Origin of the sequence: Microbispora sp. H10670, assembly GCF_014161385.1 — a bacterium.
In the GTDB taxonomy this organism is placed as follows: domain Bacteria; phylum Actinomycetota; class Actinomycetes; order Streptosporangiales; family Streptosporangiaceae; genus Microbispora; species Microbispora triticiradicis.
On record NZ_JABBWW010000006.1, the window covers coordinates 115,344 to 171,121 of the forward strand.

The following is a 55,778-nucleotide window of genomic DNA, read 5'->3' on the forward strand; positions in this document are numbered from 1 at the left end:
GCGGCTCCTCAGACAGCGACCCCTCGGCCGATCACCTCACCAGCGACCCGGTAGACACCGACCCGAGCGACGGCCCTGATCCCGACTCCTCCGGCACCGGCCCTTCAGACTCAGACCTCTCAGACCCAGCCCCGAGCGATGGCCCTGGCCCCGGGCCTGACGCCTGGACCGCTGAGGACTTCGACATCGACGCCTGCGCGACCTGCGCCACCGACGCCGACGCAACGGACGCTGACGCCGCCGACGCAACGGACGCCGACAGCGAGCGCTCCGCCGCCGACCCCGATGAGCAGTGGAGTGATTGCCCGGCCCGTGACTGCCCGGCGGAGGGTTACCGGCATGCCTCCGAGACCGGCGAGGCGCAGCGTGGAATGCCGAGGGCGGCTTGCAACGGCGTGCCGGAGGCGGGGGCCGATGCCCCACCGTGGGCCAAAGGCAGCGCCTGGCTGGGAGGCGACGCCCGGCTGGGAGGCGACGCCTGGCCGGGGGTGGGCTCCGACGGGCCGCCCGGGTCGGGAGACCGGGCGTGGGCGGAAGGCAGCGCCCGGCTGGGAGGAGACGCCCTGGCGGGACGCGGGGCCTGGTCGGGAGGCAGCACCTGGCGGGGTGGCGGTGCCTGGGCGGGGGTGGGGGTCAACAGTCCGCCGCCGGGGGTGTGGTTGCGGGGGTTGCCGGGGCTGATCCTGGCGACCGGGCAGCTGCTGCCTGTTGCCAGCGTGCACCGGCTGGCCCGTACCAGCACTTTGGTGCGGATCGTGATGGACGCCGGTGGGCAGGTGCTGGACATGGGCCGCAAGGTGCGCCTTGCCACCCCGGCCCAGCGGCGGGCGGTCTTCGCCCGGTATGCGACCTGCTGGGTGGACGGCTGTCCGCTGCCGGCCACGATGTGCCAGATCGACCACGCCGAGGACTGGTGCAGCGGCGGGCCGACCGACCTCAAGCTGCTGGGGCCGGCGTGCCAGTTCCACAACCGCGACCGCTACCGCCACCCGGCCCGCTACACCCGCCGCAAGATCGGAGACGACCGCTGGGCCTTCACCTACCGCAACCCCCGCACCACCCGACTGAGGGTGTAGACGCGCGCTGGATCCAGGGGGCTTTCGCGCGAGGGCCGGGGCGGCGGCGGTCAGGACGAGGCGGGCACGGGTGGCAGGTGGTGTTCGGCCATGAGGAGGCGGAGCCTGCGGACGAACAGCAGCATGAGGAGGCCCGCGGCGACCGCGGCGAGCGCGAGGACGAGGTAGTACACGGGCATGGGCACGACCGTGGTCAGCCGGTAGGTCTGGCCGCCGACGGAGTCGCCGAGCGCCATCGCCAGGTACCACACGCCCATGAGCTGGTTCTCGAAGGCCCGGGGGGCGAGCTTGTTGGTAGCCGAGAGCCCGGCCGGGCTGAGGAACAACTCGGCGATGGTCTGGATGAGGTAGACCGACAACAGCCACATGATCGAGACCTTCACCCCGTCCGAGGCGACGCCCGCCGCGACGGACATCACGACGAAGCTCAGCCCGACGATCACCAGGCCGATCGCGAACTTGAGCGGCGTGCTGATCCGGGTGCCGGCCTTGAGGAACATCTCGGCGAACAGCGGGGCGAGCGCGATGATCGCGAGAGAGTTGATGTTCCCCACCCAGCCCGGGGGGATCGTGAAGCCGAACACGTCGAGGTTCGTGTCCTTCTTGGCGAACAGCAGCAGCGAGCTTCCGGCCTGGTCGTAGACGAGCCAGAAGATCGCCGCGGCGAGGAACAGCCACACGTACGCGAACAGCCCCCTGCGTTCCTCCGCGGTGACCTCGTGGGACGAGAACAGGAAGGCGAAGTACGCGATCGGCACGGCGGCCGTCACGACCGTGAGCACGAGGGCGAAGCGGTCGACGGTGAGCGTCCCGCTGACCGCCCACAGGGCGAGCCCGCCCGCGGCGACGGCGAGGCAGAGCCCGGCGACGACCTTGAAGCGGTGTTCCTCGGCGGGCGTGAGCCGGTGGTCGGGCTCCTCGCCGGCGCCGCAGAGGGTCGCCCTGCCCCGAACGTACTGCACGAGGCCGAAGAGCATGCCGATCGCCGCCGCGCCGAAGGCGAGGTGCCAGCGGCCGCCGGTCTGCAGCCAGGGCACGATCATGATGCCGAGGAACGCGCCCAGGTTCACGCCCATGTAGAAGATCGTGTAGCCGGAGTCGCGCCGGGCGTCGTCCTCGTGCCGGTACAACTCACCCACCAGCGCCGCCATGTTCGGCTTGAGCAGGCCGCTGCCCAGCGCGATGAGCACGAGGCCGAGCCAGACGAATCCGCCGCCCATGGGCATCGCCATGCTCAGGTGGCCACCCATGATCACCGACGCGCCGACCAGGACGGTCCTGCGCGCCCCGAGCAGCCGGTCGGCCAGCCAGCCGCCCACGATGGCCAGCAGGTACACCGAGGCGACGTACACGCCGTAGACGCCCACGGCGGTCGTCTCCGGCAGGCCCATGCCGCCGCGGGTGGCGGGCGCCGTCAGGAACAGCACGAGCACGGCGCGCATGCCGTAGTAGCTGAAGCGCTCCCACATCTCCGTGCCGAACAGCGTGGCCAGCCCCCGCGGGTGGCCGAAGAACGGTCGCTCCCCGGCAGGCGGCCCAGGTCGTCCGGATGCCATGCGTACCCCCCGATCACGCATCATCTCAGTACTTTATATGCACTTATGTCCTGTTTGTCCGTTTGAGATGACGCATTCTTGCGCTCCCCGCCCGCGGAGTCTTGTCCTCGGTGATCCCCTGTGGTGCGATGCAGGCCACGCGTGCGACATACCCGTTGGGAGGCACGATGGCCGGCGTTCTCGAGGAGCGGGCCGCGATCGAACACGAGATCGCGGGCAGGACCCTCTGCGAACAGTTCAGATGGGCCGCGGAGGAGAACCCGGACGCGCCCGCCTATTCCGATCCCGACGGCGCCGGCGGCTGGCGCACGCTGACCTACGCCGAGGCGCGGCGGCGCGTGCTGGAGATCGCCGCCGGCTACGCCGCGCTCGGCCTGCGGCCGGGGGAGGCGGTCGCGCTGATGCTGGTCAACCGGAGCGAGCATGTGCTGGCCGACCTCGGCGCCGTCCACGCGGGAGCCGTCTCCTGCTCCATCTACGCGACCTTCGCCCCCGAGCAGGTCGCGTACGTCGCCCGTGACGTCGGGGCCCGGGTAGCGGTGCTCGGCGGCCCCGGCGACCTGGCCCGCTGGGAGCCCGTGCTCGGGGAGCTGCCCGAACTGACCAGGATCATCATGCTGGAGGGCGCCCCCGAAGATGACGAGCGTTTCCTGAGCTGGGAGGACTTCCTGGTGCTCGGCACGCGGGCGTACGCCGCCGACCCGGAGCCGGCCGAGCGGCGCTGGCGGGAGGTGACCCCGGACGACGTCCTCAGCGTGCTGTACACCTCCGGCACGACCGGCATGCCCAAGGGCGTCCCGCTCACGCACGCGAACGTGCTCTTCGAGATCGCGGCGACGCAGCGGATGATCGACCTGCCCGAGCGGGGGACGCAGATCTCCTATCTCACCTACGCCCACATCGCCGAGCGGGCGCTCAGCCTGTACCTGCCGCTGTTCAAGCTCAACCACGTGTACTTCTGCACGGACCTGGCCGCCCTCGCCACGGCGCTGGGCCAGGTGCGCCCGGTGCTGTTCTTCGGCGTGCCCCGCGTCTGGGAGAAGATGGCCGCCCGGCTGCAGGCGCTCCTGGCCGCGCAGCCCGCCGACCAGCAGGAGAACGTCCGCGCCGCGATGGCCGCCGGGCTCGCCTACATCGAGGGGCAGCAGTACGGCCACACGGTCTCGCCGGAGGTGCGGGAGGCGTACGAGCGGGCGGACGCCGCACTGCTGTCGGTGATCCGCGGCCTGATCGGGCTCGACCGGGCCCTCTGGTGCGCCACCGCCGCCGCGCCGATGCCGCCCGAGGTGCAGCGCTTCTTCGCCGGCCTGGGCCTGAAGGTCATCGACGTCTACGGCATGACCGAGACGACCGGCGCCTTCACGGTCAACAGCCCGGAGGTCTTCCGGCTCGGCACGGTCGGACGGGCCGAGCCCGGCGTCGAGGTGCGGGTGGCGGCGGACGGCGAGATCCTCACCCGCAGCCCGCTCAACACCCGGGGCTACCTGGGCCTGCCCGAGGCGACCGCCGAACTGCTGGACGCCGACGGCTGGCTGCACACGGGTGACGTCGGGTCGATCGACGAGGACGGGTTCGTCCGCATCGTCGACCGCAAGAAGGAACTGTTCATCACCTCCGGAGGGGAGAACGTGTCCCCGGCCGTCATCGAGGGCCACCTGAAGGAGCACCCGCTCATCGGGCAGGCCCTCGCGTACGGCGACGGGCGGCCGTACCCCGTGGCGATCCTCACGCTCGACGCGGAGGTCGCGCCCGAGTGGGCGCGGGCCCGCGGCATCGCCTTCGAGTCGCCGGCCGCGCTGGCCGGGCATCCGGACCTGCTCAAGGAGATCGAGGCGGCGGTGGAGGCCGCCAACCGCAAGCTCGCCCGAGTGCAGCAGGTCAAGCGGTGGCGGCTGCTGCCGGTCGAGTGGACGGCCGAGACCGAGGAGCTCACCCCGAGCCTCAAGCTCAAGCGCCGCGTCGTGCACGCCAGGTACGCCGACGTGATCGAGGAACTGTACGCGGCCGGCTGAGCCTGGGGAAGTTTTACCGGCCCGGGAGAGTGTCGGGGGCGGGACGCGTGCCGGGCGTGCGTACGGTCTCGGGGCATGACGACGCCTCTTCTCGTGCCCGCACTCGTCGCGTCCTCCCTCGCCGGGTCATCTCTCGTCGCGTCATCTCCGGCCACGGTGCCCGCTCCCGTGCCCGCCGCCGGTGGGACGGCGATCCGCTCGGTCGTGGTGCGGCCGTCCGACCCCGTCGTGGGGCCGGCCGGATCGGTGCGGCTGGTCGTCGACGTGGTGGCGCGCGGCGCGAACCGCGTCTCGGTCGTCCTCGAACCCGGCCGCGCCCCCTCCGCCGCTGGCGAGGAACCAGGCGGGGACGAACCAGGCGGGGAAGGGCCGGGTAAAGGGGGGCCTGGTAAAGGAGAGCCCGGCGGGGAGGACGAGCCGGGCGACGGCCCCGCGCCGCCGTTCGGTGACACCGTGCCGATGCCGGGGCTGAGCGGCCTGGCCACCGCGGTGCCCGGCATCGTCGGCGCGGCCAGGCACGGACGGCCCGCCGGGCCGGTCCCGGCCGGAGGAGACAGCGCAACCGGAGGAGACAGCACAGCCGGAGGAGACAGCACAGCCGGAGGAGACAGCACAGCCGGGGGATGGGAGACGTGGCGCTTCCTGCCCGACCGGCCCCTGTCACGGTGGTATCCGAGCGGGCCCTGGACGGTCACCGCGACCGCCGTGGACGCTCGGGGCGGGACGGCCGTCGCGCGGGCGGTGTTCCATCTGCGGCGCGCGACCGAGATCGAGGGGCTCAAGGTCGCCCGTGGCCGGGGCGGGGACGACACCCGGGTCACGGGGACGCTGCTGCGCGTCGACCCGGGCGGGCGGGTCGACTACCGGCCCTTCCCCGGGCAGCGGGTGAGGATCTCCTTCAGGCCCGCCGGGTCGTCGGAGTGGCGGCCCGCGGGCGAGGCGGTCACCCGGAGAGACGGCTGGTTCAGCGCCCGGACGCGGGAGGACGGCCAGGGCGCCTGGCGCGCCGAGTACGCGGGGTCGCCCCGCTACGCCGCCGATGTCAGCGCCGAGCGCTAGGCATAAATCACCCTTTAATGCCATAGAAAGCACAGAAGTGGCATATAAGGGACAGTTACAGACTCGTTACAGTTTACTCTGAGAAACCTGGCAACTTTCCTTTTCCTTTTAGCGTCTATGACGTTGGCGCGCCCCAACCCGGGGGCGCGTTTGAACACGGGGAGAGGACACACCCTCATGGTGAAACGAGCTGCTACCGCCCTGGCAGTGATCGCCATGGGCGCCACGGCGCTCGCGACCGCGCCCGCTCACGCGGACCCGGTCACATCCACGCCGACGCCCACACCGTCGGCCACACCGACGCCGACCCCCACACCCACCCCGACCGCGGAGGGTCGGCGCCCGTACGTGCCCGAAGCGCGAATTCTGTGGTTCGGCGTCAACCCCGACGTGGTCGTCGTGGGCGGGCGTGGCTCCGCCACGGTCTCCGCCTCGGTCAGGACCAAGGACGTCAGGAAGGTCACCTTCACCCTGTCCGGGTCCCGCGGGCACGGCGGCGGCCACGGTGGCCACGACGGCCCGTGGTGGGGCAAGCGTAAGAGCGGCGGCCCGCACGACGGCCCGTCCTTCGACACCTTCTCCCAGTCGTGGAGCTTCGACAGGCACGACCGGGAGGGCGTCTACAGGGTGCGGATCGAGGCCGAGGGCCTCGACGGCCGGACGCTCACCGCGGAGCGCTCCTTCAGGGTCAAGCGCAAGGAGTGGCACGCGCCGCGTCCGTCGGGCCCCAAGGCGACCCGCATCGTCGGCTTCGACGCCACGCCCGAGCCGGTCCGCAAGGGCCGTGCGCTGACCCTCAAGGGTGAGCTGCAGGTCGCGCAGTGCTACTCCGACTGGTACTTCGGCTGGAACGGCTACACCGGCCGTCGCGGCGGGCACGACGACTGCTACGACAGCCGTGACTACTGGCACGACTGGCACTGGCTGGGCTCCCAGGAGGTCGGCGTCTACTTCCTGCCCGCGGGCTCCCGCAAGTGGCGGTACGTGGACACCATCAGGACCGACGGCGACGGCGACTTCGCCACCCGGGTGCGGGCCTACCAGTCGGGCACCTGGGGCGTGCGCTTCGACGGCACCCGCCGTCTCAAGGGTTCCGAGGCCACCGACTACGTCAAGGTGATCCGGCACCACTAAGTAACACCCCAGAAAACGAACATATCTGCAGTTCACGGACGCCTGGCTCCCCTAGGAAGCCAGGCGTCCGGCTTTTTCCTGACTCATCCGCAGATTAAAGATGACAGTTCGGGTAGAGAGGTCCCTGTGCTCACGTTCGGCGGTCATAGTGGTGAGATCGCGGTCACACAGGGCGAGCACCCGCTCGCGTCGCGTGGTAGGGAGTCTGGGTTGATCCGACTGATGCTCGCCGAGGACATGCACCTCATCCGCAAGGCGCTGGTCGCACTGCTGTCGAGCGAGGACGACCTGGAGGTCGTGGCCGAGGCGGACAAGGGCGAGGACATCGTGCGGCTGGGCTGTCTGCGGCGCCCCGACGTCGCCGTGCTCGACATCGGCATGCCCGGCGTCGACGGCCTCACCGCGGCGGCCGAGCTGCACCGCCGATTACCCTCCTGCAAGACCGTCGTGCTCACCGGGCTCGGCACGCCCACGGCCCTGCGCAAGGCGCTGGACGCCAACGTGCGCGGCTATGTCGTGAAGGACGCCTCTCCGGCCCACCTCGTCGACTGCATCCGCCGGGTGGCCGCGGGCGAGCGGGTCATCGACCCCGAGCTGGCCGTCGCGGCGCTCGACGCCGACAGCAACCCGCTGACCGCCCGCGAGCTGGACGTCCTGGAGACCGCCGCCGCGGGGGCCACCGTCTGCGAGATCGCCGACCGCCTGTGCCTGTCACAGGGCACCGTGCGCAACTACCTGTCCCGCATCCTCGGCAAGGTGGGGGCCCGCTCACGCGTCGAGGCGATTCAGATCGCCTCCGAGTGCGGCTGGCTCTGGCCGTCTGCCGGACGCGACATCGGCATCCTCCGCTACCGCCCCCGCCGGTAGGCCGGTCCAGTGCCCCACGAGGTCGGCGTACAGCGGTGACGCGGCCACCATCTCCTCGTGGGAGCCGAGCCGGACCCGGGTGCCGTCCATGACGAGCACCCGCTTGGCGCGCAGGGCCGACGAGATGCGGTGGGCCACCACGACCAGCGTCCCGCCGCGCGCCGCGAACGCGGCCTCCGCCCGCGCCTCCGCCGCCGGGTCGAGGTGACAGGTCGACTCGTCGAGCACGACCAGCCGGGCGGGGGACAGATAGGTCCTGGCCAGCGCGATGAGCTGCCGTTCGCCCGCCGACAGCTCGGCCGGGTCGAGCGGGCCGCCCGCGCAGCGCTGCGCGAGGTCCGCGAGCCCGAACGCCGCGACCGCCTCGTCCACCCGCTCCGGCGGCGCGCCGGGCGCGAGATAGGTCAGGTTCTCGGCCAGGGTGCCGGGGAAGACGTACGCCTCCTGGGGGATCAGCGCACGGGCCGCCGGGAGCACCCGCGCGGCCGGGACGCCGCCGACGAGGACCTCGCCCTCGTCCGGCGTGAGCAGGCCGGCGACCAGCGCGGCCAGCGTGGACTTGCCGATCCCGCTCGGGCCGACGACGGCCAGGTGGTCGCCCTCCGGCACGTCGAGGTCCAGGCCGTCGATCACCGGCTCGGGGGCCTTCTGATCGGCGGTGCCATAAGCGAACCGGACGCCCCGGAGCACCAGGCGCGCACTCTCCGGCTCTCTGTCACCGTGCGCCACCGGCGGGCCGGGCACGTGCAGGATGCGCTCCAGCGTGACGGCGAGGCGCACGCCGCTGACGCCGAGGCCCTGCACCAGGCCGCCCAGTGCGGGGGCGAGCGACTGCATGACGTAGGTCAGCGTGCCGAGGATGACCCCGCCGGTGATCCCCTGGCGGACGAGCCAGGGCGCGCCCGCGAGCAGCAGCACGACCGGTAGCCACGCTCCCACGGCCAGCGACAGCGTCCGCGTCGCGGTCACCCGGGCGAGCGCCCGCGCGGACGCGGCCTGCCGGGTCACCGCCTGCCCGACCTCGGCCGCGACCCGCTCCTCCCCGCCGCAGGCGGTCACGTCCCGCAGTCCGCTCGCCATCGCGGCCACGGCGGCCGCCGTACGCTCGTCGGCCACGATGAACTCCCGCTGCCACCGCGCGAGCGAGGGCAGGGAGACGAGGAACAGGCCCAGCCCGAGGGCCACCGGGGGCAGCACGAGCGGCACCACGGCGGGCGCCAGGGTCGACAGTCCCACCGCCACGCTGACCAGCGTGAACACGAACGACCTGACCACCGTGATGATGGCGCCGAAGGCGTCCCTGGCCAGCTCGACCTGATGGTTCATCCGGGCGACGGCCGCGCTGTCGCCGCCCCGCCCGGCCCGCAGCGCCCCGGTCACCACCCGCCTCAGCAGGTCGTCGCGGAACGGCTCGACGATCCCGGCGATCAGCAGCAGCACCTGCCGGGCGGACACCGCGGCCACCGCCCACGCGGCGGCCAGGACCCCGAGCCAGGCGAACCCGAGGCCGGGCCGGCCGGCCGCGAACCCGTCGTCCACCGCGCGCGCGACGGCGTATCCCCCGGTCAGCGAGGGCAGGGCCTCGGCCACCGACCAGCAGGCCAGCCACAGCAGCCGGGACGGCTCGCGCCACAGCGCGTCCAGGAGGACCCGCCGCCTCACGACGCCTCCTGCGCCTGGAAGACGGCCCGGTAGCCGGGATCGGCCCACAGCCGTTCGTGTGTGCCGATCGCGCGGACCCGCCCGTCCTCCAGCCACACGACCTGGTCGGCCTGCGCCGCCGTCGTCACCCGATGGGCCACCACGAGGCGGGTGCGGTCGGCCAGGCTGCCCGTGAGCGCGCGCCCGACCTGCCGCTCGGTGACCGTGTCGAGGCTCGACATGGCGTCGTCGAGGATCAGCACCCGCCCGGCCTGGGCGAACGCGCGGGCGAGGCCGATCCGCTGGATCTCGCCCCCGGACATCGGCGCCTCCTCGACCGGGGTGGCGTACCCGAGGGGCAGCCTGCGGACGAAGGGGTCGGCGCAGGCCGCGACGGCCGCGGCCCGCACCGTGTTCTCGTCATGAGCCGGGAGCCCGAAGCCGACGGCCTCGCCCAGGGTGCGGCCGAACAGGGCCGGGCGCTCGAACGCGTACCCGACCGCACGCCGCAGCGGCTCCTTGCCGATCTCCCGGAGCGGCACGCCGTCCAGCAGCACGACGCCCCGCTCGGGGTCGGCGAGCCGTCCGGCGACGGCGGCCAGTGACGACTTGCCCGAGCCGGAGCGGCCGACCACCGCCGTGCAGGTGCCTCCCGGCACCACGAAGCTGATCCCGCTCAGCAGCCGGACCCCGTCGGCCTGTACGGTCACGTCACGTAGTTCCAGGGTGCCCGGGCCCGGCGGCAGCGGGCGGGAGCCGTACGCCGGGGGCGGCACGGCGAAAAGCTGCTCCAGGCGCTGCGCGGCCGACCGGGCGCGGGCGATGCGCGCGGCGTAGCCCAGCGCGGATCCGAGGCCCGCGCCGAGCACGACGTAGCGCGCGGCGGCGAGCAGCTCGCCCACGGTGAGGCCGCCCGCCGACAGGCGGAGCCCGCCGACGGCGAGCACCGCGATCTCCAGGAGCGGGACGACGACGGCGGCCTGCACACCGGCGCGCGCCTGCAGCCGCCACAGCGCGAGGCCCTGGGCGCGCAGCCGGGGGAGCGGGGCCAGCACCCGTGCGGCCTCGCGGTCCTCGGTGCCGGCCGCGCTGATGGTGCGGGCACCGGCGAGCGCTCCGACGAGCATGCCCGCGATCTGGCCCTGCGCCTCCTGGTAGCCGCCGGAGGCCGCGGTGGTCTTCCGCATGAACGCGCGCAGCACGGCCACGATCAGCAGCAGGCCGGCCACCAGCGTGACCGCGAGCCACGGGTCGATCAGCGCGAGGGCGACGACGCTGCCGGCCGACGGAATGACCAGGGTGGCGGCCGTCACGACGGCCTCCGGGGTCCGGCCCGCCTCCTCGACGTTCACGCCGGCGCGGGTGACGATCTCCCCGGGGGCGAGATGCCGGGTCATCCCGGTCCCGGCCGACAGGGTGTGGGTCACGACCCGGGTGCGCAGCCACTGGGCGGCCCGCGCGCCGCTCACCCCAGCGGCGAGGACGCCCAGCGCGTCGCACACGACGACGAGCCCGGCCAGCAGCGCGGCGACGGCGACCGTCTCCGGGAGGTCGGGGGAGGTCCGCACGACGGCGTCGAGCGCTCGTCCGAGCGCCGCCGGGACGAGCAGGTCGGCGGCGGCGCCCGTCAGCGCCGTCGCCGTCAGCACCGCGAGCCAGGGCCCGCCGCGCCGTACGGCCCGCGCGATCAGCAGGTCCGCCGAACGAGAACTCACCAGGGGTCCTCCAGTCCCGAAACGCGGAAGCCTGGGCGGCCGCGACGACCGCCCAGACCTTCGCTTCATGCGCCAGCAGCCGCGGCTATCAGCCGCAGATGATGCTCAGGCTGCTGTTCTCGTGCGGGGTGCAGCCCAGCAGGCTCAGGTTGCTGCCCTGGGTGCCACCGCCGCCGCCACCGGTGGGGGCCTCGAGGGTCTGCAGGTCGAGAAGCGCCATGTGGATCATCTCCCTTTTCTGGATGGTTCACCCGGCACGGTGCCGGAAGTGGGGTCGAGCGAGGAGCTGTCAGCCGCAGATGAGGCTGAGGCTGCTGTTCTCGTGCGGGGTGCAGGCGAGCAGGCTCAGGTTGCTGCCGCCGCCGCCACCGTGACCACCGGGGGTCTCGAGGGTCTGAAGGTCGAGGAGCGCCATTGCGATTCACCTCCTTCCGGTGCTGGTCGGGACATGCGACCCGGCGGCGGTGCGCAGGGGGGCCTGCGCCTGTGACCGTCCGGGGGGCTCGAGGAACGGGAGGCGGACCGGCTCGTCGTGCAGCGCGGTGCCGAGCGCGAACAGCACGCCGGCGCTCCCTGTGGCGAAGTCCATGGACAGGCGGAGCAACTGCGCGCCGGGGAAGGCCAGCCCGCCCTGGTACGGAAGCTCCTGCCAGGCCAGCCGGGCGATCTGCGCCTCGGCGGCCCCGGGGTCGGGGCGCGAGCCGGACGACAGGCAGGCGATCATGCCAGCCCGGCCGGCGAACAGCCCCGACTGGACGTAGTACGGAAGGGTCAGCACCGACCGGATGGCGGCCAGCGACCCGGCGAAGTCGTCGTCGTCACGGTGGGCGTCGTCGCGGTGCGTGAGGTAGCGGTCGAGCACCAGGCCGATGCCGGCCGACCCCTCGTCCAGGTAGGGGTTGGTCCGCCAGCCCTGCTGCACCTGGAGCTGCCCGTCCTCGCGGCCGACGCACCGGCGCAGGTCCTGGCGCAGTGCGGTGGCCGCGAGGTCGAGCAGACCGGGGTCGCCGGTGCGCTCGTACGCGTGCAGGAACATCAGGGCGGGCCCCGACGAGCCGTACATCAGCCCCGCGTGCGGATACCTGCCTCCGCTGATCTCGGGGACGTCGTCCGGGCCGCCGAGCCGGTCGGCCACCGCGGCGACGACGCGCGCGGCCCGCTCGCGGAACTCGGGCTCGCCGGTCGCGTCGTGCAGGTGCATCAGGGCGAGGGCGACGCCGGACAGGCCGCGGTAGAGGCTGAGGTCGAGCCCCTCCCAGGACTCCCGCAGGCACCGCTCGGCCACGCCGAGCGCGTCCGCGCGCCGCCCGAGCTCCTCCAGCGCGTACGCCACGCCGTGCAGCCCGTTGTAGAAGCCGATCCCGATGCCCGGCTCCGCCGCCCGCCTGACCAGCCACTCCTCGTGCTCGGGGAAGCGCCCGGCCCCCGTCGCGGCCAGCGTGTAGAGCACGCCCGCCGCGCCGTTCGCGAGGCTCACGCCGCCGCCGGGCTCGAACTGGACGATGTCGCCGGGGAACAGCCGGTCGTCGCGCCCCGGTGTCGCAGAGGCGAGGATCGCCGTCGCCAGGGCGTCCCGGAGTGCGGGCCAGCCCTCGGAGAGCCGGCTCGGCTCCGGCTCGGCCGGTCGTACGCCGGTCTCGAGGCCGAGGAGCGTCGCCACCGCGCCGTCGATCAGCTCGGGCGGCACCGGGAACGTCTCCTTCACCAGCCTGCCGAGCTGGGCGGCCTTGGGCCGGTAGAGCTGCAGCAGCATGGTGGTCATCGGGGCGAATATCCCGAGGTGCAGGCAGGCCAGGGCGTACTCGTCGGCCTCGACGCCGGCCAGGCCGCTCGGCGGGACGAAGCCGGGGTTGGCCAGCGTCGGCCGCCTGCGCTCCTCGACCGGCGAGGAGACCTCGAAGTCGATCAGCACCACCCGGTCGTCCTCGACGAGGATGTTGAAGGGGTGCAGGTCGCCGAACACCACGCCGCGCTCGTGCAGGGCCGAGACCGCCGCCCGCACCTTGGCGAGCATCGTGACGGCCCACTCCGCGTAGTCCGTGTTCATCTCCGGCGTGCGGTCGGCCCGCGTGAGGGGGTGCTTCTGCGCGATGAGCTGGCTGAGCGAGGTGCCGTCGACGTACTCCTGCGCGAGGAAGTGGTGCTCGCCCACCGTGAAGTGGCCGTGCAGGCGGGGGACGCAGTCCAGCCCGGCGAGGCGTTCCATGATCTCGGCCTCGTGCCGCAGGCGGGTGACCGCGTCGCGTCCCTCCACGTCGAGCCCGGCGTGCGGGCGCGCCTCCTTCAGCACCACCTTCTCGCCGGTGCGCGTGTCGTGCGCGAGGTAGACGCCGCCGCCGTTGGAGAAGTGCAGCACGCTGTCGACCTGGTACGGCACGCCTTCCATGGTCACGGCGTTGCGGGCGGCGAGGTGGGGTTCGAGGAACGCCGGCAGGGGCACCCAGGAGGGCAGGGAGAACCCCGGGCCGCGCACGTCGGGGACGAGCTCGCCGTCGGCGTTCTCGATCGCGAGGACCTGCTCGCCGCTCTCGTCGAGGCAGTGACGCTCGGCGAACCCGCCGTACCGGACGTAGAGCGGCCCGTCGCCGTAGCGCAGGTCGCTGAGGATGTACGGGCCCTCGACGCCGTCGAGGACCTCGGCCAGCTCCTTGAGCGTCAGCTCGAGCTCGGCCTCGTCGACCGGGTAGATGGTGACCAGCTTGCCGCTCGACCCGCGGAAGGCGTACTTGGAGTTCTGCATGGTCATCACGCGCCGGCCGCGCAGGAACTTGAAGGCCAGCCCGCGGGGCACGCAGTAGTCCCACGCCGCCGCGATCACCCGCTCCGCCTCCCGCACGGAGGAGGAGATGTGGATCTTCCATCCCTGGGTGGGCAACGTGGCGCCGGCCGGCGCGTAGTGCAGCCACGTTCCGGTAGCCAGGTGCGCCCATCCCTCGGGGGTGGGCCGCGCGGCCACGGAGAAATCCGGGTGCTCCGCGCGCTTGCTGTCGAGAGTGTCGTAGAACAAGGGATCTGCGAGGCAGTAAATCTCGTACTTACTAATCACCAGATGTCCCCTTAGGCCGGTCACAAGTAAGAATTCCGGAATTGCGGGGATGGGCCAAGTTACGCCCGTCAACTGCGTCATGTGAAATCTGCACATAACAAACCATGACGCGGTCACGGGTCATGGGGTGACGCTCTTCACGGTCGCCCGGAGGCCTTGGTGAGGTCCGGCGGTGAGGTTCTCTGTCAACCGGCAGGTCAAGTGCGCGGACATGATGTCGGACGCGCGTGGAGTCCTTTGGAGCGGTCCGTCCGGCCGGCGACCGGTCAGCGGCGGTCTTTGCCCCTGCTGGGGATCTCGGCGACCAGGCGGAACCAGCCGTCCGGGTCGAGGACCGTTCCCACGACGCCGTCGAGCGCGGCCGCGCGGGTGCGGAGGTTGTCCAGGCCGCTGCCGGTGCCGGACGGAGCGGAGGGGTCGACGCCGTCGTTGGCCACGGTCAGCGTCACCGTGCCGGCGCGCAGGGCGATCTCGATGACGCACAGGGTCGCCCTGCTGTGCCGCACGACGTTGGTCACGGCCTCCCGCACCATGATGGCGAGAGTGGCGCTGATCTGGTCCGAGAGCTCCGCGTCGGTGGTCTCGATCTTGCAGTCGGTCCCGTACGCGCGGAGCACGGCACGCGCGTTGGCCAGCTCCGACGGCAGTGAGACGTCCTGGAACGAGCGGGTCACGTTGCGGATGTCCGCGGCGGCCTGGCGGATCGCCTGCACCACGTCGGCGAGGGCGGGGCGCAGCGGGTTGTCGTCCTCGGCGAGGCGGTAGGCGAGTTCGCTGCGCAGGGTGGCCAGCCACAGCCGGCTGCTCACGAGGTCGTGCACGTCCCGGCCGAACTGCTCCCGGGCCTCGGCCGCGGCCTGGCGGACGGCCTCGGCCTGCAGGGCGCGCAGCCGGCGCAGCCGGAGGGCCAGGACCGCCAGCGCGGCCAGGGGGAGCGCGCCGAGCAGCGTGAGCAGGGCGAGTATCGCGAAGTCAGGCAAGTGACGACCCTCCAGTCATCCTCGCCGTAACATCGGCCTCGCCTTTCGGTACATGCGCTATATCCTTGCATACCTGTCACAAAAGATGGCCACTTCGTTCATCTCGAAGTAAGTTCTAACGTCGGGGGATATACACTGTGCGGCGGCTCCTAAAAACGGGTGTTCGCGAACTGTGAATTCCGGTCATGGATAAATTGATTCATGTCCCGATTCATCCCCCGGGCCGCTTTCACGGGCCGCTCAGGCGAGCGATCGGACCGCCGCGCGGAACAGCACGGGCAGCCGCCGGGCGGCCGGCACGATCATCCGCGCCGCCGGGGGGTGCCGCCGGGCCTCCAGCAGTGTGGCGGTGAGCAGCCGCGACCGCCGCGACAGGCGCCGCCAGGCGGCCTCGTACTCCTCGGGGCGGCCCGCGCGCAGGCAGCCGACCAGCGCGCGGGCCGACAGCAGCGCGAGCGAGAGGCCCTCGCCGGTGAGCGCGTCCACGTAGCCCGCCGCGTCGCCCACGAGCAGGACCCGCCCGGCCACGCGACGGCGGACCCGCTGGCGCAGCGGCCCGGCTCCGCGCACCGGGGTGGCGGGCGGCCCGTCCAGCCGGGCGAGCAGGTCCGGGAACGCCGCCAGGTGCTCGTGGTATCCCTGCCGCTCGCCGCTCAGCACGGCCACGCCGACGAGGTCGTCGCCCACCGGCGTGACGTACGCCTCGCCGCCCGGCGCCCAGTGCACCTCCACGAAGTCGGTCCACGGCGCCACCCGGTAGTGGCGGCGCAGGCCGTACCGGCGGGGGCCGCCCGCGGGCAGGTCCAGCCCGAGGGACGCCCTGATCGGCGAGTGCAGGCCGTCCGCCGCGACCAGCCAGCGCGCCCGCAGACCGGACCCGTCCGGGACCCCGCCGGAGGGCAGCACCCGCGCGTGCACGTCGGCGTCGCCGGCGCGCACGCCGGCGACCCGCCCGGAGATCACCCGGACTCCGGCCTCCCGCGCGCGCCGGGCCAGGGCCGCGTGCAGCGCGGTGCGCCGCACGCCGAGCCCGGCGCCGTCCCGGAACTCCGCCTGCACCCGGTGCCGTCCGTCGACGTAGCGGATGCCCAGGAACGGCCTGCTCTCCGGCAGCGCGATCCCCAGGTCGATGCCCAGGCCGGCGAGGGCGGCGACGCCGGTGGGCATCAGTCCCTCCCCGCACGCCTTGTCGACCGGGACGGCCCTCGGCTCGACCACGACCGTCTCCAGGCCGGCCAGCGCCGCGTGGATGGCCGTGGCCAGCCCCGCGGGCCCGCCCCCGGCCACCAGCACGTCGATCACCGGGCGGGCCGCAGGGAACCGGGCGCGGCGGGGGCGGCGGTCGCGAGGGCGGCGTTCTCGCACCGCAGGCGGACGACCATGAGCGGCACGTTGAGCAGGGTGAAGGCCAGCGCGGTCAGCCACGCGGAGTGCACGAGCGGCAGGGCCGCGCCCTCCACCGCCACGGCGACGTAGTTGGGGTGACGCAGCCACCCGAACCGGTACGGCCCCCGCGTCACGAGTGGCAGGCCCGGCACGACGATGACCTGGGTGTTCCACTGGGGGCCGAGGCTCGTGACACACCACCAGCGCAGCGCCTGGGCGGCCACGACGAGCGCCAGCATCGGCCAGCCCAGGGCCGGGACGAACGGCCGGTCCGCCAGCGCCGCCTCCAGCAGGCACCCGGCGAGCAGGCCGGTGTGCAGGGCGACCATCCAGGGGTAGTGCCCGGCGCCGTACAGCACCCCGCCGCGGCCCATGCTCCAGCGGGCGTTACGGCGCGCGACGAACAGCTCCGCGAGGCGTTCCACGCCGACGAGCGCGACGAGCACCGCGTACCAGGGCGACATCGGTCCCCTCCATCCCTCCCGGCCGGCTCCCCCGGCCCCCCTTCACCAGCGCAGCAGGACGAGCTCGGAGCAGAATCCCGGGCCCATCGCGAGGAGCACCCCCGGGGTGCCCGGCGGCGGTGGCCGCAGGGCCAGGGTGTCCCGCAGCACGTGCAGCACGGACGCGGACGACAGGTTGCCGATGGCGGCCAGCGAGCGCCAGGTGAGGTCGAGCGCGCCCTCCGGCAGCGCGAGCGTCTCCGCGACCGCCTCCAGCACCTTCGGACCGCCGGGATGACAGACCCACGCGGTGATGTCGCCGATGTCCAGGCCGTGGTCGCCGAGGAACCCGCCCACGTCCCCGGCGAGGTGGGTGCGCACCACGTCGGGCACCCCGGCGTCCAGGACGACCCGGAACCCGCTGTCGCGCACGTCCCACCCCATCACCCGTTCCGAGCCGGGGTAGAGGCGGCTGCGGGTCGCGACGACGGCCGGGCCCGGCCGCCCCCCGGGGATCTCACGGCCGGGGATGTCACGGTCGTCGCCGTACGCGACCACGGCGGCGGCGCCGTCCCCGAACAGCGCGCCCGCCACGAGGTTGGCCGTGGAGGAGTCGTCGCGCTGCAGGGTGAGGGAGCACAGCTCGACCGAGAGCAGCACCGCGACATGGCCCGGCCACCCGCGCAGGTAGTCGTGCAGCCGGGCGATGCCCGCCGCCCCCGCCACGCAGCCGAGTCCGAACACCGGCACCCGCTTCACGTCGGGACGCAGCCCGATCCGGTTGGCCAGCCGGGCGTCCAGGGACGGCGCGGCGACGCCGGTGACCGACGTACACATGATCATGTCCACGTCCGCCGGAGTGAGGCCGGCGGCGTCGAGCGCGCCGGTCACGGCCTCCGCGCCCAGGTCGAGGGCGGCCTCGATGAACAGGTCGTTGGCCATGCCGAAGCCGTCGAGCTTGCCGTACCGGTCGAGAGGCTGCACGAGGTTGCGGTGCTCCACCCGCGCGCTCGCGTGCAGCCTGTCGAGGAGCCGGCGGTCGGCGCCCGGGGGGAGGCAGACCCTCGCCAGCGTGTCCGTGATCTCCTTCTGCGAGTGGCGATGGGGAGGAAGGACACCATGGACGGCCGCGATCCGGGTCATCTCACATCCCACTGGCTGACGGAGGAAGCTACTTGCACTCTTGCCCGTCCAGGCGGCTCACATACCTACCAACCCGGATCATCCGGTTACGCTCGTGACGATGACCTGCTCCAGAGCACTCCCCGGCGACATGCCGCGGCAGCTGGCCGGGCTGGCCCGCGCGTGCCATCCGGGCCCGGCCGTCGCGGTGACGGTCCTGGTCACGGCGCTCGTGGTGCTCGCCGGGCGCGGCCTCCCCGGGGCGGTGCCGGTGGCGCTCGCCGTGCTGGCCGGCCAGCTCTCGGTGGGCTGGTGCAACGACGCCGTGGACGCCGCCAGGGACGCCGCGGCCGGGCGGATCGGCAAGCCCGTCGTCGCGGGCCTGGTGACCGCGGGCACGGTGCGCGCCGCGGCCTTCACGGCGCTGGCGGCGTGCGTGCCGCTCTCGCTGGCCTGCGGGCCGCTGCCGGCCGCGGCGCACCTGCTCGCCGTCGCCGCGGCCTGGGCCTACAACCTGTGGCTGAAGGGCACGGCCGCGTCGTGGGCGCCGTACGCGATCGGGTTCGGCGCCGTGCCGGTGTTCGTCGCGGCGGGCCTGCCGGCCCAGCATGAGGGCCCGCCGCTGCCCGCGTGGTGGGCCGTGGCGGCGGCCGCGCTGCTCGGCTGCGGCGCGCACCTCGGCAACGTGCTGCCCGACATCGAGACGGACCTGGCGACCGGCGTGCGGGGCTGGCCCCAGCGGCTCGGCGCCGCCCGGGTCAGGGCCCTGATGCCGGTGCCGCCGCTGGCGGCGTCCCTGCTGCTCGCCGTGGCGCCGCCGGGCCCGCCCGGCCCGGCGGAGTGGCTCGCCCTCGCGGGAGTGGCCCTGTGCGCGGTGGCCGGTCTGTCGCTCGGCCGCCGCCTGCCCAAGGCGCCCTTCGCCGCCGCGGTCGCCGCCGCCGGGATCGACATCCTGCTCCTCGCGGCCACGGGCGCCGGCGTCGTGGTGAGCACCACGTAGCCGGCCTGCTCGAACACCACGCGGTAGCCGTGCCCGCGCAGCCGCGCCACGCGTTCGACCTGCTGCCGGAGGCCGGCGAAGGGGAACGTCCGGACGCCCACGTCGGCGACGACCCACGGCGCCCATCGGGGCGTCCTGTCCCACAGCAGCGTGCGCGTACGCGGGGACAGCGCGGGGGCCAGGGAGTCGGCCGCCTCGACCAGCGCGCCGTCGGGGACGGCGGCGACGGCGCGCTGCGCCGCGCGGGTCCGCGTGGTCTCCGCGTAGAAGGCGGGCGTGAGCGACGCGCCGAACGAGAAGAAGGGCACGAGGGCGAGCGCGGTCGCGAGCACCAGCACCGCCCACCCGCGGACGAGCCGTGCCGCCCGCCCAGTGCCGGCCCTGGTGCCGGCCCGCCTGGTCATGAGGGCGGCGGCGCGCAGCGCGCCGTCGACCCCGGCGGCGAAGACCGGTGCGACGACGAAGGCGGTGTAGTGGTACCTCGGCGTCCACCAGTTCGGGTAGGTGCTGGCGAGCAGGCGCTCCAGCAGCGGCGGGACCAGGGCGAGCGCAGTCGGGGAGAGCAGCGCGGTGAACAGCACGGGCGCCAGCGTCAGCGCCGCCGTACGCAGCTTCAGCGGCGGGTCGGCGAGCAGCGCGAGGACGTCGCCGGGCCGGGTGACGGCGTGGAGCGCGGCCCGCGGGAGGTCGGGGCCCAGCGTCCAGTAGGCCCAGTAGTAGCCGGTCCTGCCGCCGAAGCGGGGGACGAGGACCGACGTCGCCACCAGGGTCGCCGCGACGCCGCCGGCGACGAGCAGCGCGCCGGGCCACCGGTCACGCCGCCGGGTGAGCAGGAACAGCCCGAATCCGGCCAGCAGCAGGCCCATGTCCTCCTTGACCAGGAGCAGAGCGAGCGCGGTGAGAAGCGCGGCCCGCCCGCGCCCGGCCTGGTACCGCTCCAGCGCCACCGCCGTGAGCAGCGGCGCGAACGCCGCCTCGTGGAAGTCGAAGGCGACGGTCTCGGCGATCGGCCACGACAGCGCGTAGGCGGCCGCGACGGGATGGGCGACGCGGCCGCCTCCGGCCCCGGACCGGGAGGCGGCACGGAAGGCGTACGCCCACACGAACGGAATGGACAGGGCGAGCAGGACGGCCTGCGCGACGAGCAGCGTCGCCGGCCCGTCGTGGATCCAGTAGAGCGGCGCCAGCAGCGCCAGCGCCGGAGACCAGTGGTCGCCGAGCACGCAGAACCCCGGCCCGAACCCGTTGTGGACGCCCTTCACCATCGAGACGGGCGCCTCGAAGCGGGAGTACGCGCGGACCGCCTGGTCGAATATCACCAGGTCGTACGCGCCCGCCCGGAAACGCGACAGCCGCACGCAGGAGTGGATCGCGTAGGCGACCGCCGCCGCGGAGGTGAGGGCCGCGACGGCGGCGAGGTCCCGGCGCCGCGCCCCGGGCGACGGCCATGCGCTCCCCGACATTCCTCCGGGAGGCTATCGAGGCGCACCCCCGGGGCGGGCGGGGCCGGTCCGCGTTTCCCGCAACGCGTGGTCAAAGCTGTGGTCAAAGCTGTGGTCAAAGGTCCGGCCTGCCGCCGGACTCAGCCGAGGACGCCGAACCAGCGTCCCGCCTCGGTCCACACCTCCGCGCGGCGGAAGCCCGTACGCCGGGCGAGCGGGCCGATGCCGTCCGCCCCGACGCGGGCCCACGCGAACCAGCCGGTGACCGTGTCGTCCCGTCGCAGCCTGACCCGCTCCGACCGGGTGGCGGTGCCGGGAGGGCCGAGTTCGGCGACCACCTCGCCACCGGGCCGCAGCAGTTCGCGGGCCCGCCGCAGCAGGGCCTCGGGGTCCCCGCCGATGCCGATGTTGCCGTCGGCCAGCAGCACCGTCGCCCAGCGGCCGCCGCCCGGCACGTGGCCGAACACGTCCCGGCACAGGGCCCGGCCCCCGGCCAGGCGGGTGAGGCGGACGGCCCGCGGCGTGACGTCGATGCCGAGGGCCCGCACCCCGCGCCTGGTCAGCGCCACCGTGAGCCGCCCGGGTCCGGAGCCGACGTCGAGCGTGGGGTCGCCGCAGCGGGCCAGCATCGCCTCGTCCCCTTCGGCGCCGTCGAGCCAGCGCCACGACTCCAGCGGCCACGTCCTGCCGTCGGCCGCCTCGACGTCGACCCGCGCGCCGTCCAGCGACTCGGCGTAGAGGGGGCCGATCACGCCGGGACGTCCGCGCCGAGGGCCGCCAGCGCCGCCGCGAACCGCGAGGAGGGGGCCCGCGCGGCCACCGCGCGGGCGTCGGCGGCGGTGTCCACGTCGGTCAGTTCGGGCAGCAGGGCGGCCCGCAGGCCCGCTTCAAGGATCCGGCGCAGCAGCAGCGCCCCGGTGTCGGAGCGCGACATCGGCACCCCGGCGAGCAGCCCGGAGAGCGGGGCGGGATCGGGCCCGCGCTGCCCGAGCAGCCAGAACCCGCCGTCGGCGGCCGGGCCGACCACGACGTCGTGCTCGCCCAGCAGCCGTCCCGCCTCGGCCAGCAGGCCCGGGGTGACCTGCGGGGTGTCCATGCCGATCAGCACCGCCGGCGCCGGGCAGGCCGCCAGGGCGTCCTCGAAGGCGTGTGCCAGCCGCTCCGCGAGGCCGTTCCCCCGCTGCGGGACCACGTCGTACCCGGCGGGCAGCCAGGGGCCGGGCTCGCCGAGCAGGGCCAGCACCCGGCGCGCGGCCGGGGCGGCGGCGACGGCCGCCAGCGTGTCGCGCAGCGCCGCCTCCGCGAGCGCGGCGGCCTGGCGGGGCGTGTACGGCGGGGTGAGCCGTGTCTTGACCCTCCCCGGCCTGGGCTCCTTGGCGATGACGATGAACTGCGGCGGGCTCTGCGGGAGGACGGGCGTCACGCCGCCGCCCGCCACATGTCGCGGACCGTCCGCACGGTGCCGAGAACGGTGCCGGTGACCTTGGACCGGCCCACGCGCGGCAGGTAGTCGACCTCGACCTCCCCGATGCGCCAGCCCGCCTCGCTCGCCCGGAGCACCATCTCCAGCGGGTAGCCGAACCGGCGGTCCCGCAGGCCCAGGCCGAGCAGCGCCGTACGGCGGGCCGCGCGCATCGGGCCGAGGTCGTGCAGCGCGGCGCCGGTGCGGTGGCGCAGCCGCCAGGCCAGCAGCCGGTTGCCCAGCCGGGCGTGCGCGGGCCACGCCCCCCGCGCGGCGGGCCGGCGGCGGCCCAGCACCAGGTCGGCGGTGCCGTCCAGCACGCCCTCCGCGACGTGCGGCAGCTGGCGCGGGTCGAGCGAGGCGTCCGCGTCCATGAAGCAGACGACGGGCGCGGTCGCGGCCGTGAGACCCGCGTGGCAGGCGGCGCCGAACCCCGGAACGGACTCGGTCACGACGAGCGCGCCGTGCCGGGCGGCGACCTCGGCCGACCCGTCGGTGGACCCGTTGTCGACCACGATGGCCCGGCAGCCGTCCGGCATCCGGCCGAGCACCCAGGGCAGGGCCTCCGCCTCGTCGAGGCAGGGAAGCACCACATCGATCTTCATGCCGCCGACGGTAGGGCCGCCCGGGCCGCTCAGTTCTTACGAAGTGACTACGTGACAAGGGCCGACGGCTCCGGTGTGCCTAGCCTGTGCGTCGTGATCACACGACGAGGCCTGCCGGTGGCGTGGGCCGGCCTGGTGGCGGGAGCGTTCGCGGTGGGCGGGGTGCTGCACGCGCGGGGGGCGCTGCCCATCGACCATCTGCCGCCGCTGCACGCGCTCGCCCGGCTGCCCACGGTGGCGGGCACGGCCGCGCTCCTGCCCGCGACCGTGCTCGCCGCCGTCGCGGTGCCCGTGCTGCCCCGGCTGACCGCGAACCTGCCCCTGCGGGCGGCGCTCGCGGCGGCCTTCGGCGTGTCGCTCGCGTGGACCGTCCTGCTGGCGGTGTCGGGGGAGGGGCTGGCGTGGCCGTTCACCCATCCCCAGGAGTACCTGGCCGTGCTGGGGGCGGTGGGCGACGACCCGCTCGGCTGGCTGGCCGGGTTCACCCGCGATCTGCCCGCCTACCCCACGCACGTGCGGGGACACCCGCCGCTGCCGGTGCTGGTGCTGTGGGCACTGGCCGCCGCCGGGCTGCCGGGACCGTTCTGGGCCGCCGTCCTCGCCGTCGTCGTCGGGTGCTCGGCCACGGTCGCGATCGGACTGGCGGTGCGGCGCGTCTCGGGTGAGGAGGCGGCCCGGCGCGCGCTGCCGTACCTCGCCCTGTCGCCCGCGGCGGTGTGGACCGCGACGACGATGGACGCGTTCTTCGCGGGAGTGGGGGCGTGGGGGACGGCCCTGCTGCTGCTCGCGTTGCCGGGCGGCGACGGACCCGGGGCACGCGGGCGGGCGGGCCGGGTCGCGGTAGGCCTGTGGCGCGGGGGTGCCGCGGGGGTGGCGCTGGGCGTGTTGCCGTACCTGAGCTACGGCCTGGTGCCGTACCTGCTCATCCCTCTCGTCGGTGCGGTCGTCGCGCTGCGGGACGCGGGGGCCGGTGCGGCGAGGGCGGCGAGGGCGGCCGTGCTCGCCTGCCTGGCCGGGATGGCGGCGGTGAGCGCGCTGTTCGCCGCCGGAGGCTTCTGGTGGCCCGACGGGGTCGCCGCCACGCACGCCGAGTGGGCGGCCGATCCCGGCGCGGCCCGGCCGTACCTGTACTTCCTGTTCGCCAACCTGGCCGTGCTCGCCCTGGTCACGGGACCCGCCGCCACCGCCGGGCTCGCCGCGACCCGGCTGATGGCGGGGCTGCCGGCGGGGCCGGCGGCGGGCCGGATCCTGCCCGTGGCCGCGCTCGTCGCGGTGCTGGCCCTCGACCTCAGCGGCGTCACCCGGGGCGAGGTGGAGCGCATCTGGCTGCCGTACGCCCTGTGGATCACCGCCGCAGCCGGGCGCGCGCCGGACCGCCGCCTGTTCGCCGCACAGGCGCTGACGGGCCTGCTGCTGCAGGGGCTCGTCCGGTCGCCCTGGTGAGGTACGACCCGTGCTGGCGGCCACCGTCGCCGTGCCGGCGGGGAACGCGGCTCCGCAGCAGGGCCGCCACCTGGTCGCAGTCGGGTAAGGACGTCACCGCCGTGAACCCGCCCTGGAACCGGAAGCAGACGGGGGCCAACCCCGATCCGGCCACGTTCACGCTGAACAACGGCACCTGCGTGAAGAGCTGACCGTCGCCTGCCCGCCGTACGGCCCGCCGCAGGGTCGTACGGCGGGACCGTTTCTCCGGGACGGGTGCGGGCAGTCAGGACATATGCCGCTGTTTGACACCACGCTTCTTCTGCTGCTAGAGGGCTACGCCTGGCTGCCGTCCCGATGGCGGGAGGCCCAGGGGGAGATGATCCGCACGCGGCTGCTCGGCCAGCGCGCGGTCGTGCTGCGCGGGCCCGACGCCGCCCGCTTCTTCTACGACGACAACCACGTCCAGCGCGCCCCAGCGCTGCCCGAGCCGATCAAGAGTACGCTCTTCGGCCACGGGGCCGTGCACAGTCTCGACCAGGGCGCGCACCGGGCGCGCAAGGCCATGTTCATGGGGCTCATGACCCCCGAGAGCGTCGCCTCCCTCGTACGGGAGACCACCGCGGCCTGGGACGAGACGGTGGCGACCTGGCCCGGCAGGGGAGAGGTCGTGCTCTTCGACGAGGCCGCCCGCGTCCTGACCACGGGGGTGTGCCGCTGGGCGGGCATTCCCCTCGACGAGGAGGAGGCCGGCCCACTCGCCGCGGACCTGGTCGCGATGGTCGACGGCTTCGGCTCGCCCGGCGCCCGGCACTGGCGGGCTCGCGGCGCCCGGGTCCGGCGGGAGGCGTGGCTCGCGGAGATGGTCGAGGACGTGCGGCGCGACGGTTCGCGGGTGCCGCCCACGTCGGCGCTGGGCGTGGTCGCCGCGCACCGGGAGCCCGACGGGCAGCCGCTCGCGGCCCGGCTCGCGGCGGTCGAACTGCTCAACCTGGTGCGTCCCACCGTCGCCGTGGCCTGGTTCCTCACGTTCGCCGCGCACGCCATGCACAACTGGCCGGTCACCCGGGTCCGCCTGAACGACGACGTGGACGGCGCCTACGCCGAGGCGTTCGCGCACGAGGTGCGGCGCTTCTATCCCTTCGCCCCGTTCGTCGCGGGCAAGGCGGCCAAGGACCTCACCTGGAAGGGTGAGCCGATCCTGGCCGACTGGCTCGTGCTGCTCGACGTCTGGGGGCAGAACCACGACCCCGCCCTCTGGCCGAACCCGTGCTCGTTCGACCCGCAGCGGTTCGTCGGGCGGGAGATCGGGCCGTACGACCTGATCCCGCAGGGCGGGGGCGATCCGGCGACCGGGCACCGGTGCCCGGGGGAGCCGGTCGCCGTGGGCCTGCTGGCGGCGCTCGCGCCCCGGCTGGCCCGGCTGGACTACACCCTGCCTCCGCAGGACCTCACCGTCTCGCCGTACCGGATCCCGGCCAGGGTGGCCGACGGCTTCGTGCTGCGGCCCGTGGGCGCGGCCGTCCACCACGAGCCGGTGATGTCACGGCCACACCCACAGGTTCACCCCTTGTAGTTGAACACCTGGCGCAGCGTGTGCCGGACCTCCACGAGGTCCTTCTGGTCCGCCATGACCTGGTCGATGGGCTTGTACGCCTCGGGGTGCTCGTCGACCAGGGCGGCGGCCCGGTCGGCGTTCCAGGTCCGGCCGCGCATCGCCTCCCGCAGCGACGCCGCCGACAGTTCGCGCTTGGCCCGGGACCGCGACATCCGGCGCCCCGCGCCGTGGGAGCAGGAGTTGTACGACAGCGGGTTGCCGCGCCCGCGGACGATGTACGAGCGGGTGCCCATCGAGCCCGGGATCACGCCCTCGTCCCCGGTGTCGGCCTTGATCGCCCCCTTGCGGGTGATCCACAGGTCCTTGCCGTCGTGGGTCTCCATCTGGGTGAAGTTGTGGTGGCAGTTGATGGTCCGGACCCGGGAGCCCGAGCCGACGACGCGGAACAGCGCCTCGCCCAGCACCCGGTCCATCCGCGCCCGCGACGCCATCGCGTACCGCTGCGCCCACAGCATGTCCTCGACGTACGCCGTGAACTCCGGGGTGCCCTGCGTGAAGTAGGCGAGGTCGGGGTCCTCCAGGCCGATCGCCATGCTCCGCATGAGCTGCTTCGCGCCCTTGATGTGCGCGGTCGCGAGCTGGTTCCCGATGCCGCGCGAGCCCGAGTGGAGCACCGTCCACACCCGGTCGCGCTCGTCGAGGCAGACCTCCACGAAGTGGTTGCCCGACCCGAGGGTCCCGAACTGGCAGGCCACGGTGGTCTCCTGCTTGGGCGTGAGACCGGTGTGCGGCCGGCCCAGCTCGCCGAGCGCGCGGTCCACCGCGCGGTCGGCGTGCCCCTTGCCCACTCCGGCCGGGATGCGCCGCTCCACCAGCCGCATCAGCGTGTCGAGCGAGTCGGGCAGGTCGGCGGCGGTCAGCGTGGTCTCGGTCGCGACCATGCCGCAGCCGATGTCCACCCCGACGGCGGAAGGAATGATCGCGCCCTCGGTGGGGATGACGGAGCCGACCGTCGCGCCGATGCCCACGTGCGCGTCCGGCATGAGCGCGACGTGCCCGGGCACGAACGGCAGGCGCGCCGCGCGGGCCGCCTGCACGGCCGTCCCGTCGTCGATCTCGCTCGCCCAGGACAGCACCTTGGGGGCGATGTGCTTCGGCATCGTGGTTCCCCTCCTCGATTAAGATCCCCTGTCGAGATCAACTGTGCCGGGCGCCACGCGGGTATCCCAACCGATTTATCGGCACCAGAAGTCGCTTGCCGCCCTACCCCTCCGGGCCGGATCATGCAGCGGGGGGACGACTTCCGGCCCCGCGGCCGGGCGAGGGGAAGGCGCACGATGAACCACACGTCGGCGGCCGTGGCGGCGGCCGCGGCCTTCGTCTGGCTGGGGATGGTGCTGGCGATCTCGTTCCTGGAGGCGCCGCTGAAGTTCCGTGCTCCGGGGGTGACGATCCCGATCGGCCTCGGCATCGGCCGCCTCGTCTTCCGCGCGCTCAACGCCGCCGAGGCGGTGCTGGCGGTCGTCGTGATCGTGGCGCTCGCGACCGGATCGCCCGCCACCGCCGTGGTGGTGCTCACCGCCGTCGCCGCGGCCGTCCTGGTGGTGCAGCTCGTGCTCGTACGCCCCCCGTTGAACCGCAGGTCCGACCGGGTCCTCGCGGGCGAGGACCCCGCGCGGACGCGGTCGAGGGCCCACCTCTACTACGTGGCGCTGGAGGCCGTGAAGGTCCTGGCGCTGCTCGCCCTGGGCTGCGTCCTCCAGGCCGTCTGACGCCCGATCGCGTCGGGTGCGGTCAGGGGCGTCTGACGACGGTGAGAAGGACCGCGCTGTCCTCGACGGCGTCGAGCGCGTGCCGTGTGCCGGGGATGGCCAGCAGATCACCGGCCCGCCCTTCCCAGGAGGCGTCGCCGCTGCTCAGCCGTACATGACCGCGCAGCACCAGCAGGGTCGCCTCACCCGGGCTCTCGTGCTCGGCGAGGCCGGTCCCGGCGGTGAGGGCGAGCAGCGTCTGGCGCAGCGCCTGCTCGTGGCCGCCGTGCCCGTGGCCGCCGTGCACGGTGTCGGCCGCGCGCCCGCTGGACGCGGCGGCGGCGCGGTCGAGCAGTTCCCTGGCCCGCACGTCGAGAGAGATCGGCTCCATGCCCGCCAGTCTGCCTCGTGCGGCGCCCCGGAAGGGTGATCGCCGCGGGGGGAGACGGCCGTTAAACTGGCCGCGCACACGAAAACGCGGTCCCGGTCGGTAGCCCGGGCACCCGTCGGCCCAGTGTCGATCCAGTGTCGCACTGGTGTCGAACCGGTGCCGGCGGTCTCGTATCCGCCTCTCGTGTCCCCTCGGGGAACCTCGGAGGATGTCCGGTGTGCCGGAAAGCGGCTTCGCCAAGCCGCCTGTCGGCATACCTGGAGGCATCGTGGTTTCCCTGTCCGTCTACTTCGAGAGCCCGTTCTGGGTGGGCGTCCTGGAGATCGTCGAGGACGGCGAGCTCCGCGCGACCCGGTTCGTCCTCGGCGCGGAGCCCACTGACCCCGAGTTGTACGAGTTCCTCATGCGGCACGGGGTCGCCCTGCTCGAACGCGCGGAGGCGGCCCCCTCCGTACCCGTGGAGGAGCGCGGGGAGCGCGGGGAGCGGCCGGTCAACCCCAAGCGCGCGGCCAAGCTGGCCGCCCGCGCGGCGGCCCGGGTCACGCGGCGCGGCACGGCCGCTCAGGAGGCGCTGCGGCTCGAACTGGAGAGCACCAAGAGCCAGGCGCGCGTGGACCGGCGCGAGCGCGAGCGCGCGCTGGCGAAGCGGCGCCGCGAGGTCGCCCACCGCAAGCGGATCGAGCGCCGCCGCGACCGGTGACCGCGCACAGGCAGACGCGTCACCCACGCGGAGCGGCCGACGGCGGCGTACGTGCGGGAATCCCGGCGGCGGGACGGAGGTTGTGGTCGTCTTGACGGCAGGGCTTAGGCTGGTGGCTCTGATGATGGAGGTCCTTTGTGCTGGTTGACTCCTTCGGCCGGGTCGCGACCGACCTGCGCGTGTCGCTGACCGACCGGTGCAACCTGCGGTGCGCGTACTGCATGCCGCCCGAGGGCCTCGACTGGCTGCCCAAGCCCGATCTGCTCACCGGCGAGGAGGTCGTCCGCCTGGTGCGGATCGGGGTGGAGCGGCTGGGCATCCGGGAGGTCCGCTTCACCGGCGGCGAGCCGCTGCTCAGACGCGAGCTCGTGGACATCGTCTCCGCTGCCGCCGCGCTGCGCCCGCGTCCGCAACTGTCGCTGACCTCGAACGGCATCGGCTTGGCCCGGCTCGCCGAGCCGCTCGCGAAGGCGGGACTCGACCGCGTCAACATCTCCCTCGACACGCTCGACCGGGAGGTGTTCGTCCGGCTCGCCCACCGCGACCGCCTGCACGACGTGCTGGACGGCCTCGCGGCGGCGGCCGCCGCCGGGCTCACGCCGGTCAAGGTCAACGCGGTGCTGATGCGGGGGATCAACGAGCACGACGCCGTGCCGCTGCTGCGCCACTGTCTCGACCAGGGATACGAACTGCGCTTCATCGAGCAGATGCCGCTCGACGCCCAGCACGGCTGGCGCCGCGACGACATGGTGACGGCCGACGAGATCCTCGGGCTGCTGAAGGCCTCCTTCGACCTCACCGAGGACGACCCCCGCGAGCGCGGCAGCGCCCCCGCCGAGCTGTTCCTGGTGGACGGAGGGCCCGGGAGGGTCGGCGTGATCGGCTCGGTCACCCGCCCGTTCTGCGGCGCCTGCGACCGCGTGCGGATCACCGCGGACGGCCAGGTGCGCAACTGCCTGTTCGCCACGGAGGAGTCCGACCTGCGTACGGCGCTGCGCTCGGGCGCCTCGGACGACGACCTGGCGGCGCGCTGGGTGGCGGCGGTGCGGGGCAAGAAGGCCGGGCACGGCATCGACGACTCCGCCTTCCTCCAGCCGGCCCGGCCGATGTCCGCCATCGGCGGCTGACCGGGGTTGACCGGGGCTTCCATGTGCGCTCTTCACGGCACCGGCGAGGCGGGCGGCGACCCGCCGTACGACGCGGTGATCCTGGCGGGCGGCCGGGCCGAGCGGCTCGGCGGCGCGGACAAACCGGGCGCGCTCGTCGGCGGGGTGCCGCTCGTCGAGCGGGTGGCGGCGGCGGTCCGCGCGGCCCGTGCCGTGATCGTGGTGGGCCCGCCCAGGGACCTGCCCGGGGTGGTCTTCACCAGGGAGGACCCGCCGGGCGGTGGGCCGGTCCCCGCGCTGCGGGCCGGGCTCGCCGAGGTGACGTCTCCGTCGGTCGTCCTGCTCGCCGCCGACCTGCCGTTCCTCCGGGCCGCCCACGTCGCCGCGCTGCTGGCCGCGCTGCCCGAGAACGACACTGCAGGCGACACGGCGGGCGGCGCTGCGGGGGCGGTGCTCGTCGACGACACGGGCCGGGAGCAGTGGCTCGCCGGGGTGTGGCGCACGGCCGCGTTGCGGGCCGCGCTCGGCGCGTACGAGGGCCGGTCGCTGCGGGGACTGCTCGGCCCGCTCGCGCCGGTGCCGGTGCGCCTGGCGGCGGGGGCGACGCCGCCGTGGTTCGACTGCGACAGCATCGAGGATCTTCACATGGCCCGCGCCCGGGCCGGTGAACGAAGGGAGCGCGCGTGAACGTGCTGGAGGAGTGGACGGCGCGGGTCTGCCGCGAACTCGGCATCGACCCCGCCCAGGTGGACCGGACCCTGGTGCTCGACCTGACCAGGGATGTCGCGCACGGAGTGGCGCGGCCTGCCGCGCCGCTGACCGCCTACCTGCTCGGGCTCGCGCAGGGAGCCGGCACCGCCGGGCCGGACGCCGCCGGGCGGCTCTCACGCATGGCGAAGGACTGGGCGGCGGAGACCGCCGAGACCGTGAGCACCGAGACCGTGAGCGCCGAGACGCCGAGCGACACCTGATCTCCCGGATCATCAGGAAACGGGCGTTTTCCGGCGAGCGGCGGAAATGATGCACATACCAAACGTTTGGCCGCGCAAAGTTCGGAAGACGAAAGATCCCGTAAAAAGGGCGACGCCGGGTGGTTACGGGGGCAAACCACCCGGCGTCGCTTCATCGGCGTTCCGACGGGGGCCCGGAACGCCGGCACTAGCGCTCCGACGGGGGACCAGAGCGCTTGGCTAAACTGTACACCTCCAACCCATGGGTTGCGTCAAGACTTTGTCACGACCCGATCTCGCGTCGATGCCGTGGTATCTCGGTTTGGTTAGGCGAGGTCAAGTCCATGCGCGGAGGAGGCGTGTGACCTCTCTGATTGGCCCCGAGAACGGCAACGTACGGCAAAAGAACCGCCCCGGCGACGAAGAGGGCCTTGACAGGCCAGGGGGAGGGCACCGCGACGGCCAGGATGAGGCAGACGATCCGGATGCCCATCTTGATGAGATAACTGATCTCACGCTTGCGGATGTCGTTGGACAGCGACGGCTGGGCGTCTGTCACCTGGTGAACGACCGGGCGGTCTTTTCTGAACCTGCGCCATGGATTCACGTTTTCCACGGTAGACCCCGGAGGGAGCGGGGGGACGTCCGCGGGGGGGTTACGATCACGCGGACAGGCACAGGCAGGAGGACGTGATGTCGGATCGCACCTATCGGGTGACCGAGATAGTGGGCACCTCGGAGGAGAGCGTGGACCAGGCCATCCGCAACGGTGTCCGGCGGGCCGCCCGGACCCTGCGGCACCTGGACTGGTTCGAGGTGACCGAGGTGCGCGGCCACATCGTGGACGGCGAGGTGGCCCACTTCCAGGTCGGCATGAAAGTGGGCTTCCGCCTCGAGGACGCCGAATAGCAGGACGCCGAACAGGACGGCCGCACAGGACGGCCGCACAGAACGGCCGGGCGGGCTCAGCTCGCCTGGCTGACCGTCGACATGTTGAAGTCGGGCACGCGGACCGGCGGCATGACGGCGCGGTTGAACCAGTCGCCCCACTCGCGGGGCAGGGTGGGCACGCTCGCGCCGACCTCGGTCAGGCGGCCGAGCAGGTCCACCGGCGACTCGTTGAACCGGAAGTTGTTGACCTCGCCGACGACCTCGCCGTTCTCGACCAGGTACACCCCGTCTCTGGTGAGCCCGGTCAGCAGCAGCGACTGCGGGTCGACCTCCCGGATGTACCACAGGCAGGTCAGCAGCAGTCCCCGCTCGGTCGAGGCGACCATCTCCTCCAGCGAGCGCCCGCCCGCCGGGCCCTCCATCACCAGGTTGTCGATCTGCGGGGTCGCGGCCAGGCCGGTCAGCTCCGCCGAGTGCCGGGTCTGCACCAGGTTGGCCAGAGTGCCGTCGCTGATCCACTCGGTGCGGCCGAGGGGCAGGCCGTTGTCGAAGACCGACTGCTCGCGGCCGGAGGCGTGCGCGACGACGAAAGGCGCGCACGCGATCCCGGGGTGGGCGGGGTCGCTGTACAGCGAGATCGGATGCGGAGACAGCCGCTCGCCGACCCGTGTGCCGCCGCCCGGCCGGGAGAACACCGTGCGTCCGTCGGCGGCGTCGCGCGCGCCGGACGACCAGTACAGGTAGATCATCAGGTCGGAGACCGCCGTCGGCGGCAGGATCGTCTCGTAACGACCCGGCTCCAGGTCGATCCGCCGTTTGGCCCAGTCGAGCCGCCGGCTGAGCGTGGCGTCGAGCGCGGCCACGTCCACGTCGGCGAAGTCGCGGGTGGCGACGCCCGTCCAGGCCGAACGCGACAGGTCCGCCGACTTGGCGTTCAGCTCCAGCCGGCCGGTCGGCTGGTCGTGGCGCAGCCGCAGGCCCGTGGACGAGCCGACGAAGGTGGAGGTCACGATGTGCTCGGCGAAGCCGTACAGCCTGCGTCCCGAGGCGTCGGCGGCGGCGAACGCCTCGCCGAGCGCGGGGGCGAACCCGCCGAAGACGTCGATGGACGTCGGCTCCACCGGCCGGTCCCAGCCCGCCGCCGTGTTCGCCGCTGCCGTGTCCACCCCGTCCGTGCCCACCAGAGGCCGCGCGTCCTCCGACGGGCGGGCCTCGCGGGCGGCGCGGTCGGCCGCGGCCACCACGTCGGCGAGCTGCCCGTCCCGTACGGCGGAGCGCGACACGACCCCGACCCCCGCGCCCACCACGGAGATCACGGTGAGCCGCGAGGAGCGGGCGACGCCGTTGGTCGTCAGCGTGTTGCCGGCGAAGCGCAGGTTGGCGGTCGAGCCCTCGTCCACGATGACGACGCAGCCGTCGGCCTCGCTCAGCGCGAGCGCCCGCTCCACCGTCTCCTGCGGTGTGACCAGCCCGCCGCTCACCCCGGCACTCACCCCGTCGCTCAAATGGTCGCTCACTTGCCACCCTCCTGGACGGTGTTGAGGATCCGTACGCCGCGGAACAGCGCAGCCGGCGCGCCGTGGCTGACCGGCGCGACCTGGCCCGGCTGGCCCTTGCCGCAGTTGAACGCCCCGCCGAGCACGTACGTTCCGGGGCCGCCGACGGCCTCCATGGAACGCCAGAAGTCCGTGGTGGTCGCCTGGTAGGCCACGTCGCGGAGCTGCCCGGCCAGCCGGCCGTTCTCGATGCGGTAGAACCGCTGCCCGGTGAACTGGAAGTTGTATCTCTGCATGTCGATCGACCAGCTCTTGTCGCCCAGGATGTAGACGCCGCGCTCCACCCGGGAGATCAGCTCCTCGCTGGACGGGCCGTCCGGCGCCGGCTGGAGCGAGACGTTCGCCATCCGCTGGATCGGCACGTGCCCGGGGGAGTCGGCGAAGGCGCAGCCGTTCGACCTGCCGAGGCCCTTCAGCAGCGTCATCCGGCGGTCGAGCTGGTAGCCCACCAGCGTGCCCTCCCGGACGATGTCGAACGACTGGCCCGCGACGCCCTCGTCGTCCCAGCCGACGGTGGCGAGGCCGTGCTCGACCGTGCGGTCGCCCGTCACGTTCATCACGGGCGAGCCGTAGTGCAGGCTGCCGAGCTGGTCGAACGTGGCGAACGAGGTGCCGGCGTAGGCCGCCTCGTATCCGAGCGCCCGGTCGAGCTCGGTCGCGTGCCCGATCGACTCGTGGATGGTCAGCCACAGGTTGGACGGGTCGACGACCAGGTCGTACCGCCCGGCCTCCACCGAGGGCGCCTTCAGCTTCTCGTCCAGCAGGTCGGGCAGCTCGGCCAGCTCGGCGGGGAAGTCCCAGCCGGCGCCGGTGAGGTACTCGTACCCCCGGCCGACCGGCGGCGCGAGCGTGCGCATGTCGTCGAACCGGTCACCGTCCGTCCTCATCGCCGTCAGCACGGGATGCAGCCGGACCCGCTGCTGTGTGGTCACCGTGCCCGCCGAGTCGGCGTAGAACTTCTGCTCCTTGACCTGCATGAGCGAGGCGGAGACGTGGTCGGTCCGGCCGAGCAGGCCGGACGACCACTCCGCCAGCAGCGCCGTCTTGTCCGCCAGCGGCACGTCGAACGGGTCGACGTCGTAGGCCGACACCCAGGTCACGTCGTCGTACACCGGCTCGGGGGCGAGCCCGACCGGCTCGCGGTTGATCGGCGCGCTGACGGCCGCCACCCGTACGGCCTCCTCGGCGGCGCGCGCCGCCGCGTCCGCGGTCAGCTCGATGCCGGACGCGAACCCCCAGGTGCCGTCCTTGATCACCTGTACGGCGAACCCGAGGTCGTCGGCGTCGGAGGACCCTTCCAGGCGGGCGTCGAACAGGCGCAGGGTCTCGGCGCGCACCCGCTCGAGGCGGAAGGAGGCGTGCTCGGCGCCCAGGTCACGGGCGCGCTGCAGGGCCGCGTCCGCCAGCCGCCGCAGTGGCAGGGCGAGGAAGTCCGGGTCGATCTGGCGCATGTCCACGATCCTAGCCCTGTGATCTTGTGTCCTGCGGACAAGCGGTTACCGTCGGGTAGCCGATACGGTCGGTTGCATGGTTCGCTCTGTTCTCGTCACCGGTGGAAACCGCGGTATAGGCCTCGCGATCGCCCGTGAGCTCGCCGCCGCGGGAGACGCCGTCGCCGTCACCTACCGTTCCGGAGAGCCCCCGGAGGGCCTGTTCGGGGTCCGCTGCGACGTGACGAGAGCCGCCGACGTCGACGCCGCCTTCGAGAAGGCCGAGGCCGAGCACGGCCCGGTCGAGGTGGTCGTCGCCAACGCCGGGATCACCAAGGACACCCTGCTGCCGATGATGAAGGAAGAGACCTTCACCGACGTCATCGACACGAACCTGACCGGCGCCTACCGCGTCGCCAAACGGGCCGTGCGGCCCATGCTGCGGATGCGGCGCGGGCGCGTCATCCTGATCTCCTCCGTCGTCGGCCTGTCCGGTTCGGCCGGCCAGACGAACTACGCCGCCTCCAAGGCCGGGCTGGTCGGCTTCGGCCGCTCGCTCGCCCGCGAGCTCGGCTCGCGCGGCATCACGGTCAACGTCGTCGCGCCCGGGTTCGTGGAGACCGACATGACCGCGGTGCTCGACGAGGCGACGCAGGAGCAGATCCGCAAGAGCATCCCGCTCGGACGGCAGGCGCACGCGGAGGAGATCGCGCGGGTCGTCAGGTTCCTGGCGAGCGACGACGCCTCCTACATCACCGGGGCGGTCATCCCCGTCGACGGCGGCCTCGGCATGGGCCACTGAGCCACTGAATCACCGGGCCACTGAGCACTGACTGAGCGGAGCTGGACATGGGTTTGCTGGACGGTAAGCGACTGCTGGTCACGGGAGTCCTCACCGACTCGTCGATCGCCTTCAACGTCGCCAAGCTGGCCCAGGAGGAGGGCGCGCGGGTCGTGCTGACCGGCTACGGCCGTCTCAGCCTGGTCGAGCGCATCGCCAAGCGGCTGCCCGAGCCGCCGCCGGTGATCGAACTGGACGTGCAGGACACCGACCACCTCGACACGCTCGCCGACCGCGTCGGCGAGCACCTCGACGGGCTGGACGGGGTCGTCCACTCCATCGGCTTCGCCCCGCAGTCCTGCCTGGGCGGCAACTTCCTCAACACCTCGTGGGAGGACGTCGCCACGGCGGTGCACGTCTCGACGTTCTCGTTCAAGTCGCTCGCCGTCGCCTGCCTGCCGCTGATGAAGGAGGGCGGCGCGGTCGTCGGCCTGGACTTCGACGCGACCAAGGCGTGGCCGGTCTACGACTGGATGGGCGTGGCCAAGGCCGGGCTGGAGTCGTGCTCCCGCTACCTGGCGCGCGACCTGGGCAGGCACGGCATCCGGGTCAACCTCGTCGCCGCCGGTCCGCTCCGCACGATGGCGGCCAAGAACATCCCCGGTTTCCAGGAGTTCGAGGACTCCTGGCCGGAGCGCGCGCCGCTCGGCTGGGACCTGACCGACACCGCCCCCGCCGCCCGGGCGTGCCTCGCGCTGCTGTCCGACTGGTTCCCCGCCACCACCGGCGAGATCGTCCACGTCGACGGCGGCGTGCACGCGATGGGCGCCTGACGGCGGGCGGTCCCGCCGCGGGCTCCCCGCGGCCCTGGCGATCTTGCCGCCTGCCGTCGCCGCGCCTACCATCGGGACGTGCGTGGGGTCCGCCCGCCTGGGCGGGCGTGACCCGGTGAGCCCGCGAGGTCCTGGCCGTCCGGCGGCCGTGGATGGGGACGATGGGACGACCAGAGCGCGACCTGAGCCCCGAGGAGGGTCCCGTCCAGGCGTTCGCCGTGGCGTTGCGGCGGCTGCGTGAGGAGGCCGGGACACCCACCTACCGTGCCCTCGCCGAGCGGGCCCACTACTCCGCCACGGTGCTGTCGCGGGCGGCGGGCGGGCGGGTCCTCCCCAGCCTGGAGGTCACCCTCGCCTTCGTCAGGGCCTGCGGCGGCGACGAGGACGAATGGACGCGGCGCTGGCACCGCGTCAGCGCGGAGATCGCCGATGCCCCGGAGACGTCCGGTGGGGAACCGCCGTCTCCGGCGCCGGACGCGGGAGAGGACGTCCCGTCCAGCGCGCGCGGCGGGGCGTCCGGCGGCCTCGCGGGCCGGGCACGCGAACGCGGGCGCCTGCTCGTGCCGCTGGCCGCCCTCGTGACCGCCGGCGCGGTGGCGCTCGGCGCCGCCGGAAGCGGCCCGCTGCTCGCGCCCGGCTGGACGTCGCGCAACCAGCACCTCACCGACCGGACGACGGACGCGAGCCTGGCCGAGGACATGGACGGCGACGACCCCCGCGCCCGGGGGTGCGGGCCCGACCCGGACACGCTCGAAACGCTCGACGCCGTCCCGCTCCTCCTGCCGGGCGGCGCCCGCTTCGGGACGCTGCGGCTGCGGCGCAGCCCGGTCTGCGACACGGCCTGGGCGTCCGCGCACTACGACAATCCCCGTCTGTACACGGTGTGGCTCGCCGCGCACCGCCCGGCGGACAACGCCCAGGTCCGCTCGCAGTGGTCCAACAACACGCCGCCGGGCAGCTACGGCGACATGCTCTCCCTGGCACGGGGGTGCGTGTGGGTGGAGGGCTGGGTGGTCACCGAGCGGGGGGAGGGCCCGCACGCCGCGACCCGTTGTGCCCGCTGACGCGCCCGCCCTCCACGTCGTCGCCGGGCGGGGCTCAGCCCCTCGCCCACGCGCCGGCCGAGCCGGGTCCGGCGCCGCAGCACCAGGCGTACGCCGTCGCGGGCACGTCCCTGGCGTACAGCTGGTCGGAGTAGGCCGAGCCGCCGCGCGTGCGGTACGCCTCGGTGCAGTCGCCGTAGCCGTCGCCCCGGCAGACCATGACAGTGACCGGGCCCGTCCGGCCCCCGTCGAAGGTGACCCTGGACCAGTTCGTCCCGCACCGGGGCGAGTACCGCAACTCGGCCGCCGCGCCCGCCGGCCCGCGGCCGTCGCGGTACCAGAGCCTGGAGCTGCGCACGGTGTACGCGCCGGACGCGCACGCCGAGTCCACCGGGTCGGTGCCGTCGCACAACCGGCGGCCCGGGCTCAGGGCGCAGAACGTCCCCGAGCGGTGCGGGGAGCGCGCCGCACCCGACGGCTCCGGCCCCATGGCCCGCCCCGGCCCCGGACCGGACGGTGCTCCCGAGCCCTGCCCGGACCCCTGCCCCGGCCCCGGCCCCGATCCGCCTCCCGATCCGGCCGACGCCACCGGGGCCGCCGCGAGCACGGCCGCGGCGACCGCCGGCACGGCGAGCGTCCTCAGGACGGTGCTCCATCTCGTCACGGGCTCCTCCTCTCCTGCCGGCACCCGGCCCTTCGCGGGTGCCACGACAGGCATGGAAGCCCACGTGGGGGGACGGCGGCGACGGCCGCACAGGGAGTGGAGACAACGCGCATCAACCCGTCCGTCCGGCGGCGCCGCGCATCAATCCGTGACCTCGCACGACGTCACGGAAGACGGGGCGCTCAGGCGAGCCGGTGGCGGCCCGACCGGTCGGGCAGCCGCAGGCCGCCCTCGAACGGGATCGACTCCTGCGGTTCCTGCTGCCCGGCGCGGGCCCGCCGCGCCGAGACCACCCGGGTGGCGAGCACCGCCGACAGCAGCAGCGCCGCCGTGAGGGCCGTCCCCACGGCGTCGTACGGCCGCTGGTCCCGCAGAGGCACGCCGGTGACCCTGCCGGGCAGACCCGGAAACTCGGGCATCTTCTGCCCCGGCCACAGGAGCGGGATCAGGCCGTCCGCGTCCGGGTCCACGACGGGGTGGGAGGGCGCGGCGGGTGTCCCGCCGCTCCGCGCGGCCGGCCCCGGCCGGTACGGCTCCGCCGGGAGGGCGCCCTCGGGCGCGTGCGAGGGCTTCGGACGCGCAGGACGGCCGGCGGTCGCGGGCGGGCGGTGCTTCCGGCCGCTCCCGCCGGCGCCCGTCTCCTCGCCGGACGCGCAGCGCTCGCCGGCCACCAGGGGCAGGCAGGTGTCCTGGATCGTCCGGCTCAGCCCGTCGGTCAGATCCTGCACGGGAGTGGGAGCACTCCCGGCAGAGGAGCCTCCCGAGCCGCCTCCGGTCACGCCGCCGCCCGCCGAGCCCACCGCGTCCGACGCCGTCCCGGCCGCGCCGGTGGCCGTCTTCACGGTGTCGTCCACCGTCTTCCCGATGTCGTCGACAGCGGTGCCGGCGGTGCCGGTCACCGTCTGCACGGTGTCGTCCACGGCCTTGGTGACCGGCTCCGTCACCCCTCCGGTCGCCTTGTCCGCGACGTCGGTGACGCCGTCCGCCACGCGGCCCACGCCGTCCACCAGGTTGCAGACGCCACCGGTGAGTCCCGAGACGAGCCCGCCGCCGGTGGTGCAGTCGGCCCATGCCGGGGACGCGGTGAGGGGGAGCCCACCGCCCAGGGCGATCGCGAGAGCCCCGGCGGAGATGGCGGAGGCCTTGCGTGCGGTGCCCATGTGTTCCCTTCCGCGGTCGTCTGGTCAATCCCCCGACATACCCGCCACTCTTCGCCAGAGCGCGGGGTTATGCAGTAGAAAGTTGCAATTCGGTATCGATGTGTGATACGTGAAGACGATTCTCGTTCGCCCCTCGGCGGGTCAGGGGTCGGAGACGTCCGACACGTCGTCCAGGGCCTCCCGGATCTCCCACGGCAGGGTCAGCTCCTCGGCCTGTAACACCCCGAGGAGCTGCGCGTGGGTGCGGGCGCCGACGATCGCCGACGACACGCCCGGGCGGTCGCGCACCCAGGCGAGCGCCACGGCGAGCGGCGACACGCCGAGCCCCTCGGCCGCCGTGGTCACCGACTCCACGATCCTGCGGCACCGCTCGTCCAGATAGGGCCGTACGAACTCGGCGAAGTGCGGGGTGGCGGCGCGCGAGTCGGCGGGGATCCCGGTGCGGTACTTCCCGGTCAGCACGCCGCGTCCCAGCGGCGACCAGGCGAGCAGCCCGGCGCCCACGTGCGCGGCGGCCGGGATCAGCTCCTCCTCCGGCTCCCTGGCCAGCAGGGAGTACTCCGCCTGCGCCGCGACGAGGGGGGCGCGCGCGTCGCCGCACCGCTGCCAGGTCGCGGCGGCGGCCAGCTGCCAGCCCGTGTAGTCGCACACCCCGGCGTAGGCCGTACGGCCGGTCGAGACGGCGAAGTCGACGGCCGCGAGCGTCTCGTCGAGCGGCACCCGGTCGTCGAACGCGTGGAGCTGCCAGAGGTCGACCTCCTCCAGCCCGAGACGGGCCAGGGACGCGTCGAGGGCGCGGATGAGATGGCGGCGGGAGGCGTCCCGCTCGCCGCCGGGCATGAGGACCGCCTTGGTCGCGATCACCAGCTCCGAGCGCGGCACCACGTCGCGGATGAGCCGGCCGATCAGCCGCTCCGCGTCGCCTCCGCCGTACACGTCGGCGGTGTCGATCAGCGTGCCGCCGGCCTCGGCGAACGCGGTGAGCTGAGCGGTCGCCTCCTCGGCGGAGGTGTCGCGGGCCCAGGTCATCGTGCCGAGCCCGATCCGGGACACCGAGAGACCGCTGCGCCCGACAAGTCGCTGGTCCATTGTGCGGACAGACTAGCCGATAGGCTGTCCGCACCATGGACGTACTACAGGCCATCGTGCTGGGAGTCGTGCAGGGTCTCACCGAGTTCCTGCCCATCTCCAGCTCCGCCCACCTGCTGATCGTGCCCAAGCTGGCCGGCTGGGGCGACCCCGGCGCCGCCTTCACCGCGGTGATCCAGCTCGGCACCATGCTGGCCGTGCTGCTCTACTTCTGGCGCGACATCGTCCGGATCCTCTGGACCTGGCTGCGCAGCCTGTGGACGCCGGAGCTGCGGGGCGACCTCGACGCCCGCATGGGGTGGTACATCGGGCTCGGCACGATCCCGATCGGCGTGGCCGGCCTGCTGTTCAAGGATGCGATCGAGGGCCCGGCCCGCAACCTCTGGCTCAACGCCACCATGCTGATCGCGTTCGGCCTGCTGCTGCTCGCGGCCGAGCAGTTCGGCAGGAAGAAGAAGGAGGTCGCCGACCTCACCATGCGCGACGGCCTGATCGTGGGGCTGTGGCAGATGGCGCCGCTGATCCCCGGCGCGTCCCGCTCGGGCTCCACCATGACCGGCGCGATGTTCCTCGGCTACACGCGCGAGGCGGCGGCCCGCTACTCGTTCCTGCTGTCCATCCCGGCCGTGGTGCTGTCGGGCCTGTTCGAGCTGCGCGACGTCGGCGACGGCGGCGGCCCGCCGCTCGTGCCGACCCTGATCGCGACCGTCGTCTCGTTCGTGGTCGGGTACGCCTCGATCGCCTGGCTGCTGCGTTACGTGGCGCGGCACTCCACGATCGTCTTCGTCGTCTACCGCGTCTTCGCCGGAACGTTCCTCCTCACCCTCCTCTACCTGGGGGTGCTCCAGTCATGACGACCGTCCTTCTCGTACGGCACGGCCTGACCGACCTGACCGGCCCGGTGCTGGCGGGCTGGACGCCCGGCGTCCACCTGGACGAGCGCGGCCGGGAGCAGGCGCGCGCGGTGGCCGAGCGGCTCGCGCCGCTGGAACTGGACGCGATCGTGTCGAGCCCGCTGGACCGGTGTCAGGAGACCGCCGCCGCCATCGCCCAGGGCCGCCCGGTCACCGTGCAGACCGACGACAGGTTCGGCGAGTGCGGCTACGGCGACTGGACCGGCAGGCCGCTGAAGGAGCTCGCCGAGGAGCCGCTGTGGCGGGTCGTGCAGGCCCATCCCAGCGCGGCGGTCTTCCCCGGCGGCGAGGCCATGGCGGAGGTGCAGAGCCGGGCCGTGCGGGCCGTACGGGACTGGAACGAGCGGCTCGGTGAGAAGGCCACCTATCTCGTCTGCAGTCACGGGGACGTCATCAAGGCGATCGTGGCCGACGCGCTGGGGCTGCACCTGGACCAGTTCCAGCGCATCACGGCCGACCCCGCCTCCGTCACCGTGATCCGTTACACTCCGCTGCGCCCCTTCCTGCTGAGGGCCAACGACGTGGGCGGGGGAGTGGCCAACCTGGTGCCCCCGCCCGAGGTTCCGGCGCGGGAAGACGGGGGAGAAACCACCACCGGAAGCGACGCCGCCGTCGGCGGCGGAGCAGGGACCACATAAGGTCGGGCTATGCCGGTCTTCGATTACGATCCGCCTGACAGGTTCGTGGCCGGTGCCGTTGGGCAACCGGGCGCACGAGCCTTCTTCCTGCAGGCGCGCGGCCACGGCAGGATCACCACCGTGGCGCTCGAGAAGTTCCAGGTCGCCGTGCTGGCGGACCGCCTCGACGAGCTGCTCGACGAGGTGCTGCGGCGCAGCGGCGGACGCGCGCCGGTCCCGGCCGTCGCCCCCGCCGACCTGACCGACGAGGGGCCGCTGGAGCTGCCGCTCGACGAGGACTTCCGGGTGGGGACCATGGCGCTCGCCTGGGACCCGGAGACCTCCCAGGTGGTCATCGAGGCGCAGGAGGCGGGCGAGGGCGACGAGGAGGACGAGCCGCCGGCCGACGACCGGCCCGAGCCCGCCGTCCTCAGGGTGCGGATCAGCGCCGCCGCCGCCCGCGCGTTCAGCCGCAGGGCCCTGGAGGTGGTGGCCGCGGGCCGGCCTCCGTGCCCGTTGTGCGGGCGGCCCCTCGACCCGGAGGGCCACATCTGCGTGCGGCTCAACGGCCACCATCCCGGAGGGCTGTCCGCGTGAGGGGCAGGGCGGTACGCGCGGCGTGGCGAGGATCCGGATGACGGCTGAGGACGAGGCGAGCATCGGCGGCGTGGACAGAGCGGGACCCGACGGGGCGGGACTGGACGACGCGGCGGCGATGCGCCTGCTGCGGGAGGGCACCTTAGAAGTGGCCGGGCGACTCGTCGAGGCCACGAACATGACGCTCTACTGCTCCGTCGCCACCGGCGAGCACGCGGCGGCGTGTGTGTACAAGCCGGTGCGGGGTGAGCGGCCTCTGTGGGACTTCCCCGACGGCACGCTCGCGGCCCGGGAGGTGGCCGCCTACGAGGTGGCGGCGGTCACCGGCTGGCGCATCGTGCCGCCGACGGTCCTCCGGGACGGCCCCTTCGGCCCCGGCATGGTGCAGCTGTGGATCGACGCCGATCCCGACGCCGACCTGATGACCGTGATGCGCAGCCGCAACCCCGCCCTGCGCCGCATGGCCGTCTTCGACGCGGTGGTGAACAACGCCGACCGCAAGGGCGGCCACCTGCTCCCGCTGCCGGACGGCCATGTGTACGGCGTCGACCACGGAGTGTGCTTCTCCGTGGACGACAAGCTGCGTACGGTGCTGTGGCAGTGGCGCGGCAGGACGCTGCCGCGCGAGGCGGTCAACGTGCTGGAGCGGCTGGAGCGCGAGATCGAGCGGGGCCGTCTCGGGCGGCGGCTGCGCGAGCTGCTCACCCAGGCCGAGGTGGAGGCGACCTGGGAGCGGGTCAAGAGGCTGCTGGCCACCGGCGTCCACCCGCATCCCTCCGACGACTGGCCCGCCATCCCATGGCCGCCGATCTGATGGTCCGCCCGAAGCTTGCGCAGAACGTACGTATTGTGCACTCTGCAGGGGTCTCTACCGTTTCTGGAGGGAACACGCAGTGTGTACGGTCATCGTGAGCGTCGACCCGGAGGCCGGCACACCGGTGCTCCTGGTGGGCGTGCGTGACGAGTTCGTCACGCGGCCGTGGATGTCACCCGACCGTCACTGGCCCGACCACCCCGGGCTGATCGGGGGCCGCGACCTGGAGGCGGGCGGCACCTGGCTGGCCGCCGACCCGGCGGAGCGGCGCGTGGCCGCGCTGCTCAACGGCGAAGGCACCGCGGCTCCGGCGGCCGGGCGGCGGTCCCGCGGCGAGCTGCCGCTGCTGGCCGCCGAGGCGGGGGAGCTGCCGCCGGTCGACCTGTTCCGCTACGACCCCTTCCATCTCGTCCTCGGCGGTCTCGACGGCGTACGGCTGTGGAGCTGGGACGGCGGGCGGCTCGCCGAGGAGAAGCTGCCCGGGGGCGTGCACATGATCGTCAACACGGGCTGGGACCGGTCCGGCCGAGATCCGCGGACGGCCTGGTTCCGGCCCCGGTTCACCCGCGCCGCCCGGCCGGAGTGGACCGACGGCGGCTCCACGGAGCGTTTCTGGGGCGAGTGGCTGGACCCGGCCTCCGGCGCCGGGATGGGCGGCAGCGCGGAGGGCACGGTGGGGGGCGCGGTGGCCTGGGACGACCCACGGGCACTGATCATGCGGCGCCGTCTCCCGGACGGGCGGATCTTCGCGAGCCTGTCGGTGACGCTGGTCGCCCTGGCCCCGGAAGGGCTGCGCTACGACTTCTGTCCCCAGCCGGACGACCCCTCCACCTGGCACGAGATCGACACGTCCCGGGGCGGACCGCCCGGCCGCAGCCGTCGGGCGCGCGGATAGGCTGCACACCATGCGATCGTGGTCTGCTCCGAATGTCCCCAGGCTGCCTGGTCCGGGCCTTCCGCTCCGTTTGTACGACACCGCCGCCCGAGAGGTGCGGGAGACGGCCCCCACGGGAGAGGCCCGGATGTACGTCTGCGGCATCACGCCGTACGACGCCACGCATCTCGGGCACGCCAACACCTACCTCGCCTTCGACCTCGTGAACCGGGCCTGGCGGGACGCGGGCCACGACGTGCACTACACGCAGAACGCCACCGACGTGGACGACCCGCTGCTGGAGCGGGCGGCGGCGACCGGCACCGACTGGCGGTCCCTCGGCGAGCGGGAGATCGAGCTGTTCCGCTCCGACATGGAGGCGCTGCGGATCCTGCCGCCCCGCGAGTACGTGGGGGTCACCGAGACGATCGAGGAGATCACCGGGGTGATCGGCCGGCTGTCGGAACGCGGCGCGGCCTACGACGTCGACGGCGACGTCTACTTCTCCGTCACCGCGGCGCCGAAGTTCGGCGCGGTCTCGGGCTACTCCGAGGAGACGATGCTGGCGCTGTTCGCCGAGCGCGGCGGCGACCCCGGCAGGTCGGGCAAGCGTCACCCGCTCGACTGGCTGCTGTGGCGGGCCGAGCGGCCGGGCGAGCCCTCCTGGGACTCGCCGTTCGGCCGGGGCCGGCCGGGATGGCACGTCGAGTGCACGGCCATCGCCCTGCGCAACCTCGGCACCGGGTTCGACGTCGCCGGCGGCGGCTCCGACCTGATCTTCCCCCACCACGAGATGGGCGCCTGCGAGGGCCACGTCGCCACCGGCGAGTGGCCGTTCGCCCGTGCGTACGTGCACGCCGGCATGGTCGGCCTGGACGGCGAGAAGATGTCGAAGTCCAAGGGCAACCTCGTGTTCGTCTCCCGGCTGCGGCGCACGACCGACCCCATGGCCGTACGGCTCGCCCTGCTGGCGCACCACTACCGCACCGACTGGGAGTGGACGGGGGACCAGCTCGCGGAGGCCGAGGGCCGGCTGGCGCGGTGGCGGGAGGCGGTGGCGCGTCCGGCGGGGCCCGCGGGCGAGCCCGTGCTCGCCGCGGTCCGCGAGCGGGTCGCCGACGACCTCGACGCGCCCGGCGCGCTCGCCGCGATCGACGCCTGGGCGGCCGGGGAGGGCGACGACACGTCCTCGCCCGCGCTGGTCCGCGACGTCGCCGACGCGCTGCTCGGCGTCGTCCTCTAACTGGGCGCGGCCGCCGGGCGGTGCCGTGAGCCCGGCGGCCGGCTCAACCGATCGGCAGGCGCGGCGCCAGCCAGGGGAACACGACGTACCACAGCGCGGCCACCGCGCCTCCGGTCAGCAGCACGGCGATCGTCAGCCGGAGCGCGGCGCCGCCGGGCAGCAGCCGCCAGAGGAACCTGTACACGCCGGATCTCCCTCGGTCAGTCCCGGCGTTCCTCACGGCGGACGAGCACGCTCTGGACGACCAGGCGCTGCGCCGCGGAGAACTTGGGGTGGCAGGTGGTCATGGTCATGAACGCGGTGGTGGGCCGCTGCCCCGGGTGGCCGGGGACGGGATCGACGACGTCGACCTCGCCGGGATCCACGACCTCCTTGCGCGTCACCTGGTAGGTGTAGCGGGCGTCCCAGGCATCCACCATGATGTCGTCGCCGCGCTGAAGCCGGTCGATCCGGTTGAACGGCGCCGCGTAGGTGGTGCGGTGTCCCGAGAGCACGAAGTTGCCGACCTGACCGGGCAGGGCGGTGCCGGGGTAGTGACCGGGGCCCCTGCGCAGCTCGTCCGGGCCCACGCCCTCGACGACGGCGAACCGGTACCCGGCTCCCAGGCGCGGGATGCGCAGCAGCGCCAGGGCGTCGCCGGGCCGCACCGCGGCCGGGCCCGCGCGCCCCTCATGCCGCAGGAAGACCTCCCCCAGCCGCCGCTGCAGGACGCGCTGCTCCCGTTCGGTCTCCGCGCCGGTGCCCCAGAGCAGGTACGCGTAGAACAGCAGCAGGACCAGACCGGCGGGCAGGCACAGCTCGCCGATCACCCGTACGGTCGCCGTCACGGCTCCGCCGTCGTCTCCGCGCACGGACCGAGTATCGCCTTCCGGTGACGATCCGCGGCCGTCGCGCGGGGGCGTTGGTGAATTCTTTGGCACCCGGGTCGCGGCCGCGCGCGAAGCGGCGAGCGGGTCGCGGTCAACGGACCGAGAACCCTGACCGATCGTTCGGTAAGCGCCGTGCGCCGTGATCGAGCCGATCTCCACCGGCCGCTTACAACAGTCGCAGATGCTCGTTCACGTGAATGCCGTTATCGGGAGTCCAAAGTGGCGCGAAAAAACACCCTACCCATTCTTCTGGCGGTGACGGTCGCGGGCGGCCTGACGCTCGGGATCCCCGCGGCCGCGGCCGCGGGGACCGTCATGTCACCGGTCGCCCCGGCGGGGGACGGTGCGGCCCTCTCGCCGGAGCCCGTCACGGCGGAGAACGCCGAGGAGCCGGGCGAGAACGTGGACGCGAGCCCGGTCGTGCAGGAAAACGGGCCGGGGACGGCCGCGCAGCAGCCCGTCCACACCACCACCAACAACAACGGCGGGGTCTGGAACCGGAACGCCGGCGGCTGGAGCTATCCGCTGGCCTACACCTACAGCGACACCAAGACGATCAACGCGCAGCCGATCGCCGCGCCCGCGGGCGCGGGCACCGGTCGCGGCGCCGGCCCGAGCGTCACCGGCGTCGGTCCGGCCATCGGCCCGGGCACCGGTGCGGGTGCGGGCGGCGCTGAAATGGCACCGCTGCAGAACGCGACGCAGAGCGCGGAGCAGTGGCCGGGGAAGGGGCCGGTGGGAGCCGGCAAGGCCTCGGCCGTCGAGGGGGAGCCGGAGGAGCTGCCCGGGGAGACCACCGATGAGGAGGGACTCCCCGGGGAGGAGACGGACGAGGAGGAGTCCCCCGAGAAGGACACCACCGACGAGGCGGAGACCGGCGAGGCCGACGAGGCCGACGAGGCCGACGAAGACGAGGCGGACGAAGCGGACGAGGCGCCGGCCGGCATGGCTCCCGAGGAGATGGCCGGTCCCGCGCCGGTCGCCGCGGCCGGCCCGGCGGCGGGCCCGGTGGGCGGCGCTCGGCTTCCGTTCACCGGCGCGCCGGTGAGCGTGGCCGTCGCGGGGGCGGGCCTGCTGGCCGTCGCGCTCGGCTGCACCCTCGCCACCGCCCGGCGGCGGCGCTCCACCGACGCCGGGTAGCACCGGTGCCCGCGAAGCCGGGGCCGGGGGCGCGGCGGCAGGGGACGCGCGGCAGGTGTGGCGGGGAGGCCGGTCAACGAAGCGAGAACCCTGCGCGATCGTTCGGTAAGCGCCGTGCGCCGGGGCGGAGCGGCCGTTGACCGGACGCATATAACAGTCGAGCAGCGACATGTCGCTGGCAATCCGGGCAAATGCTCAATCGGCATAATGGCCGTTATCGGGAGTCCAAGTGGCGCGTAAAACTAAAAGACCAATTTTTCTGGCGACAATGGTCGCCGGCGGCCTGACCCTCGGGATTCCCGGGGTCGCGGCCGCGGAGTCTGTCGGGTTCACGGTGCTGCCGTCGGGCGACGGCGTCTACCCGCCCAGGCCCATCAGCGTGGAGAACGTGGTGAGCCCGGAGACCGTGACGCAGCCCGTCCACACCACCAACAACAACAACGGTTTCTGGTGGCCGAACAACAACTGGCAGGGCTGGAGCTGGCCGCAGGTCTCCACGACCAACGACACCAACAACGGGAACGCGCAGCCCATCGTCGCGCCCGCCGGCGCGGGCGGGATCGCACCGGTGCAGAACGCCGGGCAGCAGGCGCAGGGGGAGCCCGCGCAGGCCGTCGCGCCCGAGGAGACGGAGGCCGGGGACGAGTCCGAGGAGGTGCCGGGGGAGGAGGCCGAGGAGGAGCGCGCCGACGAGAACGAGGACATGCCCGGCGAGGAGGAGTCCGAGGGCTCCTTCGAGAGCGGGCCGGCCGCCGGAGAGGCGCCGACCGGCGGTGTTCCCGCGCAGGCCTCGGGAGGAGGCCGCCTGCCGTTCACGGGCGCGCCCGCGGGCGTGGCCGTCGCGGGAGCGGGCCTGCTGGCCGTCGCGCTCGGCTGCACCCTGTTGTCCGCGCGGCGTCGGCGGTCCGGCGATGCCGAATAGAAGCAGGTGGCCTGCGGTCCGGGGCGCAGCGGCCCGGTGACACCTGGAAGAACTCGCAGGCTGGTCGTCGCCGGCCTGCCGTCGCTGGCCCTCGGCCTCGTGCTGGCCGGGGGCTGGGCGGCCCACCTCGGGCTGAGCGTGCGTGACCATCTGGAGGCGACGCGGGCCGCCCTGCTCCGGCTGCGGCCGGGCGCCGTGGGGCCGGCCCGCTCCGTCGCCGCGACGCTCGCCGAGGCCCGCGGTCACGCGGCGGAGGCGCGGCGGCTGACCGGCGGCCCCGGCTGGGCGCTGCTCACCCACCTTCCGGTGGTGGGCGACGGCGCGGCCACGACCCGGGGACTGGCCGCGTCCGTCGCGGACATCACCGACGTGCTGACCCGCGTGGAGCGCGCGGCCGCGCCGTTGCTGTCCGCGGGCGCGCGGGCGCCGGGGGACCTGCGGCGCGCGCTGGCCGCCCTCGACGCGATGGCGCCGGTGCTGCGCGACGGCGCCGCCCGCGTGGACGCGGCGAGATCGCGGGTGGCGGGCACCCCGGCGTCGACGGGCCTGGCCGCCCTGGACGGGGCGCGCGAGACGGCGCTCCGCGAGGCGGGCCGGCTGCACGGCATGCTGAGCCAGGGGGCGGAGGCCGCCGCCCTCCTGCCGCCCATGCTGGGCCGCGACGGTCCCCGCCGCTACTTCCTGGCGTTCGAGACGAACGCCGAGGCCCGCGGGACCGGCGGCCTCGTCGGCGCCTTCGGCGTGCTGAAGGCCGACGGCGGGAGGGTGTCCGTCACCCGGCTGTCCGCCAACACCGGCATGGCGGCCAGCGCCGAGCCCGTCGCCGACCTCGGCTCCGCCTTCGCCTCCCGCTACGGGCGGGGCGCGACCACGACGCTGTCGGTGTCGAACCTGTCCCCGCACTTCCCCTACGCCGCGGCCACCTGGACCGGACTGTGGCGCCGCCAGACCGGCCAGGAGCTGGACGGGGCCATCGCGACCGACCCTGTCGGCCTCTCCTACATCCTGGGCGCCATCGGGCCGGTGAGGCTTCCCGGCGGCGGTGGGACGGTGACGGCGGGCAACGTCGTCGACCTGACGGAGCGGGAGGCCTACGCCCGCTATCCGGACCCCGCCGAGCGCAAGAAGTACCTGGTCAGGATCGCCGGAGCGGTCAGCGAGGCGCTGACCGGCCGGCTGGGGGAGCCCACGCGGCTGCTGCCCGCCTTCGCGCGCATGGTGGGCGAGAGCCGGCTCACGGTCTGGAGCCGGGCCGGGGACGAGCAGCGCCGTCTCGCGTCGACCCCGGTCGGCGGGGTGCTGCCCGAGCGGCGCGAGCCGTACGCCGGGCTCGTCGTGAACAACTCGGCCGGCACCAAGCTCGACTACTACCTGGACCGCTCGCTCACCTACGAGCTCGGCCCGTGCCGTCCGGACGGGCTGCGCACCTCGCGGGTGCGGGTCCGGCTCACCAACGACGTGCCGCGCGGGCCGCTGCCCGCCTACGTCACCGGCCGGCTCGACGACCCGCGGCGTCCCCACGCCGCCGGCTCCAACGTGCTGTGGGTGTCGCTGTACGCGGGAATCGGGGCGAAGGCGACGGGGGTCCGGCTCGACGGCCGGCCGATCTCGTTCTACTCCGAGACCGAGCGGTCCCATCCCGTCTACTCCAAGGTGCTGGAGTTCGCGCCCGGCCAGTCGAGGACGCTGGAGTTCGACCTGCTCGAACCGTACTCGGCGGCGGCCCCCGTGGTCCCGGTGCAGCCGCTCGTCCGCCCGCAGCGCACGCTGGTGACGGCCGACGTCAGGGGCTGCGGCCCCTCCTGAGGGGACCGGCAGGAACCGTTAAAGCCCGGCGCGCCGCGAGCGGCGGCGCGCCGGGCCCGGCCTAGCGTCCCGCCCATGGAGCGTACGCATCCGCCGGAGGGCGCGGAGACCTTCCGCATCCTGTTCGTGTGCACGGGCAACATCTGCAGGTCGGCCATGGCCGAGCGGCTCGCCCGGGCCGCGCTCGGGCCGGGCTCGCCGATCCTCGTGGGCAGCGCGGGCACCCACGCCAGGCCGGGACTTCCGATGGCCGAGCGGGCGTGCGGGGCGTTGCTGCGGTTCGGCGGCGATCCCGGAGGTTTCGCCTCACGCCCGCTCACCGCCGCGGCGGTGGCCGGCGCCGATCTCGTGCTGGCGGCCTCGTCCGAGCATCGCGCCGCGGCGGTGGCCCTGCATCCCGTCGCGGCCGCGCGCGCGTTCACCATCGTCGAGTTCGGCGCGCTGGCCCGCGCGGTCCCCGCCGGGCGGGTGCCGGGCCACGAGGGTCCCGTACGCCGGGCCCGGGCCCTGCTGGAGGAGACCGGGGCGCTGCGCGGGCTGGTCCGGGTGGAGCGGCCTGACATCGCCGACCCCTACGGAGGCTCCCGCAGGGCCTACCGGGACGCGGCCCGCCGCATCGCGGACGCGCTCGCCGCCCCGATCCGCCTGCTGACGCACCCGGTTGCCTGACCCTGCCGCCTGACCCGGCCGGTCTCCGCTCGCCGCACGCGAACGTGTGGGGCCGCGTCACCCGACGCGGCCCCACGCACCTGCTCTCGTACCGCTACACCGGTATGGGCGCCTGCGGCTGCGGCGTCTCCGGCGGGGCCTCCTGGGCGGCCGCGTCGTACCCGTACCCGTATCCGTATCCGTATCCGTAGCCGTAGTAGGAGCCGTGCTTGGCGGGCACGAAGTTCAGCACGGTGCCGACGAGGCGGGCGTTGATCGACGACAGCAGCTCACCGGCCCGGAGCACCTGCTCGCGCCGGGTCTTGCCGTGCCGCACGACGAGCAGCGCGCCGTCGCAGATCGCGCCGAGGGCGGCGGCGTCGGTGACGGGCAGCAGCGGCGGCGCGTCGATGATCACCATGTCGTACTCCTCGGTGAGCTGGGCCAGCACCGAGCGCATGCCCCGCGACCCGAGCAGCTCGCTGGGGTTCGGCGGGATCCGGCCGCTGGGCAGCACGGAAAGGCCCGGCTGCCCCCACGTCTGGATGACGTCGTGCAGCCGCGCCCGCTCGATGAGCACGTCGGTGAGCCCGGTTCCGCCCTCGATGCCGAGGTAGCGGGGGACGCTGGGGCGCCGCAGGTCGGCGTCGACCAGGACCACCCGCCAGCCCGCCTGGGCCATGGTGATCGCGAGGTTGGCCGACGTGGACGACTTGCCCTCGCCCGGCAGGCAGCTGGTCACGACGAGCGACTTGGGCTGTCGGTCCACGCCGATGAACTGGAGGTTCGTCCGCAACGACCGGAACGCCTCCGCGCGCGACGACCGGCCCTGGTCACGCAGGATCAGCGGATGCCGCTTCGCGTCGCGTTCGTAACCGATGACCCCGAGGATCGAACTCCTGGCGACCTTCTGCAGCGTCTCGGCGGTCTTGACGGTGGTGTCGAGGCGGTCGCGCAGGACGAGGCCCGTGACGGCCGCGAACAGGGCGATGAGCGCGCCGAGCGCCATGTTGGTCAAGGGCTGGGGTGCGACGGGCTCCTTGGGGACCTCGGCCTCGTCGACCACCGTGACCCGGATCGTGGGCGGGCTCTTCGGCGTGGGGCGCTCGATTCTGTCGATCAGCTGGGCGAACGCGGTGCCCAGCGCGTTCGCCCGGGCGGCCGCCCGCACCGGGACGCTGTCGGCGACCGTGGCCCGCAGCAGCGTCGTGTCGGGGATGGCATCGGCGGTGATCCTTGCCTGCAGGTCGGTGACGTCCTCCCCACGGGCGATCCGGCCGACCACCTGGCGGCTGGTCAGCAAGGTGGCGTACGACTGGACCCGCTGCTGGGACAGCGCCCCCGCCTGGAGCGCCGTCGAAAGGCCGCCCTCCCTGGCGTCGGCGGACACCAGCATCGTGATCGACGCGAGGTACCTGGGCGGGGTGTTGACGGTCACGACGTGGGCGGTTCCCACTCCCGCCAGCACGGACAGCAGCAGGAGCGGCCAGTATCTGCGCATCAGCCGCGCGTAATAGAGCAGTTCCATGGGTGTCAGCCCCTTACAGGGATAGAGATCGTCCGGGGACGGGCCGGCGGATAGACCGGAACGCGCTGTGGCAGCACGACGACGACGCACGCGGCGGCGACGCCGCCGATCGCCGCGGCCGCCGGCGCGATCCAGCCCAGCGTCATCGCCAGGTCGGCCAGGCCGGCGGCGGCCGCGAGCGCGGCGAGCGCGAGGGCCGTGCGCCGCTTGCCGAGACCGAGCCGGTGCAGTCGATGTGAGAGGTGGTCGGAGCCGCCCTGCAGCAACGGCCGGCCCGCCCTCCGCCTCGACAGCAGCACGATCCCGGTGTCGACGGTCGCGACGAAGGTCGGCAGGAGCAGGCCCGCGACCGCCGTGCCGGTCCCGGTGCCGGTGATCACCAGTGCCGCCGAGGACGCCAGCACGAACCCGATGAACAGCGAACCGGCGTCCCCCATGAAGATCCGCGCCGGCGCCCAGTTGTGCAGCAGGAACCCCAGGGCGGCGGGGGACAGGGCGGCCAGGAGCAGGCCGGTCTCCGGACGCCCGGACACGAAGGCGGCGGCGGCCAGGAGCGCGGTGCTGACCACGGTGACCGCGCCCAGCGCGCCGTCCATGTTGTCGAGCAGGTTGAACGAGTTGGTGACCACGACGATCCACAGCAGGGTGATCGGCACGTCCGGCCAGGTCCCGGTCACCGGCGCGACGACCCCGCTCGTCACGGCCACCCCTGCCGCCAGCGCCTGTACGGCCAGCCGGGTCGGCGGAGGAAGCGGCGCGATGTCGTCGATCAGCCCGAGCAGGGCCATGGCCACGGCGCCGACGAGGATGCCGGCGATCCGCTGGCAGGCCGCGCCGGCCAGCGCCACCGGGGGGACGACGGTGCACAGCATGATGGCGATCCCGCCCAGATAGGGCGTCGGCCGCCGGTGCGACTTGTGCCCGCCGGGCCTGTCGGTGAGTCCCCAGCGCAGCGCGAGGCGCCGCATCACGGGGGTCGCCGCCGCGCAGCCGGCGAAGGCGCTGATCGCGATGACCAGGGCGGTGGCGCCGTTCACCGGCCCGTGGCCGCGAGCTCGGCGCGGGCGTCGGCGATGGTCTCCAGCAGGATGTCGTCCAGCGACAGGGCCGGTGTCCACCCGGTCAGCGTGCGCAGCCTGCCGGTGTCGGGAACCCGGCGTGTCATGTCCTCGAAGCCCCTGCCGTACGCCTCGGCGTACGGGACGAGATCGACGCCGGACGTGCTCCCGGTGAGCTCGACGATCAGCTTGGCCAGCTCCAGGATGCTCACCTCGTCGCTCGAGCCGACGTTGAACGTGCCTCCGACCGCGCGGTCGTCGTCCAGCAGCAGGAGCAGGGCCCGCACGACGTCGCGTACGTGCGCGAAGCAGCGGGTCTGCGTGCCGTCGCCGTGCACGGTGAGCGGCATGCCCGCCAGCGCCTGCCGGACGAGCCGGGGGATGACCATGCCGTACGCCGGGCTCTGCCGCGGCCCCACCGTGTTGAACAGCCGGACGACGACCGTCGGCAGGCCGCGCTCCCTGTGGTAGGCGTTGGCCAGGATCTCCTCCACCGCCTTGGCCGTGCTGTAGGCCCAGCGGACGACGTCCGGACTGCCCAGGATCCGGTCGGACCACTCGGGGAGCGGGCCGGCCGAGTTCTTCCCGTAGATCTCGCTCGTGCTGGTCACCAGGATCTTCCGCCGATAGCGGTGCGCCGCCTCCACGACGATCTCCGAACCGCGGATGTTGGTGGTGAGCGAGCGCAGCGGCTGTTCGACGATCAGCTTCACTCCCACGGCGGCGGCGAGGTGGACCACCACATCGCACGTGTGCACGAGCTGGTCCACCACGAGCTCGTCCAGGACCGAGCCCTGGACCACGCGCAGCCGCGGGTCACCCGCGTGGTGCGCGAGGTTGGCCGGGCGGCCGGTCGACATGTCGTCCAGGACGACGACCGAGTCGCCGCGAGCGAGCAGGGCGTCGGTCAGGTGGGATCCGACGAAGCCGCTCCCGCCGGTGATCAGATAGGTGTTCCCGCTTGACGTGGTCAAGGCCTTCTCCCAGCAAGTGGAGGTTGACAGGATCGCAATAGGACTTCGTGCGCGAAGGTGGCGTGTCAGGCGCTCCCGGCTCCGGACGTCTTCTCGAACCAGGTCACGGTGAGGTGCAGCCCCTCCTCCAGCGGCACCGGCCGGACGCCGGGGAACCGGTCGAGCAGCAGGCGGGCCGACGCCTGCGACTCGCGGATGTCGCCCGCGCGGGGCGGCAGGAACTCCGCCTCGACCGGCCGGCCGAGGACGGCGGCCAGGGCGTCCTTGAGCTGGAGCAGGGACACGCGGGTGCCGAAGGCCAGGTTGACCGGCGTGCCGCCGGTGACCCGGCGGACCGCGGCGTCGGTGAGGACGTCCACCACCGAGCCCACGTAGGTGAAGTCACGCGCCTGCCGCCCGTCGCCGTGGATCGGGACCGGCAGCCCCGCCAGCGCGGCGCCGACGAACGCCGGGATCACCGCGGCGTACGCGTGCCCGGCCGGCTGGAGCGGGCCGTACACGTTGAAGAAGCGGAACGGCAGCACGGGGAGGCCGTAGCTGGAGGCGTACGCCAGCGCGTACGCCTCGGTGGCGAGCTTGCTCGCGCCGTACGGGCTCAGCGGCCGGGCCGGCAGGTCCTCGTGCTTGCACGCCTCGGCGTGGTCGCCGTAGACCGAGGAGGACGACGCCAGGATCACGTGCGGCCGGGTGGCCCGGCACGCCTCCAGGACGTGCAGCGTCCCCGTCGCGTTGACGGCGTGCGAGGCGAGCGGGTCCTTCACCGACCGGGGCACCGAGGGCCGCGCGGCCAGGTGGATCACGTGCGTCGCGCCGGGCACGAGGTCGGCCAGCAGGTCCCGGTCGAGGATGCTGCCGGTCACGAGGACGGCCCCGACGTCGGCGAGGTTGGCCGGGTCCCCGCTGCTCAGGTCGTCCAGCACGGTGACGCTCTCGACCTCGGGCCGGGTGGTCAGCGCCCGGCAGAGGTTGGCGCCGATGAAGCCGGCGCCTCCGGTGACCAGGACTCTCATGCGATTCTCCTTGGGAACGACGGGCTGGACGCGGCGTACAGCGAGCGGTAGAGCGCCTCGGTGTCGGCCACCAGGCGCTCCACCGCGAAGGACTCCGTCGTCCAGCGGCGGGCGGCCTCGCCCATGCGGCGGGCGAGCACCGGGTCGGTCAGCAGCCGGAAGGCGTGCTCGGCCAGTTCGCCCGCGTCCGGGGCGGTCAGCAGGCCGGTGACCCCGTGCCTGACGACCTCCTCGACGCTGCCCACGCGGGTGGCGACGACGGGAGTGCCCGCCATGCCGGCCTCGATCAACGTCAGCGGCGTGCCCTCGTTGTCGGAGGTGAGCAGGACGACGTCGGCCGCCGCGTAGACGGTCCCGACGTCCGCCCGCCACCCCAGCAGGTGGAAGGCGCCCGGCGCGGCGCCGGCGGCCCGCTCCACCTCGCCCGTGAGCTCGCCTCCGCCGCAGAGGACGAACCGGCAGGCGGGCAGGCGGGCGAGCACGGCCCGCGCGGCCGCGAGGAACCGGTCGGGCCGCTTCACCCCGGTGAGCCTGCCGACGAAGGCGACGATCGGCGCGTCCGGAGGAAGCCCCAGCTCCGCGCGGGCGGCCTCGCGGCCGGGCACCCCGCCCAGCCGCACGCCCGGCGGAATCACGACGTACTGCCCGGGGTGGCCGATCCCGGCCGCGAGCAGGTCGTCGCGCACATTGGCGCCCACCGTCACCAGCCGGTCGGTCATGGCGGCCAGTCGCCGCTCCACCCCCACGTAGAGGCGGCGTTTCGCGGGCGAGAAGTAGCCGTGCAGCAGGTGGCCGTGGAAGACGTGCACGGTCCGTCCGCCCCATGCCGGACCGATCCGGGCGAGGCGGGCGGCCACCCGGCCGAGCGCGCCCGCCTTGGCCGTACGGGTGTG

General features: G+C 73.8%; 56 protein-coding genes and 1 pseudogene (2 of these 57 cut by a window edge). 28 read left to right on the top strand and 29 right to left on the bottom strand.

Annotated elements, in window-relative coordinates; genetic code table 11:
* Positions 1-1,076: the 3' portion of an HNH endonuclease signature motif containing protein gene (locus HHX33_RS11155; protein ID WP_182874509.1), read on the top strand. It extends 787 nt beyond the left edge of the window; 1,076 of the gene's 1,863 nt are visible here — the last part of the coding sequence; the start codon falls outside the window, past its left edge; its stop codon occupies positions 1,074-1,076.
* Positions 1,077-1,126: 50 nt separating this feature from the next.
* On the opposite strand, the gene HHX33_RS11160 is transcribed toward HHX33_RS11155, so the two are convergent.
* Positions 1,127-2,632, bottom strand: a complete 1,506-nt coding sequence (locus HHX33_RS11160; protein ID WP_182874510.1) for a peptide MFS transporter — start codon at positions 2,630-2,632, stop codon at positions 1,127-1,129.
* Positions 2,633-2,799: 167 nt separating this feature from the next.
* Between HHX33_RS11160 and HHX33_RS11165 the strand changes: the two genes are divergently transcribed.
* From HHX33_RS11165 to HHX33_RS11180, 4 genes are all read left to right on the top strand, one after another.
* Positions 2,800-4,644 (top strand): AMP-dependent synthetase/ligase, encoded by a 1,845-nt coding sequence (locus HHX33_RS11165; RefSeq protein WP_182874511.1) that lies wholly within the window; start codon positions 2,800-2,802, stop codon positions 4,642-4,644.
* Between the two features lie 75 nt (positions 4,645-4,719).
* A complete protein-coding gene (locus HHX33_RS11170) occupies positions 4,720-5,703 on the top strand; it encodes a hypothetical protein (RefSeq protein WP_182874512.1) in 984 nt (327 codons plus the stop codon).
* 177 nt (positions 5,704-5,880) lie between these two features.
* Positions 5,881-6,837: a hypothetical protein gene (locus tag HHX33_RS11175; protein WP_182874513.1), complete on the top strand. Its 957-nt coding sequence runs from the start codon at positions 5,881-5,883 to the stop codon at positions 6,835-6,837.
* Between the two features lie 210 nt (positions 6,838-7,047).
* Positions 7,048-7,704: a response regulator transcription factor gene (locus HHX33_RS11180; RefSeq protein ID WP_182874514.1), complete on the top strand. Its 657-nt coding sequence runs from the start codon at positions 7,048-7,050 to the stop codon at positions 7,702-7,704.
* Here the strand turns inward: HHX33_RS11180 and HHX33_RS11185 are convergent.
* From HHX33_RS11185 to HHX33_RS11225, 9 genes are all read right to left on the bottom strand, one after another.
* Positions 7,606-9,366 carry an ATP-binding cassette domain-containing protein gene (locus HHX33_RS11185; protein WP_182874515.1) on the bottom strand — a complete coding sequence of 587 codons (1,761 nt, stop codon included), beginning with the start codon at positions 9,364-9,366 and terminating at the stop codon, positions 7,606-7,608. The genes HHX33_RS11180 and HHX33_RS11185 overlap by 99 nt on opposite strands.
* Positions 9,363-11,060 carry an ABC transporter ATP-binding protein gene (locus HHX33_RS11190; protein WP_310741308.1) on the bottom strand — a complete coding sequence of 566 codons (1,698 nt, stop codon included), beginning with the start codon at positions 11,058-11,060 and terminating at the stop codon, positions 9,363-9,365. The genes HHX33_RS11185 and HHX33_RS11190 overlap by 4 nt, the downstream gene beginning before the upstream one ends.
* Positions 11,061-11,148: 88 nt before the next feature.
* Complete coding sequence (locus tag HHX33_RS11195) at positions 11,149-11,280, bottom strand: SapB/AmfS family lanthipeptide (protein WP_111698776.1); 132 nt, start codon at positions 11,278-11,280, stop codon at positions 11,149-11,151.
* Between the two features lie 69 nt (positions 11,281-11,349).
* On the bottom strand, positions 11,350-11,475 hold the full coding sequence (locus HHX33_RS11200; RefSeq protein WP_111698761.1) for a SapB/AmfS family lanthipeptide: 126 nt from the start codon (positions 11,473-11,475) through the stop codon (positions 11,350-11,352).
* A 6-nt stretch (positions 11,476-11,481) separates the two neighbouring features.
* Positions 11,482-14,106, bottom strand: a complete 2,625-nt coding sequence (gene lanKC, locus HHX33_RS11205) for a class III lanthionine synthetase LanKC (RefSeq protein WP_310741309.1) — start codon at positions 14,104-14,106, stop codon at positions 11,482-11,484.
* Positions 14,107-14,372: 266 nt separating this feature from the next.
* Positions 14,373-15,086, bottom strand: coding sequence for a sensor histidine kinase (locus HHX33_RS11210; RefSeq protein ID WP_182874518.1), 714 nt, complete (start codon positions 15,084-15,086; stop codon positions 14,373-14,375).
* A 240-nt stretch (positions 15,087-15,326) separates the two neighbouring features.
* The gene (locus HHX33_RS11215; RefSeq protein WP_182874519.1) at positions 15,327-16,388 is read right to left on the bottom strand and encodes an NAD(P)/FAD-dependent oxidoreductase; all 1,062 of its coding nucleotides are present in this window, start codon (positions 16,386-16,388) and stop codon (positions 15,327-15,329) included.
* The gene (locus HHX33_RS11220) at positions 16,385-16,936 is read right to left on the bottom strand and encodes an isoprenylcysteine carboxyl methyltransferase family protein (RefSeq protein ID WP_138461170.1); all 552 of its coding nucleotides are present in this window, start codon (positions 16,934-16,936) and stop codon (positions 16,385-16,387) included. Before HHX33_RS11220 ends, HHX33_RS11215 begins: the two co-directional genes overlap by 4 nt.
* A gap of 42 nt (positions 16,937-16,978) precedes the next feature.
* Positions 16,979-18,058: a type III polyketide synthase gene (locus HHX33_RS11225; protein ID WP_182874520.1), complete on the bottom strand. Its 1,080-nt coding sequence runs from the start codon at positions 18,056-18,058 to the stop codon at positions 16,979-16,981.
* A 130-nt stretch (positions 18,059-18,188) separates the two neighbouring features.
* Between HHX33_RS11225 and HHX33_RS11230 the strand changes: the two genes are divergently transcribed.
* On the top strand, positions 18,189-19,037 hold the full coding sequence (locus HHX33_RS11230; protein ID WP_259402368.1) for a UbiA family prenyltransferase: 849 nt from the start codon (positions 18,189-18,191) through the stop codon (positions 19,035-19,037).
* 113 nt (positions 19,038-19,150) lie between these two features.
* Here HHX33_RS11230 and HHX33_RS35820 read toward each other — a convergent pair.
* From HHX33_RS35820 to HHX33_RS11245, 4 genes and pseudogenes are all read right to left on the bottom strand, one after another.
* Positions 19,151-20,500: pseudogene (locus tag HHX33_RS35820) on the bottom strand (DUF2079 domain-containing protein); the annotation flags it as partial.
* Positions 20,501-20,619: 119 nt separating this feature from the next.
* Positions 20,620-21,231 (bottom strand): methyltransferase domain-containing protein, encoded by a 612-nt coding sequence (locus tag HHX33_RS11235; protein WP_208759012.1) that lies wholly within the window; start codon positions 21,229-21,231, stop codon positions 20,620-20,622.
* Entirely contained in the window at positions 21,228-21,902 is a 675-nt protein-coding gene (locus tag HHX33_RS11240; protein WP_182874522.1) for a TIGR04282 family arsenosugar biosynthesis glycosyltransferase, read from the bottom strand. Before HHX33_RS11240 ends, HHX33_RS11235 begins: the two co-directional genes overlap by 4 nt.
* The gene (locus tag HHX33_RS11245; RefSeq protein ID WP_182874523.1) at positions 21,899-22,546 is read right to left on the bottom strand and encodes a glycosyltransferase family 2 protein; all 648 of its coding nucleotides are present in this window, start codon (positions 22,544-22,546) and stop codon (positions 21,899-21,901) included. The genes HHX33_RS11240 and HHX33_RS11245 overlap by 4 nt, the downstream gene beginning before the upstream one ends.
* 93 nt (positions 22,547-22,639) lie before the next feature.
* Between HHX33_RS11245 and HHX33_RS11250 the strand changes: the two genes are divergently transcribed.
* The 3 genes from HHX33_RS11250 to HHX33_RS11260 all read left to right on the top strand — a co-directional run bounded on the left by HHX33_RS11250 (position 22,640) and on the right by HHX33_RS11260 (position 25,544).
* Positions 22,640-23,989, top strand: coding sequence for a hypothetical protein (locus HHX33_RS11250; RefSeq protein ID WP_182874524.1), 1,350 nt, complete (start codon positions 22,640-22,642; stop codon positions 23,987-23,989).
* Positions 23,986-24,180 carry a hypothetical protein gene (locus tag HHX33_RS11255; RefSeq protein ID WP_182874525.1) on the top strand — a complete coding sequence of 65 codons (195 nt, stop codon included), beginning with the start codon at positions 23,986-23,988 and terminating at the stop codon, positions 24,178-24,180. Before HHX33_RS11250 ends, HHX33_RS11255 begins: the two co-directional genes overlap by 4 nt.
* Before the next feature lie 83 nt (positions 24,181-24,263).
* Complete coding sequence (locus HHX33_RS11260; protein ID WP_182874526.1) at positions 24,264-25,544, top strand: cytochrome P450; 1,281 nt, start codon at positions 24,264-24,266, stop codon at positions 25,542-25,544.
* On the opposite strand, the gene HHX33_RS11265 is transcribed toward HHX33_RS11260, so the two are convergent.
* Positions 25,532-26,686, bottom strand: coding sequence for an RtcB family protein (locus tag HHX33_RS11265; protein ID WP_182874527.1), 1,155 nt, complete (start codon positions 26,684-26,686; stop codon positions 25,532-25,534). The genes HHX33_RS11260 and HHX33_RS11265 overlap by 13 nt on opposite strands.
* A 177-nt stretch (positions 26,687-26,863) precedes the next feature.
* Between HHX33_RS11265 and HHX33_RS11270 the strand changes: the two genes are divergently transcribed.
* Positions 26,864-27,298: a hypothetical protein gene (locus HHX33_RS11270; protein WP_182874528.1), complete on the top strand. Its 435-nt coding sequence runs from the start codon at positions 26,864-26,866 to the stop codon at positions 27,296-27,298.
* A 22-nt stretch (positions 27,299-27,320) separates the two neighbouring features.
* Here HHX33_RS11270 and HHX33_RS11275 read toward each other — a convergent pair whose 3' ends face one another.
* Positions 27,321-27,668 (bottom strand): cupin domain-containing protein, encoded by a 348-nt coding sequence (locus HHX33_RS11275; RefSeq protein WP_182874529.1) that lies wholly within the window; start codon positions 27,666-27,668, stop codon positions 27,321-27,323.
* A gap of 268 nt (positions 27,669-27,936) precedes the next feature.
* Between HHX33_RS11275 and HHX33_RS11280 the strand changes: the two genes are divergently transcribed.
* From HHX33_RS11280 to HHX33_RS11295, 4 genes are all read left to right on the top strand, one after another.
* Positions 27,937-28,368 carry a YjdF family protein gene (locus tag HHX33_RS11280; protein ID WP_220501710.1) on the top strand — a complete coding sequence of 144 codons (432 nt, stop codon included), beginning with the start codon at positions 27,937-27,939 and terminating at the stop codon, positions 28,366-28,368.
* 137 nt (positions 28,369-28,505) lie between these two features.
* Positions 28,506-29,495: a GTP 3',8-cyclase MoaA gene (moaA, locus tag HHX33_RS11285; RefSeq protein WP_182874531.1), complete on the top strand. Its 990-nt coding sequence runs from the start codon at positions 28,506-28,508 to the stop codon at positions 29,493-29,495.
* 21 nt (positions 29,496-29,516) lie between these two features.
* The gene (locus tag HHX33_RS11290) at positions 29,517-30,161 is read left to right on the top strand and encodes a molybdenum cofactor guanylyltransferase (protein WP_182874532.1); all 645 of its coding nucleotides are present in this window, start codon (positions 29,517-29,519) and stop codon (positions 30,159-30,161) included.
* Positions 30,158-30,445 carry a DUF6457 domain-containing protein gene (locus tag HHX33_RS11295; protein ID WP_182874533.1) on the top strand — a complete coding sequence of 96 codons (288 nt, stop codon included), beginning with the start codon at positions 30,158-30,160 and terminating at the stop codon, positions 30,443-30,445. Before HHX33_RS11290 ends, HHX33_RS11295 begins: the two co-directional genes overlap by 4 nt.
* Before the next feature lie 262 nt (positions 30,446-30,707).
* Here HHX33_RS11295 and HHX33_RS11300 read toward each other — a convergent pair whose 3' ends face one another.
* Positions 30,708-31,031, bottom strand: a complete 324-nt coding sequence (locus tag HHX33_RS11300) for a DUF3099 domain-containing protein (protein WP_244301982.1) — start codon at positions 31,029-31,031, stop codon at positions 30,708-30,710.
* A gap of 86 nt (positions 31,032-31,117) precedes the next feature.
* On the opposite strand from HHX33_RS11300, the gene HHX33_RS11305 reads away from it, so the two are divergent.
* Complete coding sequence (locus HHX33_RS11305; RefSeq protein WP_117409424.1) at positions 31,118-31,333, top strand: dodecin; 216 nt, start codon at positions 31,118-31,120, stop codon at positions 31,331-31,333.
* Between the two features lie 56 nt (positions 31,334-31,389).
* Here the strand turns inward: HHX33_RS11305 and HHX33_RS11310 are convergent, their stop codons facing one another.
* Both HHX33_RS11310 and HHX33_RS11315 read right to left on the bottom strand, forming a co-directional pair.
* Positions 31,390-32,832 (bottom strand): metallopeptidase TldD-related protein, encoded by a 1,443-nt coding sequence (locus HHX33_RS11310; protein WP_310741310.1) that lies wholly within the window; start codon positions 32,830-32,832, stop codon positions 31,390-31,392.
* Positions 32,829-34,322 (bottom strand): TldD/PmbA family protein, encoded by a 1,494-nt coding sequence (locus HHX33_RS11315; protein ID WP_182874534.1) that lies wholly within the window; start codon positions 34,320-34,322, stop codon positions 32,829-32,831. Before HHX33_RS11315 ends, HHX33_RS11310 begins: the two co-directional genes overlap by 4 nt.
* A 76-nt stretch (positions 34,323-34,398) precedes the next feature.
* Here HHX33_RS11315 and HHX33_RS11320 point away from each other — a divergent pair, with 76 nt between their 5' ends.
* The 3 genes from HHX33_RS11320 to HHX33_RS11330 all read left to right on the top strand — a co-directional run bounded on the left by HHX33_RS11320 (position 34,399) and on the right by HHX33_RS11330 (position 36,979).
* Positions 34,399-35,103: a beta-ketoacyl-ACP reductase gene (locus HHX33_RS11320; protein WP_117409425.1), complete on the top strand. Its 705-nt coding sequence runs from the start codon at positions 34,399-34,401 to the stop codon at positions 35,101-35,103.
* Positions 35,104-35,150: 47 nt separating this feature from the next.
* Entirely contained in the window at positions 35,151-35,915 is a 765-nt protein-coding gene (gene fabI / locus HHX33_RS11325) for an enoyl-ACP reductase FabI (RefSeq protein WP_117409426.1), read from the top strand.
* 161 nt (positions 35,916-36,076) lie between these two features.
* On the top strand, positions 36,077-36,979 hold the full coding sequence (locus HHX33_RS11330; RefSeq protein ID WP_182874535.1) for a helix-turn-helix domain-containing protein: 903 nt from the start codon (positions 36,077-36,079) through the stop codon (positions 36,977-36,979).
* A gap of 34 nt (positions 36,980-37,013) precedes the next feature.
* Here the strand turns inward: HHX33_RS11330 and HHX33_RS11335 are convergent, their stop codons facing one another.
* The 3 genes from HHX33_RS11335 to HHX33_RS11345 all read right to left on the bottom strand — a co-directional run bounded on the left by HHX33_RS11335 (position 37,014) and on the right by HHX33_RS11345 (position 39,871).
* Entirely contained in the window at positions 37,014-37,622 is a 609-nt protein-coding gene (locus tag HHX33_RS11335; RefSeq protein ID WP_182874536.1) for a DUF2690 domain-containing protein, read from the bottom strand.
* 182 nt (positions 37,623-37,804) lie between these two features.
* On the bottom strand, positions 37,805-38,782 hold the full coding sequence (locus tag HHX33_RS11340; protein ID WP_182874537.1) for a hypothetical protein: 978 nt from the start codon (positions 38,780-38,782) through the stop codon (positions 37,805-37,807).
* 141 nt (positions 38,783-38,923) lie between these two features.
* On the bottom strand, positions 38,924-39,871 hold the full coding sequence (locus tag HHX33_RS11345; RefSeq protein WP_150934697.1) for an aldo/keto reductase: 948 nt from the start codon (positions 39,869-39,871) through the stop codon (positions 38,924-38,926).
* Between the two features lie 35 nt (positions 39,872-39,906).
* On the opposite strand from HHX33_RS11345, the gene HHX33_RS11350 reads away from it, so the two are divergent.
* The 6 genes from HHX33_RS11350 to mshC all read left to right on the top strand — a co-directional run bounded on the left by HHX33_RS11350 (position 39,907) and on the right by mshC (position 44,930).
* Positions 39,907-40,725, top strand: coding sequence for an undecaprenyl-diphosphate phosphatase (locus tag HHX33_RS11350; RefSeq protein WP_117409430.1), 819 nt, complete (start codon positions 39,907-39,909; stop codon positions 40,723-40,725).
* Positions 40,722-41,423 carry a histidine phosphatase family protein gene (locus HHX33_RS11355; RefSeq protein WP_182874538.1) on the top strand — a complete coding sequence of 234 codons (702 nt, stop codon included), beginning with the start codon at positions 40,722-40,724 and terminating at the stop codon, positions 41,421-41,423. The genes HHX33_RS11350 and HHX33_RS11355 overlap by 4 nt, the downstream gene beginning before the upstream one ends.
* Positions 41,424-41,432: 9 nt before the next feature.
* Positions 41,433-41,999: a DUF3090 domain-containing protein gene (locus tag HHX33_RS11360; RefSeq protein ID WP_117409432.1), complete on the top strand. Its 567-nt coding sequence runs from the start codon at positions 41,433-41,435 to the stop codon at positions 41,997-41,999.
* Positions 42,000-42,036: 37 nt separating this feature from the next.
* Positions 42,037-42,813 carry an SCO1664 family protein gene (locus HHX33_RS11365; RefSeq protein WP_117409433.1) on the top strand — a complete coding sequence of 259 codons (777 nt, stop codon included), beginning with the start codon at positions 42,037-42,039 and terminating at the stop codon, positions 42,811-42,813.
* Between the two features lie 94 nt (positions 42,814-42,907).
* Positions 42,908-43,708: an NRDE family protein gene (locus HHX33_RS11370; RefSeq protein ID WP_310741311.1), complete on the top strand. Its 801-nt coding sequence runs from the start codon at positions 42,908-42,910 to the stop codon at positions 43,706-43,708.
* A gap of 10 nt (positions 43,709-43,718) precedes the next feature.
* Positions 43,719-44,930, top strand: a complete 1,212-nt coding sequence (mshC, locus tag HHX33_RS11375) for a cysteine--1-D-myo-inosityl 2-amino-2-deoxy-alpha-D-glucopyranoside ligase (RefSeq protein ID WP_182874540.1) — start codon at positions 43,719-43,721, stop codon at positions 44,928-44,930.
* Positions 44,931-44,973: 43 nt separating this feature from the next.
* Here the strand turns inward: mshC and HHX33_RS11380 are convergent, their stop codons facing one another.
* Both HHX33_RS11380 and HHX33_RS11385 read right to left on the bottom strand, forming a co-directional pair.
* Positions 44,974-45,114, bottom strand: a complete 141-nt coding sequence (locus tag HHX33_RS11380; protein ID WP_165900863.1) for a hypothetical protein — start codon at positions 45,112-45,114, stop codon at positions 44,974-44,976.
* Positions 45,115-45,130: 16 nt separating this feature from the next.
* Positions 45,131-45,781 (bottom strand): class E sortase, encoded by a 651-nt coding sequence (locus HHX33_RS11385; protein ID WP_310738067.1) that lies wholly within the window; start codon positions 45,779-45,781, stop codon positions 45,131-45,133.
* Positions 45,782-46,054: 273 nt separating this feature from the next.
* On the opposite strand from HHX33_RS11385, the gene HHX33_RS11390 reads away from it, so the two are divergent.
* The 4 genes from HHX33_RS11390 (at position 46,055) to HHX33_RS11405 (ending at position 50,336) form a co-directional block, all read left to right on the top strand.
* Positions 46,055-46,939, top strand: a complete 885-nt coding sequence (locus tag HHX33_RS11390; protein WP_182874541.1) for a hypothetical protein — start codon at positions 46,055-46,057, stop codon at positions 46,937-46,939.
* Between the two features lie 268 nt (positions 46,940-47,207).
* Complete coding sequence (locus HHX33_RS11395; RefSeq protein WP_182874542.1) at positions 47,208-47,861, top strand: hypothetical protein; 654 nt, start codon at positions 47,208-47,210, stop codon at positions 47,859-47,861.
* Positions 47,862-47,897: 36 nt separating this feature from the next.
* Positions 47,898-49,667: a DUF4012 domain-containing protein gene (locus HHX33_RS11400; RefSeq protein ID WP_182874543.1), complete on the top strand. Its 1,770-nt coding sequence runs from the start codon at positions 47,898-47,900 to the stop codon at positions 49,665-49,667.
* A gap of 75 nt (positions 49,668-49,742) precedes the next feature.
* Positions 49,743-50,336: a low molecular weight phosphatase family protein gene (locus HHX33_RS11405; RefSeq protein WP_182874544.1), complete on the top strand. Its 594-nt coding sequence runs from the start codon at positions 49,743-49,745 to the stop codon at positions 50,334-50,336.
* A gap of 94 nt (positions 50,337-50,430) precedes the next feature.
* Here the strand turns inward: HHX33_RS11405 and HHX33_RS11410 are convergent, their stop codons facing one another.
* The 5 genes from HHX33_RS11410 to HHX33_RS11430 form a co-directional block, all read right to left on the bottom strand.
* Positions 50,431-51,843 carry a polysaccharide biosynthesis tyrosine autokinase gene (locus HHX33_RS11410; RefSeq protein ID WP_182874545.1) on the bottom strand — a complete coding sequence of 471 codons (1,413 nt, stop codon included), beginning with the start codon at positions 51,841-51,843 and terminating at the stop codon, positions 50,431-50,433.
* A gap of 5 nt (positions 51,844-51,848) precedes the next feature.
* Positions 51,849-52,880, bottom strand: coding sequence for a glycosyltransferase family 4 protein (locus HHX33_RS11415; RefSeq protein ID WP_182874546.1), 1,032 nt, complete (start codon positions 52,878-52,880; stop codon positions 51,849-51,851).
* Positions 52,877-53,875, bottom strand: a complete 999-nt coding sequence (locus HHX33_RS11420) for an NAD-dependent epimerase/dehydratase family protein (protein WP_182874547.1) — start codon at positions 53,873-53,875, stop codon at positions 52,877-52,879. The genes HHX33_RS11415 and HHX33_RS11420 overlap by 4 nt, the downstream gene beginning before the upstream one ends.
* A 65-nt stretch (positions 53,876-53,940) precedes the next feature.
* A complete protein-coding gene (locus HHX33_RS11425; RefSeq protein ID WP_182874548.1) occupies positions 53,941-54,885 on the bottom strand; it encodes an NAD-dependent epimerase/dehydratase family protein in 945 nt (314 codons plus the stop codon).
* On the bottom strand, positions 54,882-55,778 hold the 3' portion of the coding sequence (locus HHX33_RS11430) for a glycosyltransferase (protein ID WP_220501711.1). The gene runs 258 nt beyond the window's last position; the window shows 897 of its 1,155 coding nt (coding positions 259-1,155); the start codon falls outside the window, past its right edge; its stop codon occupies positions 54,882-54,884. The genes HHX33_RS11425 and HHX33_RS11430 overlap by 4 nt, the downstream gene beginning before the upstream one ends.

Coding starts and splice junctions, on each gene's coding strand:
- HHX33_RS11245 (WP_182874523.1), bottom strand. CDS start 22,546: ATGAAGATCGATGTGGTGCTTCCCTGCCTCGACGAGGCGGAGGCCCTG.
- HHX33_RS11410 (WP_182874545.1), bottom strand. CDS start 51,843: ATGGAACTGCTCTATTACGCGCGGCTGATGCGCAGATACTGGCCGCTC.
- HHX33_RS11355 (WP_182874538.1), top strand. CDS start 40,722: ATGACGACCGTCCTTCTCGTACGGCACGGCCTGACCGACCTGACCGGC.
- HHX33_RS11175 (WP_182874513.1), top strand. CDS start 5,881: ATGGTGAAACGAGCTGCTACCGCCCTGGCAGTGATCGCCATGGGCGCC.
- HHX33_RS11195 (WP_111698776.1), bottom strand. CDS start 11,280: ATGGCGCTTCTCGACCTGCAGACCCTCGAGGCCCCCACCGGTGGCGGC.
- HHX33_RS11340 (WP_182874537.1), bottom strand. CDS start 38,782: ATGGGCACCGCACGCAAGGCCTCCGCCATCTCCGCCGGGGCTCTCGCG.
- HHX33_RS11320 (WP_117409425.1), top strand. CDS start 34,399: ATGGTTCGCTCTGTTCTCGTCACCGGTGGAAACCGCGGTATAGGCCTC.
- HHX33_RS11395 (WP_182874542.1), top strand. CDS start 47,208: ATGGTCGCCGGCGGCCTGACCCTCGGGATTCCCGGGGTCGCGGCCGCG.
- HHX33_RS11230 (WP_259402368.1), top strand. CDS start 18,189: ATGCCGCGGCAGCTGGCCGGGCTGGCCCGCGCGTGCCATCCGGGCCCG.
- HHX33_RS11220 (WP_138461170.1), bottom strand. CDS start 16,936: ATGTCGCCCTGGTACGCGGTGCTCGTCGCGCTCGTCGGCGTGGAACGC.
- HHX33_RS11290 (WP_182874532.1), top strand. CDS start 29,517: ATGTGCGCTCTTCACGGCACCGGCGAGGCGGGCGGCGACCCGCCGTAC.
- HHX33_RS11225 (WP_182874520.1), bottom strand. CDS start 18,058: ATGACCCGGATCGCGGCCGTCCATGGTGTCCTTCCTCCCCATCGCCAC.
- HHX33_RS11170 (WP_182874512.1), top strand. CDS start 4,720: ATGACGACGCCTCTTCTCGTGCCCGCACTCGTCGCGTCCTCCCTCGCC.
- HHX33_RS11265 (WP_182874527.1), bottom strand. CDS start 26,686: ATGCCGAAGCACATCGCCCCCAAGGTGCTGTCCTGGGCGAGCGAGATC.
- HHX33_RS11200 (WP_111698761.1), bottom strand. CDS start 11,475: ATGGCGCTCCTCGACCTTCAGACCCTCGAGACCCCCGGTGGTCACGGT.
- mshC (WP_182874540.1), top strand. CDS start 43,719: ATGCGATCGTGGTCTGCTCCGAATGTCCCCAGGCTGCCTGGTCCGGGC.
- HHX33_RS11260 (WP_182874526.1), top strand. CDS start 24,264: ATGCCGCTGTTTGACACCACGCTTCTTCTGCTGCTAGAGGGCTACGCC.
- HHX33_RS11365 (WP_117409433.1), top strand. CDS start 42,037: ATGACGGCTGAGGACGAGGCGAGCATCGGCGGCGTGGACAGAGCGGGA.
- HHX33_RS11275 (WP_182874529.1), bottom strand. CDS start 27,668: ATGGAGCCGATCTCTCTCGACGTGCGGGCCAGGGAACTGCTCGACCGC.
- HHX33_RS11270 (WP_182874528.1), top strand. CDS start 26,864: ATGAACCACACGTCGGCGGCCGTGGCGGCGGCCGCGGCCTTCGTCTGG.
- fabI (WP_117409426.1), top strand. CDS start 35,151: ATGGGTTTGCTGGACGGTAAGCGACTGCTGGTCACGGGAGTCCTCACC.
- HHX33_RS11350 (WP_117409430.1), top strand. CDS start 39,907: ATGGACGTACTACAGGCCATCGTGCTGGGAGTCGTGCAGGGTCTCACC.
- HHX33_RS11405 (WP_182874544.1), top strand. CDS start 49,743: ATGGAGCGTACGCATCCGCCGGAGGGCGCGGAGACCTTCCGCATCCTG.
- HHX33_RS11315 (WP_182874534.1), bottom strand. CDS start 34,322: ATGCGCCAGATCGACCCGGACTTCCTCGCCCTGCCACTGCGGCGGCTG.
- HHX33_RS11165 (WP_182874511.1), top strand. CDS start 2,800: ATGGCCGGCGTTCTCGAGGAGCGGGCCGCGATCGAACACGAGATCGCG.
- HHX33_RS11425 (WP_182874548.1), bottom strand. CDS start 54,885: ATGAGAGTCCTGGTCACCGGAGGCGCCGGCTTCATCGGCGCCAACCTC.
- HHX33_RS11345 (WP_150934697.1), bottom strand. CDS start 39,871: ATGGACCAGCGACTTGTCGGGCGCAGCGGTCTCTCGGTGTCCCGGATC.
- HHX33_RS11330 (WP_182874535.1), top strand. CDS start 36,077: ATGGGACGACCAGAGCGCGACCTGAGCCCCGAGGAGGGTCCCGTCCAG.
- HHX33_RS11305 (WP_117409424.1), top strand. CDS start 31,118: ATGTCGGATCGCACCTATCGGGTGACCGAGATAGTGGGCACCTCGGAG.
- HHX33_RS11160 (WP_182874510.1), bottom strand. CDS start 2,632: ATGGCATCCGGACGACCTGGGCCGCCTGCCGGGGAGCGACCGTTCTTC.
- HHX33_RS11360 (WP_117409432.1), top strand. CDS start 41,433: ATGCCGGTCTTCGATTACGATCCGCCTGACAGGTTCGTGGCCGGTGCC.